This is a genomic window from Novosphingobium piscinae, from assembly GCF_014230355.1.
Lineage (GTDB): Bacteria > Pseudomonadota > Alphaproteobacteria > Sphingomonadales > Sphingomonadaceae > Novosphingobium > Novosphingobium piscinae.
In genome coordinates this window covers 1-57172 of record NZ_JACLAX010000006.1, presented here as the reverse complement: position 1 = coordinate 57172, position 57172 = coordinate 1, and the positions used below count along the sequence as shown (strand labels likewise).

Genomic DNA, 57172 nt, shown 5'->3' with positions numbered 1-57172 from the left:
CAAGGGGGAAGGATACCCTGCCGGTTGTGACCAGCGACCGGCTCAGTCGAGGGCGTCGGCCGGGGTCATCTCGTAGGCGAAGAAGCTGGCGCGCATCCGTTCATGGTCGGGATCACGCCCGGTAAAGATCGCGAAGGCGTCGATCGCCTGATGCACCGCCATGCCGCTGCCGTCGAGCGTGCGGCAGCCCTTGCGACGGGCCTCCGCCAGAAGCGCGGTTTCAAGCGGGAAATAGATGATGTCAGCCACCCAGTGGCGCGATTCGATCGCGGCTGCCGGGATCGGCATGCCGGGCAGCTTGGTCATGCCTACCGGGCTGGCGTTGAGCAGCCCGTCGGCGTCGCGCGCCGCGGCGACCGGATCGCGCGCCACCCCCAGCCGGTCCGCGCCGTAGCGCTCCGCCAGCTGGCTGCGCAGGCCCTCCAGCCGGGCGGGGTCCGGGTCGTACAGCACCAGCCGGTCGGCCCCGAGCAGCCCAAGCAGGGCGTGGGCCGTGGCCGACCCTGCCCCGCCGCAACCAAGCTGGAGCACCCGGCCGGGCCGCTCGCCACCGAAGCCCAGACGGAAGCCCGCGGCGAAGCCGGTCACGTCGGTGTTGTGGCCGATGCGCTTGCCATCGACGAAGACGATGGTGTTGACCGCGCGTATCCCAGCAGCCGCCTCGGACAGGCCGTCAAGCAGCGGAATCACCGCCTGCTTGAAGGGAAAGGTCACGTTGAGCCCGGCAAAGCCGAGCCGCTGGGCGGCGGCCACGACCTCCTCGAGGTCCTCGTCGCGCCAGCCGCGATCGGTAAAGTCGAACAGCGAATAGACCATGCGCAGGCCGTGAGCCTCGGCCTCCTGCTCCTGCAGCCAAGGCGTGCGGGACTCAAGGATGCCCCGGCCCAGCAACCCTGTGAGGATACGGCCCGCGCGGATCCCGGTAGAACGTAGGGCGGAGGTCAAAACTGCCGATCCATCCATGATCATGGCCTGCTCCGGTCCGGAGACCGGAGCAGGCACGGGTGTTGTCAGAACTTGGTCCGGAAGCCGACCGACACGATCCGCAGCAGCGGATTGCCCGCGAAGGTATCGAACCCCTGGACCGACGAGTAGAACGGCGGCTTGGTGTTGAACAGGTTCTGCACGTCGACATAGACCTGCGAGTCGAGCAGGGTCTTGGGCAGATCCCAGGCCAAGTGGAAGTCCACCGTGGTCAGCGCCTTGACCGGATCGCCGCCCACCCCGGTGGGCACGCCCCCAACGGAGACCAGCGGATTCACCGCGGTGGCCGACCAGTTGGTGTAACCGCCCGTGTGGTTGATGAACGCCGTGGCCGAAACCGGGCCATAGGTCACCCCGATATCCCCGCGGAGGTCGAGCCGGATCGACGGGAAGGTCCCGTTGAACCCGGTGGTGTTGAGCACCGAGAAGGTCGGGCCACCACCGAAATTCTGGTCGAAGCGGGTCTTGAGCGACATCGCCGCGCCGAGGGTGAAGCTGCCCCAGTCGGTGTTGCGGGTGTACCGCGCATCGGCGTCGAGGCCCTCGACGTTGAGGTTCAGCACGTTCCGCTGGCGGAAGTCGTAGACATAGTACGTCGTCGCCGGGATCGAGGTGGTCAGCGGCCGGGTGCCGACGATGTTGGCGATCTGCGCCTGGGTGGCGCCGGTCGGGTAGATCGTCAGCAGGTTCTGCAACCCGGCGATGTTGACGGCCGAACCGGCCAGCGGCGCGGTCACGCCGCCGGTGAACTGGTTGTGCCAGAACGTCGCGGAGAGCCGAAGCCCGGGCGCGAAGGTCGGGGTGAAGTCCACGCCGATCGACCAGCTGGTGCCCTTCTGCGGGACCAGCTCGTTGTTGCCGCCATTGATCTGCAGCCCCTGGATTGTAGGCGTGCCAATCGTGCAGGTGGTGGCGTTGCACGATACGCCCGGGATGCTGGTCACGCCCGGATAGGCGGCAATCGGCACGGCCAGGTTGGTCGGCCCGCCCGCGACACTGGTTTCGGCCGTGGTCCCACGACCGTCAGCGCCGAAGCTGGTCAGCGCCGGAGCCACGAACGAGCGCGACCAGTTGCCGCGGATCTTGACGCCCTCGACGACTTCCCAGTTGGCCGCGATCTTCGGGTTGGTGGTCGAACCGAAGTCCGAATAGTCGTCGACGCGGCCGGCGAAGTTCACGTCGAACGAGCGCACCAGCGGAACGCCCATCTCGGGCGAGACCAGCGGCAGCAGGACCTCGGCATAGGCCGCCTTGACGTTGCGGCTGTAGTCCAGGTTGATCGTCGATGAGCCGGTGCTGGCCGGCCCGATGCCGAGCGGCTGCGAGACGTTCTGGCGGATGGTGTAGGCGATGTATTCGCCGCCGACGGCCAGCTTGGCTTCACCGCCCGGCATGCTGAACAGGTCGCCACCCAGCTGGAGGCGATAGTTCTGCAGGCCCTGGCGGGTCAGGCGGTAGGTCGTGGTATCGGTCAACCGGGCGCGCACCGCGGCAGAGGTCCGGTTGGCCGAACCGGCGTTCCACACGTCAAGCGCATTGGCTGTGGTCAGCGGCAACTGGGTGACGATCAGACCGGTGGCCGGCACCGAAATGGTCGTCAGGCTGCCGCCCTGGTTCGTCGTGCCATTGAGGGCGAGCAGCGCGGCCGATACGTTCAGACGGCCACTGTCCCGCACGAAGCTGTTCGAGAAACCGACCGTGGCCCCTGCAGTCACGCTCCAGGCGTCGGACAGCTGGTACTCGGCCTTGGTGTTGACGAAGTAGTGCTCTTCGCCCGACTCGATCTTGGCGCCCGGCCCGAACAGGTCATCGCCCGAGAAGCGCACCTGCTGGGTGGTCGAGGTCTGGCCCGGCATGGCGGTGTAGAACGGGTTGATCTGCCCAGCACCCACCGTGGTGGTGCCCGGTCCGAACACCGTGGCAAGGATCGCGCCGCCGCCGGTGCCAGCCGTGCCGCGCGACACGCGCTGCAGGTTCTTGCGGTTCGAGTAGAGCACGTCAGCGTTGAGCACGAGCCGGTCGCCAACCTCCTGCTGCGCCTTGACCATCAGGTTGTGACGCGTCTCGCGCGGGATCTGATCCACGTTCTGGTTGATGTCGCAGAAGGCGTTCGCCTGGGCGTTCGACACCGGGTTGCCATAGGTCCGGCTGACCGGATCGTAGCGGAAGATGCTGGTGGTGCCGCCCGGCTGGATCGAGGCCGGATCGCAGTTGAACGAGGCCTGGTTGGCCCGGTTCTGCGCGGTCGCGCTCGACAGGTCGAGCCCGGCCGCGATGGCATCCGCGCGGTGGTCCGAGGCCAGGAAGCTGCGGTCGGCCACGCGCAGCGGATCGCGGTTCGAATAGTTGTAGCCCGCAGTCAGCCAGCCCGTATCCCAGCTGTGCCCGGCAACGATGCCGGCCTGGATCGTGCGGTAGTTGTCACCGAAGCCGGCCTGGCCGGTGAGCTGCACGCCGTCGAACTTGCGGCGGGTGATGAAGTTGATCACGCCCGCGACCGCGTCCGAACCATAGACCGACGAGGCGCCCTCGGGGAGGACCTCGACCCGTTCGATCATGTTGGCCGGGACCATGTTGGGATCGCCCAGCGCATGGTTCACGCCCGACAGCGGGATGCGGTGGCCGTCGATGATGTTGAGCGTCGAGTTCGAGGCCGAGGCGCCGAGACCGTGGATCGTCGGGGCATTGGTGCCCGACTGGCTGGCCGAACCGAACGAGCCCTGCCCGGCGCTGCCCAGGCCGACCACGGCGGGAACCGAACGCAGGATCTGCTGCACCGTCTGGGCGTTGGTCTTCTCGATCGAATCGCGGCTGACGCTGATCAGGTTCGAGCCGACCGGGGCCACGCCCTTGATGCTCGAACCGGTAACGATGATCTCTTCCGTGTCAGGCGCAACCTCGTCGGCGGCCGAACCCTGAGCCGGCGCGGACTGCGCGGTGGCCAAGCCGGACATGCTGAGCGACAGCGCCAGCACGGAGCTGCAGGCCGCAAGGCGGTACATATTCATCGTAACCCCTCCCATTTTTCCTCTGACGGGCTCGCCGCACGTGACCCGTGCGACTCCCTGTAGTGGTGACTGTTATGTGAACCAGTTAGTACATGTCAACGTGAAAGCGAACGGCTGGCCGCGCAGGTGCGGACGAATTCAGTCGATGGTGACGCGCTCCACCGGGCCGAGCAGGAACAGATAGGCCAGCGCGCCGACCAGCCCCAATGCTCCGATGTAAGCGAGCGCGCCGTAGAAGCTGCCGGTGGCGCCGACGACAAAACCCACCACCAGCGGGGTGACGATCCCCGCCAGATTGGTGAAGAAGTTGAACAGCCCGCCGGTCAGCCCCATCATCTCCTTAGGAGCAACGTCGGACAGCAGCGTCCAGCCGAGCCCGGCGAGTCCCTGGCCGAAGAAGGCCACCGACATGATGGCGATCACGGCCGCGTTGCTCTCGAGGAAATTGGCCGAGATCATCGCAGCGCACAGCAGCAGGCCGACAATGATCGGCGCCTTGCGGCCGATGCTGGGCGAGCCGGTGCGCTTGATCAGCCAATCGGATGCGATCCCGCCGATCATCACCCCAAGCGAGGCACCGAGATAGGGCAACGAGACCATGAAGCCCGACTTGATGAAGTTCATCCCGCGTTCCTCGGCCAGATAGCTGGGAAACCATGTCAGGAAGAAAACCAGGGTCGAATTGCTGCAGAACTGCCCAATCGAGGCCCCCGCGATCTGGCGCGTAGTGACCAGCCGGCGCACCCGCGACCACGAGAATGGCAGGCTGGGCGTTCCAGCCGAGAACCCGCCACCCGCCGCGATCAGGTCACGCTCAGCCTGGTTCGCCTTGGTGCTCTCGGCCGGGTCACGGTAGATCGCATGAAACACGAAAGCGAAGATCACTCCGATGCCGCCGACGATCCAGAACAGCGACCGCCAGCCGAAGGTACCCATGATCCAGGCCAGCACCGGGATCAGGAAGCCCAGGCCGATGTATTCGCCCACGGTGTAGACCCCGGTGGCCTTGGCCCGCTCCTGCTGGGGAAACCAGGTCGACAAGACGCGGCTGTTGGCGGGAAAGCAGGGTGCCTCGGCGATCCCCAGCGCCAGGCGGGCAGAGACCAGCCCGCCCACGCTTGTCATGAAGCCGTGAACCGCCGTGGCCAGCGACCACAACCCGAGCGACAGGGCATAGGTCAGCCGGGTGCCGAGCCGGTCGATGACAAAGCCACCGGGGATCTGCGCGAGGGCATAGGTCCAGGAGAAGGCCGAGAAGATCAGCCCCATGACCTCCGGAGTGATCTGCAGTTCGGCCACCAGTTCGGGCTTGGCCACGCCCATCACCGACCGGTCGAGGTAATTGATCAGCGTGGCCAGGCTGATCAGCATGAGGATGCCGAAGCGCGCGCGGGTCGGCTTCATGCGCCGCGTCCGATCCGCCAGATGAGATGCTGCACCGCCAGCGGATAGCCGTGGACGCCCAGTCCGGAGATGATCCCCGTCACGACCTGGGTCATGATCGAGCGCGAACGCCACTCGGCCTCGCGGCGGTGGATGTTCGAGATGTGCACTTCGATCACCGGACAGTCGACCAGTTTCAGGGCGTCGAGCACGGGATAGGCGGCATAGGTGAAGGCCGCGGGATTGATGACGATCCCGGCCAGTCCGGTGCGCCCCTGCTGCACCCAGTCGACCATCTCGTGCTCGGCGTTGGTCTGGCGGAAATCGAGCGTGAACCCGGCCGGTTCGGCAACGGCGCGGCACATCGCCTCGACATCGGCAAGCGTATCGTGGCCGTAGATCGCAGGCTCGCGCTCGCCAAGCAGGTTCAGGTTGGGTCCGTTCAGGACCAGGATGGTCTGGCGCATGGTTCTCCCGGCACAGGCTTGTTGGTTTGCCCCCTTCTAGCGAAACGGTCTTGCCAAGGGAACCGTTATGTACGAACTAGTCCATAAAATCATTGAGGAGAGACGTGATGCCGCCGAGCCGCCTGGTGCTGGGCCTCGCCTTGCTGTCGTCGGGCGCCGTTGCCGCGCCCACGGGCGAGTGGCCGACCTATGGCCATGACAAGGGTGGCCAACGCCATTCTCCATTGCGGCAGATCACGCCGCGCAATGTCGCCGCTCTCAAACCGGCCTGGGTCTACCACATGCGCCCGGCGGCAGCGGCCGCACCGGCAGCCGGCGATGCCAACGCCGATGCTCAGCGCGCGGCAGAAGGGGTCGGCGGTGCCCCCGCTCCGCGAGCCGGACGCAACCGGCTGGCCGGATCGCAGGTCACCCCGCTGGTGGTCGACAACCGCATGTTCGTCACCACCCCCTATGGGCGGGTCGTGGCGCTGGATCCCGCCACGGGGCGCGAGCTCTGGGCCACCGCGATCCCCGGACCGGGCCAACCAAGCCTGCGCGGGGTCGAATACTGGCCCGGCGACGGCCGGCTTGCCCCGCGCATCGTGTTCGGCACGCGCGACGGTCGCCTGATCGCGCTCGACGCCGCAACCGGCCGGTTTGCCGAGGGCTTCGGATCGGGCGGCGTGGTCGACCTCAAGACCGCCGAAGTGCTGCAGGGCGCCGAGGCTCGATTCTATGGCATGACCAGCCCGCCGATCGTGTTCGGCAACCTCGTCATCACCGGCTCGGCGGTGCAGGAGTTCCCGCCCCGCGGCGCAGCCGGCGACGTTCGCGCCTGGGACATGCGCACCGGCAAGCTGGTCTGGACCTTCCACTCGGTACCGCGTCGCGGCGAGCTTGGCTACGAGACCTGGGAGCCGGGTAGCGCCGAGCGCCGTTCGGGCGTCAATGCCTGGGGCTTCCTGACCGTCGATCAGGCCCGCGGCATCGTCTACATGCCGTTCGGCGCCCCCGCCTTCGACCGCTATGGCGGCGACCGCAAGGGCGACAACCTCTACGGCACATCGCTGGTCGCGGCTGACGCGCGGACCGGCAAGTACCTGTGGCACTTCCAGGTGGTGCACCACGACATCTGGGACAACGACCTGCAGGCACCGCCGCTCCTGTTCGACTGGACCGGAAAGACCGGCCGCAAGCGCCCGGCCGTGGCGGTGGTATCGAAGAACGGTCTGCTTTTCGTCCTCGACCGGGTGACCGGCAAGCCACTGCTGCCTGTCGCCGAGCGCCCGGTCCCGGCCAGTCAGGTGCCGGGCGAACAGGCCGCGCCGACCCAGCCGATCCCGCTCGCCACCCCGCCGCTGGCACGCACCGGTTTCTCGCTGAACGAGATCGCCGACCTTACCCCGGAGCTCAAGCAGGGCTGCACCGACTGGGTCACGAAGAATGCGATGAAGCCCGGCGCGCTTTATGTGCCGGTGGGCTTCAACGAGGTGACCATCTCGTTCCCCGGACTGCAAGGCGGCGCCAACTGGGGCGGCGCTGCCTATGATCCGACGCAGCGGCTGCTGCTGGTCAACACCAGCGATCTGGGTCAGGTCACCGCGCTGGTGCCATCGAACGGCCCCCTGCCCTACGAGCGCGGGCCAGTCAGCGGACGGTTCAAGCTGGAGGGCACCCGCCTGCTATGCCAGGCTCCGCCGTGGGGGCGGCTGAGCGCGGTCGATGTGGTCACCGGCGCGATCCGTTGGCAGGTGCCGCTGGGCGTGACCGACGACCTGCCCGAGGCGGTGCGCCTTACCGGGCGTCCCAACATCGGCGGCGCCATCACCACCGCCAGCGGCCTGACCTTCATCGGCGCCTCGGACGACGCGCGCTTCCGGGCTTATGAGACCGCGACCGGAAAGCTGCTGTGGGAGACCCGGCTCGAAGCCGCCGCCCATGCCACGCCCATGACCTATACCGATGCCAGCGGCCGCCAGCTCGTCGCCATCACCGCGACCGGGGGCTCCTTCCTCGACAGCCCGCTGACCTCCGACACCATCACCGCCTTTGCCTTGCCCGAAACCCTGCCGCCGGAGACCCGCCCATGATCCGCCGCACCCTCTGCACCCTCGCCCTGGCCACCGCCCTGATGGGCCAGGCGCCGCCACCGCCTGCCGCTACGCCGCAGCCCGAGCGCAAGCCGCCGCCGGGATACCAGGATCCCTACGCCGGCAAGAAGCGCCTGCTGATCATTGCTGACCTGTCCACCGGGAACCAGTCGGCGCATATGGCGGTGAGCCACGCGGTCGCGGTGATCGAGCAGCTCGGCCGGCAGTCGGGCGCCTATGTCGCCTTCATCCGCACCGATACCGACTGGATCACCAAGGGCGAGACCTGGGGCAAGGGCAACTATGCCAAGGGCGGGCGCAGCCAGGCCCGCGGCAAGAACCTCGACTACTTCGACGCCGTGCTGTTCTACACCAACGGCGAGACCAACATGACCGCCGAGCAGAAGCAGGACCTGCTCGACTACATCGCCAAGGACGGCAAGGGCTTTATCGGCGTCCACACCGCCACTGCCACGGCCTATGGCTGGCCCGAATACGGGGAGATGCTGGGCGGCGTGTTCGACAATCATCCCTGGATGATCGCCGAGGCCAAGGTGATCGTGGAACGCCCCGATTTTCCCGCGATGAAGGGCTGGAAGACCGGCATGGTGTTCCGCGACGAGCACTACCAGATGCGCCCCGCACCCTATTCGCGCGACAAGGTCGACGTGCTTGCCCGGCTCGATCCGGCCAGCGTCGATCTGAAGGCCCCGATGGTCCACCGCACCGATGCCGATTTTCCGGTGGCCTGGATCAAGTCCTACGGCGCGGGCCGGGTGTTCTACACCGGGCTGGGCCACACCGACGCCGCGTGGGACGATCCGCGGGTGCGGACCATGACGCTTGAGGCAATCAAGTGGGCGATCGGGGGCGGCCAGGCGCCGCGCCCGCATCCCTTGCCGAGGGGGAACTAGACCGCGAGGACAGGTTCCAGGCGGATAAATGGCAAGGCGGGGTGGGAAGCGGACGTTTCAACATTCTGCTAACCTGGCCCCGCTCGGCATCCTACGCGTCGTCCCGGGCTTGACCCTGGAGGGGGCTGTTCCTCGTCGCTCAGCGAGCCCTGCCCCGGATCAGGTCCGGGGCGACGACGGGGTTTGGGTTGGTGTGACGTCCGGGTCTGGTGGGGAGCGGACGCTAGATGTCCAATGCCATGCGGACGGACAAGTAGACGTACCACGCGATCAGCGCCGCATACATGCAGATGCAGAGCCAAAAATAGATGGGCTCTTCAACCTTCGAGTATGATCCGTTTCGCGCACGCACCACGCCCTTCCGCAGGCCTTCCAAGATCATCCACGCGAATAACGTCGGGATGGCAAACCAACCGACAATTCCCAGAATGGCCCACACGCTGTCGCTCACGTTGGGATTGTTGGCCTACCTAATGAACGTCCGCAAGTGGGCGCCAGCGGTCGTTCGACGTTGCCGATGCGGCCCATGGCAGCGCAACGGCCTGGCGCTCAGCCTTTCGCCGGGCCGTAGTTGCGCGTCAGGTAGTCGACGATCGTATCGTAGTCCTTGTCCTCGACCGGAGCGCCGCGGCTGATCATCTGGTCGACGAGCTGGGCCCAGGCCTCGCTGTCGAGCCTTTTGCCGGTGATCAGACTGGGAGCATGACACGCCCCGCAAGCGGTCGCGGTCACCTCTCGCCCCGGTCCCGGCGCGAAGGCGGCAAGGACCGCGGCCGGGTCCAGCGGCGGCGGGGCCGGCTGCGCGGGGATGGGATCCGCCCGCAGCAAGAGCCCACCGCCAAGCAGCCCGGTGGCGAGAACCAGCAGTAGCCGGCTCATCGCACACCCGGGGTAGTGGGCTTGTCCAGCTGGCGGTGCAGGAAATCGAAGCTGGCATTGACCGCACGCAGCGTGGCGGCGCGGGTCTCGACCGGGGTCTTGCCCATGAAACTGTGGTCCACCCCCGGGATGTAGATCGCGCTGACCGGTACGCCTGCAGCTTTCATCCGGTCTTCCAGCAGGCGCGACTGTTCCACCGGGACCGTCTTGTCCTCTGTGCCGTGGATCAGCAGGGTCGGCGGGTCGCTGCGGTCGAGAAAGGTGACCGGGCTGACCAGGGCGAGCTTGTCAGCCGGGCAGGCACCGGTACAGCCGAGCAGCGCCTCGATCCCGCCGTCGCGCCCGGTCGGGCGCTGGGCGGCGAGTGCGGTCGCGTCGTAGACCCCATACCAGCCGACGAACGCCTGAACGCACTCACTGCCGGCCGGGGCCTTTGTCCCATCGGGATCAAGCCGCGTGTCGCCGCAGGACAGGGCGAGCAGACCTGCCAGATGGGCTCCGGCCGAACCGCCGATCACCCCGGTGCGGCTGGGATCGATGCCGAACCGCTCGGCATTGGCCTTGAGGAAGCGCAGCGCTGCACGAACATCGTGCCCCTGCGCTGGGAACGCCGCCTCGCGCGCATGGCGATATTCGATCGCGGCGACCACGAAGCCCTCGCCTGCCAGCCTGGCCAGCAGCGCGGGCAGATCGGCGATCGCGCCGAAATGGCGGCTGTCGCTGTTCATCCAGCCACCGCCGTGGACATAGAGGATAAGGGGCTTGGGCCCGCCCTTGCGCGGCGGCTGGTAAAGATCGAGCGTGAGCCGCCGCCAACCCGATATTGCGGCATAACGCACGTCGGCCTGCGAGGTGACCCCGCCAGGCCAGGTCTTGGCCGCGCCAGGATTGAGATCGTCCGACAACGGATGGTCCGCCACGGGGAACACGCGATCAGCCGCGCCCCCTGCTCCGCTCGTCAGACCGGCCAGGGCGATCGCGCAGGCTGCGGCAGTACGCTGGAACGCTTTCGACATCACCACACCCACCTCACTATTATGCGTACCGGTTCGTACATAATGGACGCGGCGCCGACAAGCCTGTTCGGGCAGGCCCGGCGCGGCGGACGGGAGGGGGTCGCGGAGGGGAGCGGGGTGCTAGGCCCGGGTGACCCAGCTCAGCACACAGCCGATGATCAGCTCGCGCCGCTTCGCCCGGACAGCCGGATCGGCGAAGTCCACGCCGAAATTGTGCAGGAAGGTGTGGCGGTTCGACACGCTGTAGAAGCTCAGGGCGCTGATCATGGAATGGAGATCGACCGGGTCGATCCCGGCACGAAAGTCGCCCGCGATCACGCCCTTCTCCAGGATGGCGCCAAGTGCAGCAATCACCGTGCTGTTGCGCTGCTTCATGCTTGCGATCTGGGCGATGTGCTCGCCGTGGTGGACGTTCTCGTTCATCACCAGGCGGACGAAGTCGGGGTGCTCGAAGTGATAGTCGAAATTGTGCCCGATGATCGCCCGCAGCGCCTCGGCCGGGGGCAGGTTCTCGAAATGGGCGGCCTGTTCCTGCGCGCGAATCCGCTCATAGGCGCGCTCCAGCACGGCCCGGTAGAGCTCGTCCTTGCCGCCGAAGTAGTAGTAGATCATGCGCTTGGACGAGGCCGTCTTGTCCGCGATCTCATCGATCCGCGCCCCGGCCAAGCCCTTGTCGGCAAATTCACGCGTCGCGACCTCCAGGATGTTGTCCCGGGTCTCCGCCGCCTCGCGCGTCCGCTTGCCGCCTCGCTTGTGTCCCTCCGCCAATGCTGCACCTCATCAGATCACGGCTCCTCTATGGCCGATCCTGCGCCCCGCGCAACACCCCCGGGCCGTGCGGCAGCGGCACGGCCGGACATTCAGGGCAGCGGGTCGATCCGATAGCGCGACTGGGCAGCCAGCCGGACCGGCGCGTTCGGCGCGCCGTAGCCGTCGTAACCGCTGCGCTCGACGAACTCGAAGAAGAAGCTGCGGTGGAACGCGCGGCTGTAGAACTGGCGATAGCGATGCCCCGCAGGATCCTCGTCGATCAGGATATCCAGCTCGCGCAGCGCGGCGCTCTCCGCCGCATCGAGGCCGAACCGCGCCACCGCATCGTCATGGTAGTTCGCCGGGATCGGCAGGCACTCCAGGCCATTCGCCCGGACCGTTCGCGCCAGAGCCGGCAGGTCGCCGGCATGGAACGCGATATGCTGGAACCCGGCACCAAAGGTCTGGCTGAGGAACCGCGAGGTCAGCGCATCGCGGGCGTCGGTGGCATTCATGGTCAACCGGAACGTGCCGCTGCGGTTCTGGATCGCCTGACTGTAGACCAATCCGTTTGGATCGATCACGTCCTGGGCCTCCTGCACCTGCACGTCAAACAACGCGCGCCAATACAGCTGCCACGAGAGGAACTCGTCATTGTGGACCACCACGGCGAGATGGTCGAAGCCCTCGATCGGGCCGGTCACGGCCGCTGCCGCGGCCGCAGGATCCAGCACGAACTCTTCTGCCCAGATCCGATCGGCATCACCGGCGTCGAGGACATAGACCAGGCTCCCCCCCACCCCTCGGATCGCCGGCATCGAGGGAATGTCGCTGGCCTCGGTCTTGCCGCCCAACGCCTCGGCGCGGCGGATCGCCGCCGCGCTGTCGGTCACCGCCAGGCCGATCGCGCAGAGTGCGCTGCCGTGGGTGAGCCGATAGGCCCGTGCGAAACCTTGATCTTCGTGGTTGAGCACGAGACTGGCCATGCCGCTGCGCCACAGCTCGACCTGTTTGGCCCGGTGGCGGCCGATCCTTACAAAGCCCATCTGCGCCACCATGGCTTCCATCGCGATGCGGTCCTCGGCCGCCACGGCGAACTCGACGAATTCGAGGCCGACGATTTCGGCCTTGCGCGGCAGGCTGGTCGCCTGCCCAAGGTTGCGCGCCGCGGCATCGCGTAGCGCATCGAGCGAGCGCACCCCGTCCCGCGCGACCAGCGCGGCCGAAGTGGAGCGGAACCGATCGTTGAAGATCTCAAGGCTCAGCGGGCCGGCATAGCCGATCCGGAACAGCTCGGTGACGAAGCCCTCGACATCGAGACCGCCCTGCCCCGGCAGGTTGCGGAAATGCCGGCTCCAGTAGAGCCGGTTCATGTCGAGCACCGGCGCATCGGCCAGCTGGACGTAGACGATCTTGGCGGGATCGATCGCGCGGAGCGAGTCCACCGGGATCGCGCGCGACAGCGAATGGAAGCTGTCGAGCAGGATGCCCAGACCCGGATGATCGACCGCGCACACGATCTCCCAGGCCTCGCGGTGGTCCCAGACGTGGGTGGCCCAGGCCAGCGCCTCGTAGCCCAGAACCAGCCCGCGGCCGGCGGCCAGCTCGGCGGCCTCACGCAGATCGGCCACGATCCGCGCGCGGTCCCCCGAGGCAAGTGGCGAGCAATTGGTGCACAGCAGCAGGCGGTCGCAGCCGAGTTCGGCCATCACGTCGAACTTCTGCTGCAACCGGGCGAAGGCCCTGCTGCGCTGCGGTTCGGGCATCCCCTCCAGATCGCGGAACGGCTGGTAGAGCGAACAGGTCAAGCCGAGATCAGTGATCAGCGCCCGGGTCTCGCGGGCAGACAGCGGCGAGGCCACGAAATCGACATCGAAGATCTCGATCTCGTCGAACCCCGCCGCGGCAGCCGCGCGGATCTTCTCTTCCAGCGTCCCGCTGAGCGAGACCGAGGCGATGGCATTGGTCACTTTGCTCTCCTGAAGCGCGGCCCCGGCTGGCTGACCCACGTTTGCTCAGTCACGCGGGGTGGTCGGGCGCGGCGCGTTGACCGCGGCAGGTCGATGCGCCGCCAGCCAGGCCTGTGCGGCTGGGTTGAAGCGCTTGACCTCAACCGTATCGCCCAACCACAGCAGCGTGTCGTTCTTTGCACTCCACGGCTGCCACGGCAGGGCTGCAGTGTTGGGGCTACCGGTTTCGGCCATGGCGATCAGCGCACCCATCATCCGTGCCGAGAGCGTGCGGTCCCATTCGGTCCACTGGCGCGTCTGGCGGAACATGTTGTACTTGTCCTGGGTGCCGAACCAGTAGGGGATGTCCGCGGTGTGATAGGCCCCCACCGTGGCGGTGTCTTGGTCAGCCAGCTTCAGTCCCGGAACGTAGGGATGGCGCCGGGCATACTCGTTGATCCAGACCGGCACGCCATGGGCGGCCAGGTCGGTGGCGCAGGCCCGGGCATTCGCGGCGAGCCCCGAATCCTGCGCCGCGCGGCGCGCCACCGCGCGCACCTCGGCATCGGTCTTGGCCGGATAGAGTTTGAGGAAGGCTGGAGCCTCAGCGCCGAACAGCTGCTGCGCCGCGGCGGTGTATTCGGCCACGGTGCCGGCACTGGTCAGCGAGCCGAAGCCGAAGGCCAGATCGTCCTCGTTGAACCCGGCGATCATCGGCACCTTGGCGAAATTGCCCGCGGCCACGGCATCCGCCGCCTGCTGCGGCAGGACCCGCCCGTCCACGATCGGCCCGGAGATCCGCACCCCCGAGACCGACAGCCCCAGCTGGGTTTCCGACTGAACCGCGAGGATCCGGTCGGCCGGAAGGTTGCGCAGCGCCGCAAGGTTGCGGGCGCCAAGCCGCTCCTGCAACGCGAGGCCGACCTTCTCGGCGTCGACCAGCGTGGCCTTCTGGCCGCGCAGGTTGCATCCGCTGGACATCACCGCCGCGCGGAACAGCCCGCGCGCGGCCGGCGACTGGACCTGTGCCGCGACCGATCCGGCCCCGGCCGACTGGCCCATGATCAGCACCTTGTCGGGATCACCCCCGAAGGCGGCGATGTTGTCGCGCACCCATTTCAGCGCAAGGGTCTGATCCATCAGCCCATAGTTGCCCGAGGCCCCGCCCTGCTCGGCGGTCAGCTCGGGATGGGCGAGGAAGCCCATCGCGCCGACGCGGTAGTTGAAGTTGACGAAGACCGCGCCGGCCCTGGCCATGGCCTCGCCATCGTAATTGGCCATGCCCGACGAGCCGATGGTGAAGCCGCCGCCGTAGATGAACACGATCACCGGCCGCCTGGCCCCGGCGGCAGTCCCCGGCGGTGCCCAGATGTTGAGGGTGAGGCAGTCCTCGCCAGTCGCTTCCTCGCCGAAGTAATGGTTGATGTCGTGCGGGCGCAGCACCTGGATGCAGGCCGGCCCTTTGCGCTCGGCATGGACAACCCCGTCCCAGGCTGCGGGCTGCGGCGGCGCCCAGCGCAGATCGCCCACCGGCGGCTTGGCATAGGGCACCCCCAGCCAGGCCTGGACTCCCGAGGGCAGGACCTTTCCGGCAAGACGGCCGCTCGAGGTGGTGATCGGGCCGTCGGCCGCACCCGCCGGCGCCTGTGCCGTCACCGTCGCGCTGGCCAGACCCAACGCTGCCAGCCCCAACCATCCGGTAACCGATCGGTACATATCCTGCTCTCCCAAGCATGGGCCGGCGGTCTCGCACGGTCCCGACATCTGGCAAGATTGACCAAACGGCGGGCAAACACAAGACTATGAACTAAATGGTTCATACACTTTTGCGACGAGCGGCAGTGACGGCCGAACCGGGGCGACCAGCGCCGCCCGGGGATCACGCGGGGGATCAAGCAGGTTTAGCGTGGACGATCCCGGCCGGCTGCGAGCGCACCGCGCCGGTCGACTCACGAGCCCGTCAGGTCATCCGAGGTCAGGTCAGCAGGACCACCCGGCCCATTCGGCCGCGCTCCTCGGCGCGGGTGTGGGCGGCCACCACCTCGGCCAGCGGGTAGGTGCGGTCGATCGGCATGACCAGGCTGCCGTCTGCCAAACCCTGCAGGATCCCGTCGATCGCGGCGCGGTTCGCGGGCTCGGCGATGATCGGCCCGAGGAAGCACCCGGTCACGGTCAGCCGGCGCAGCAGCAGGGTGACCGGATTGATCCGCTGCACATCGCGGTCGAGCAGGCCGACCAGCACCAGCGCGCCACCATCCCTGAGCGCGGCCAGCCCCGCGCTGACGCTGTGACCGCCGACATTGTCGATCACGCTGTCGACCCCGGCGCTGCCGAGGGCCCGCAGCTGCGCGTCGAATGGACCGGCGCCAAGGTCGATCGCCGTGTCGAGGCCGAACGGGGTCAGCGCGGCGAGCGCCGCCGGGTTGCTGCCGGTGCCGATCGCGCGGCCGCCGCCGCGGGCGACGAGCTGGATCGTGGCGATGCCAACGCCGCCCGCCGCGCCGGTCACCAGCACCTCCTGTCCGGATGCGAAACCAGCGAGCCGCAAGGCCAGTGCCGCGGTGCCGAACGTGATGACGGCGGCTGCCGCCACCTCCATGCCCACTCCGTCGGGCACCCGCCAGCAATGGGTTGCCGGGACCACGCGCCGTTCGGCGTGCGAACCCTCGAAGGCGAAAGTCGTCACCGCATCGCCGATCGCCCAGCCGGTGACCCTCGCACCCAGTGCAGCGATCCGGCCGGCGGCGGCATAGCCCTTGACCCGGGGGGGATCGCCCGGGGCGGTATTGCGGCGGGCCAGGATGTCGCCGCCCTCGATGCTGATCGCGGCAACATCCACCAGCACCTCGCCCGGGCCGGGATCGGGGCTCGGCAGATCGACCAGCTCGAACACCTCGGGGCCGCCATTGCGGCGATAGACCGCCGCCCTCATCGCGCCACCGGCCGACCGCGGTGTTCCGCCATGGTCACGCCTGCGCCAGCTTGGCCGCGTGGGCTGCGTGGAACGGGGCGGGATCGAAGTAATAGGGCTTGATCTCGCAGCACTTGCCATCGCGGAAGCGGAACACCTCGCAAAGCTCGGCCGGGGCCAGCCCCGGGTCGGCGAAGCGGAACGAAAGGATCGTCACGGCATAGTCGCCCCCGGCGGTGGTCTGCACCCGGTCGAGCGCGGCCACATCGACCATGGCCATGACCTTGACGTAGAGATCGCGCAGCGCGTGCTTGCCGCGATAGATGCCGGCCATCGGCAGTCCCTCGGCCTCGGTGACGATGAAGTCGTCGGTCAGCATCTCGGCCGCCTTGTCGAAATCGCCCACCCCGGTGGCGGCATAGAGATCATCGACGAACTGGATCATGGCTTCTGGCGTCATCGTCATGGCGGCACCTTTCCCGTGTTTCCGGCATCCTTCCGCGATTCGCCCCGCGGCCGAACCTAGCGATATGGCTAGCGCGGCGGCACTGCCACAGCGGCTATGCTCCGACCTCAGGCAAACCGCGGGAGAGACCGGAGCGATGACACGGCTGGCAGGAAAGATCGCGCTGGTGACCGGCGGCGCCTCGGGCCTCGGCGAGGCGATCGTCCGGCGCTACGTGGCCGAGGGAGCCGCGGTGATCATCGCCGACATCGACGAGGCCGGGGGCATGGCGCTTGCCGGAGAACTCGGCACCGCGGCCCGTTTCATCCCGCTCGACGTGTCGGACGAGGCCAGCTGGCTGGCGGCCCTCGCCACCTGCGACCGGCTCGACGTGCTGGTCAACAATGCCGGGATCACCACGCTCGGCTCGATCGAGGAGGTCACGCTGGCGCAGCTGCGGCATGAATTCGACATCGACGTGGTCGGGGTCTTCCTTGGCTGCAAGCACGTCATTCCGCTGATGCGCGAGCACGGCGGCTCGATCATCAACATGTCGTCGATGACCGGGGTCCGCGCCCAGGGCAACCTGGTGGCCTACAACGCCGCCAAGGCGGCGGTGACCCACATCACCAAGTCCTGCGCGCTGCACTTTGCCGGACAGGGCTATCCGATCCGCTGCAACTCGGTCCATCCGGGCGCGATCCATACCCCGATCATCGACAAGGTGCTCGCCCAGTCCGACGATCCCGAAGCGCTCTACCGCTCGTTCGTCGCCAGCCATCCGATCGGTCGGCTCGGCAAGCCCGAAGAGATCGCAGCGATCTGCGTCTACCTGGCCAGCGACGAGTCCGCCTTTGCCACCGGCGCCGAATTCCGCATCGACGGCGGATCGACCCTGTGATGCGCGGCCGCCGCGGGACCGGAAGAGGCCTCGCACCTGTCACAGGTTCGCCGCGACCGCGGTCAGGCTAGGCTGCCGCCAAAGCACGAACGGGAGAGACTGCATGCCCTTCACCGGCCCCGCCGAAGACCGCCTCGCCATCCGCGAACTGCTCGAGACCTACGCCGATGCGGTCACCCGCTGCGATGCCGAGGCCTGGGGAAGCACCTGGGCCGAGGACGGAGTCTGGTCGATGCCCGACTATCCCGAGTTTCCCACCCAGCATGGCCGCGCGGCGATCGTCGCGCTGTGGGTCGAGGCGATGAAGCACTACCCCGGGATCATGTTCGAGGCCTGGCCCGGCTCGATCGAGATCGACGGGGACCGGGCGCAGGTGCGCAGCTACACCTCCGAGGTCTACGACCAGGGCGAGACCACCAAGCGCGACCGCGGGGTTTACGAGGACGTCTGCGTGAAGCGTGACGGCCGCTGGCTGTTCCAGTCACGCACCTTCCGCAACATCCATCGCCAGCAGGCCCCCAAGGGCTGCTGAAGGGTGACACGCAACCGCCTGTGGCGGCTCGATCGTCACCCCGAGGGCCAGGACTTCGCCGCGGCGCTCAGTCTGCACGAGGCCGAGCTGGCGCCGCTTGCCCCCGGCGAGGTGCGGGTCCGCGCGCGCTGGCTGTCGATGGATGCCGGCACGCGGATGTGGATGGGGCCGCGCACCGACGGCTACCAGCCGCCGCTCCCGTTGGGTCAGCCGATGGCCGGGCTGGTGCTGGGCACCGTGGAGGAAAGCCGCGATCCGCGCTTTCCGGCCGGCGCGCTGGTGCGCGGGTTCGGGCAATGGGCCGAATGGTCGACCGTCCAGCCCGATCTGGCCGCGCTGGAACCCGTCGACGGGGACCTCGCCGATCTGCGCCAGCACTTCGGCGCGCTGGGGCTCAACGCCTGGACCGCGCTGGCCGGGTTGCAGGAGGTGGCGCGGATCCAGCCTGGCGAATGGCTGGTCGTCTCGGCCGCGGCCGGCGCTACCGGGAGCCTGGCTTGCCAGATCGGCCGCAACCTCGGGGCCCGCGTGATCGGCATCGCCGGGGGACCCGACAAGTGCCGCTATCTGCTGGACGAGCTGGGGATCGAGCAGGCGATCGACTACCGCGGCGAGGACGTTGCCGCCCGGCTCGCGGCCATTCCCGGCGGGGTCCATGCCTATTTCGACAATGTCGGCGGGCCGCTGCTCGATGCCGTCCTGCCCAACATGGCCCATTACGGCCGGGTGGCGGTGTGCGGCATGGTCGCGGCCTATGATCGCGACGAACCGCTGCCCGGCCCGGCGCGGTTCGACCAGGTGCTGATGCGCCGGCTGCGCATCGAGGGCTTCTTCGTGCCCGATTTCCTGCATCGCGGGGACGAGTTCCTGCCACGTCTGCAGGGCTGGCTCGGAGCGGGCCGGCTGGCGCTGCGCTTCGATGAATGGAGCGGGATCGAGCGCGTGCTCGACGCCTATGCGCACATGCTGCGCGGCGGCAACATCGGCAAGGTGATCGTGCGGGTGACCGACTGATGCCGATCATCCGCCACCGCGCCCCGGTGCAGTGCCTCGTCGCCGTGCGCGGCCACCCCTTCGACCGGACGGCCTTCGACGCGATGTTCCAGGCGATGGAGGGGATCGCCGCGACCATGGTCGATCAGCCGGCCGCCGCGCTGCTGATGAACCCCGAGGCGATGCGCGGGTTCGACGCGCTGGTGCTCTACGACATGCCCGGCCTCGATTTCGAGGCCCCGCAGCACGCGCCGCAGTACCGCGACCCCTCACCCGCACTGCAGGCTGGCTTCCGCGCCCTGCTGGAAGCGGGCAAGGGCGTGGTCGCACTGCACCATGCCCTGGCCGGCTGGCCGACCTGGGCCGAGTACCATGATTGGCTGGGCGGACAGTTCTTCTATCGCCCGGGCCGCTTCGCCGGCACCGACTGGCCGGACAGCGGCTATCGTCACGAGGTGACGCATGACATCGCGGTCGCCCCGGGCCACCCGGTCACCGCTGGCCTGCCCGCCAGCTTTACCCTGACCGACGAGCTCTACCTCTGCCCCATGCTGCCCGAAGGCGCGGTGCCGCTGCTGCACTCGTCGGCGCGCTTTGCTGATGACGCCTTCTGGTCGGCCGAGCTTGCGGTCAAGGGCGAGATGTTCAGCAACACCGGCTGGCACCACCCGCCCGGCGCCGGCGTGATCGGCTGGGCCAAGCAGGCGCTGGCGAGCCGGCTGGTCTACCTCCAACCCGGTGACGGGCCTTCGGCCTACGACAGCCCGGACTACCGCCGGCTGGTCGAGAACGCGATCCGCTGGGTGGCGGAGGCCCGGCCCGACACCTGACGCGCGCTAGCGGCTGGATTTGGTGGGAAGCGGGCGTTAGCGGGAAGGGCCGACAGACGCGTCAGCACCGCAAGCGGCCATCCCCCAACCCCGCTCAGGCTGAGCCTGTCGAAGCCCACGCACGGCGGACGAGCTAGGGATTGGCAGCGCTTCCGCCGGAAGGCGCGGTCGCAGGAACATGGGGCCGATGCCGGCGTTTGGCCCCTTCGGCGAAGCTCAGGGCAGGCTTCGACAGGCTCAGGCTGAGCGAGGTTGGGTGCGGAAGGCGCCTGGGATTCAGGGCAGTAATCGGGCGGTTTCTGCCATTTCTCCCCATCGTCGTCCCGGGCTTGACCCGGGACAGGGCTGTTCTTCCCCAGCCGTTGCCAAGCAAGCCCTGCCCCGGCTCAAGGCCGGGGCGACGATGGAGGAGGGGTAATGCTCGGGTCGGGTGGGTAGCGGACATTCTTCGATGCTCCCCGTTTTCGCCCGGAGGGCGCAAAGGGGGAGGTGTCGGCCGCCGCAGGCGGCTGACGGAGGGGCCAGGTTGCTGTCCCCCTCCACCCCGCTGCCTGCGGCAGCGCGGTCCCCCTCCCCGGTTGTGCTGCGCAAAATCGGGAAGGCCCTGGATGTCCGCTGCAGGCGCCAACGGTCGTTCGAAAGCGGCCGCCAGCTTGGGTCACCGCCCTCAGTGCGCCATCATCCCGCCATCGACCACGAACTCGGCGCCGGTGACATAGCGCGCCTCGTCCGAGGCGAGGAACAGGTTCATGTTGGCGATGTCGCTGGGATCGCCCATGTAGCCCATCGGGATCAGCGCTACGGTGGCGTCGTAGTTGGCTGCATTGTCCTCGGCGGCGACGCCCTGCATGTTGGTCAGGATCATCCCGGGATGGACCGAGTTGCAGCGGATCTGATCCTTGGCGCATTCCATCGCAACCACCTTGGAGAACAGCCGCACCCCCCCCTTGGCCGCGGCATAGGCGCCGCACCCCGGCACCCCGGCCAGCCCGGCAACCGACGAGATGTTGATGATCGAACCGGTGCTCTGCCGCCCGGCCGCGATGGCCCGGCGCATGGCGATGACGGCGCGGCGGCTGCCGTAGAAGACACTGTCGAGATTGACCCGGTTCTGCAGCTGCCAGTCCTCGGCGGTGAGGTCCTCGATCATCCGCAGCACGGCGATGCCGGCATTGTTGACCAGCACGTCGAGCTTGCCGTGGGCAGTCTCGATCGCCGCCATCACGCGGTCCCAGTCGGCCTCGCTGGTCACGTCATGGGCATGGGCGGTGGCCTGGCCCCCGGCCGCGCGGATCCCGGCGGCGACCCGTTCGGCCCCCGCCCCGTCGCGGTCGGTGACGATCACCGTCGCCCCCTCCTCGGCGAAGCGGACCGCGGTGGCGCTGCCCAGTCCGGGTACCGAGGCTCCGCCGGTCACCAGTGCGATCTTTCCCTGCAAACGCGCCATGCTGTCTCCTCCGCCTGTGTCCTCAAAGAAAAAGGGGGGCGCGTCCGGGTTTCCGGCCGCGCCCCCGGCAAGGGTGGTGTCTATCGACGGGCGATCAGAACTTCACGCCCAGCGTGCCGCCGAAGGTGCGCGGCTCGAGCGCCATGGCGAACGACCACAGCCCGGCCACGGTGAAGGCGTGGGTGGTGGTGCGCACGTCGGCAAGATTGCGCCCGAACACGCGGACGTAGGCATCGGCGGTCGAGAGCTTGAAGTTGAAGGTCATGCTCGCGTCGACCAGGTTCTGGGTGACCGTGCGGACCCGCGTGTCGTTGCCGTTGACCCGCACCTGGGTGACCGCGCCGCTGCTGTTGCGGATGTCGGTGGTCGACTGGACCGACAGCTGCTGGTCATAGGGGCTGATGTGGCGCCAGCCGACGTTGGTCACAACCTTGCCGAAGCTGGTCGGCAGGGTGTGCTCGATGTTGAGCGAGCTGGTGAAGCTGGGCGCGTAGATCAGCCGGTTGCCGCTGAAGTCGGTCGGCACCAGTCCGGCACCGCAGCTGTTGGCGGCCAGGGTGCCGGTACCGCCATAGACGCCGCAGGTCACGAAGTTGCGGAAGTTCGAGTCCATGATCGAGGCCGAACCGGTGATCCGCAGCCCTTCCGCGGCACGCAGCGAGAAGTCGCCCTCGAGGCCCTTGATCAGGGCGCCGCCGGCGACATTGCCGGTGATCGTCTGGTTGCCGGTGGGACCGCCGGGCACGGTCAGGTTCTGCTGCATGTCTTTGTAGTCGGACACGAAGCCGGCCAGGTTGAGCTCGAGCCGGCGATCGAACGCCGCCAGCTTGGCGCCGACCTCGAAGGCATCGACGGTCTCGGGCTGGAACGGGGTGCTGGCCGTGGCCGCCGTCGCCGCGCGCGGGCTGAAACCGCCTGAACGATAGCCGCGCGACCAGCTCGCGTAGAGCATCACGTCGCTGTTCGGCCGATAGTCGACCCCGATCTTCGGCGTGAAGCGGTTGAAGTTGGCATTGCCCGAACCCACCGCGGCGAACTGGCTGCGGGTGTTGTTGCCGGGAGCGACCAACACGTTGGGCGCAAAGCCGTTCCACAGCTGCTTGTTGTCGTGGCTCCAGCGGCCGCCGAACGAGACGCGCCACTTGTCGGCCACGGCCCAGTTGAAGTCGCCGAACACCGCGTAGCTCTCGGTCTTGCCTTCCACGCGCTGGGCGTTGCGGTCAAACAGGGTGGGCGGGGTGTTGGGCGAGAAGCCGAACACGCGCGACCACTGCGTCAGGTCGTAGTTGGACTTGAAGAAGAACCCGCCAACCACGTAGTCGAGCCCGGTGAACAGCTGGCCCGCGGCGCGGAGCTCCTGGCTCCACTGTTCATAGTTCTGGCGGCGGTCGACGTAGTAGAGATCGGCGGACGAACCGTCAAAGTCCTGGGTCTGCGCCTCCTTGCTCTTGCGCCAGCCAGTGATCGAGGTCAGCTTCACCTCGCCGGCCTGATAGTTCATCGTCAGGGTGGCTTCAGGTGCCCGGTAGGTGCTCTCGGCGTCGGCGTTGAACACGGTGTAGACGTCGGTCGTGTTGTTGCGATTGCATTCATTGGTCGGGATAAAGCCGCAGAACACTTCGCCCGTCCGGGTGATGTTGGCCACCACCGGCTCGAAGCTCTGGACCACGTTGGCGACGGTCAGCTGGAGGTCGAAGTCCGAACCGGCCGGCATGAACAGCAGCGAGGCGCCGTAGTTGTCGGCCTTGCTCCAGCCGGCGGCACGGTTGCGGATCACGTTGTTGTAGAAGCCGTCGGTCTGGTTGTGGAAGTACCAGGCCTTGACGCCCCAGGTGCTGCCATCCCCATAGTTGAGGATGCCCTTGGCCGACCACGTGTTCCAGCGGCCATAGCTCACCTCGCCCTTGAAGCCGGGCTCCATCGTCGGCTTCGAGCGCTGGATGTTGATCACGCCGCCGATCGTGTTGGCACCGAACAGGGTGCCCTGCGGGCCGCGCAGCACTTCCAGCTGGGCCACGTCGAAGGCATCCTGCAGCTGGCCGGTGTTGGTGCCGATCACCACGCCGTCGACCAGCACGCCCACGGTCGGGGTCTGCGACTTCTCGATGTCGGCATAGGTCAGGCCGCGGATCGAGATGTTGGCGGCCTGCGCGCCCGAATTCTGTTGGGTGATGAGCAGGCCCGGGGCGGCGCCCTGCAGGTCGCCGATGTTCACCGCGGCCTTGGCCTCGAGCATCGCCGTGTTGACCGCGGTGATCGCGACCGGAGTGGTCGAGAGCGTCTCGTCGCGGCGGCGAGCCGTGACGATGATCTCGCCGGCTTCGGTTGCGTCGGCCGAAGCCTGCGCCTCCTGGGCCAGGGCCGGGGCGGTGATCCCGGCGAATGCGGACGTAGCAAGCGCGGCAACAACCACGCTCCGGATAAACGAGCTGCTCATGGTAAACCCTCTCCCTGGACGGCCTTGTCCCGTCGGCGACTTGCGTCGATCATGGCTATGCAATGAATTGCCCGGGCAGCTTAACTGCCAATTGTCACAGGTGCGCGATGCGCGCCGGTTGGCGAGTGTCGCGGACCGGACTTGGAGAGAGGACCCGCAACCGATGAACCGCCGCTTCCTGCTGGCGCGCCGCCCCCATGGCGTGCCCGTGCCCGCGGACTTCGCCCTGGTCGAGGCACCGGTCCCCACCCCGCCGCCGGGCGGACTGGTCGTGCGCAACCACTATTGCTCGCTTGATCCAGCCCAGCGCGGCTGGATGGACGATGCCCCCAGCTATATGCCGCCGATCGCGCTGGGCGATCCCGTGCGGGCCACCACCGTCGGCGTGGTCCACGCCTCGGACAATCCCGAGTTCCGGCCCGGAGACTGGGTGATGGGGCTCAATGGCATCGAGGACTACTCGGTGTGCGCGCCGGGCGGCTTCACGATGAAGGTCGACGTCACGCAGGTCGCCTCGCCCTCGCTGTTCCTTTCGGCCATGGGCGCGGTCGGGCTGACCGGCTACTTCGGGCTGCTTGAGGTCGCCAAGCCCCAGCCCGGCGAGGTGCTGCTCGTTTCGGGCGCGGCCGGCGCGGTCGGCTCGGCTGTCGGCCAGATCGGCAAGATCGTCGGCTGCCGCACGATCGGCATCGCCGGCGGCCCGGACAAGTGCCGACGGCTGCTGACCGACTACGGCTTCGATGTGGCGATCGACTACAAGGGCAAGTCGGTGACCGAGCTGGCCGCCGAAATCCGCGCTGCCGCCCCCGGCGGCGTGAACATCGTGTTCGAGAATGTCGGCGGCACCGTGATGGATGCCGAGATGCTCAATCTCGCCAAGCATGCCCGGATCGTGCTGTGCGGCCTGATCAGCGAGTACAACCTCGCCGAGAAGTATGGCCTGCGCAACCTGTGGCCGATTCTCACCCAGCAGGCCACGCTCTACGGCTATCTGATCATGGATTATGCCCCGCGCTTCGCCGAGGCCGGGGCGGTCATGGCGCAATGGATGGCAGAGGGGCGTCTGCGCATCGACGAGGACGTGCAGGAAGGGCTGGAGAACGCCTACGAGGCGTTCATGCGCCTGTTCACCGGGGCCAATACCGGCAAGCTCGTGCTCAAGATCGCGTGATGGACGCGGCGCGCGCAGGGCGGCTGCAGGGGCGCTCGGCGCTGGTCACCGGGGCGGGATCGGGGATCGGCCGCGCCACCGCCGCGCGCCTCGCCGCCGAGGGCGCGCGGGTCTACACGGTTGACCTGCAGGGCCCGGTCGACCGCCAGGCCGACGTGACTGCGCCAGGCATCAATGCCGCACTGGTGTCCGAGGTGGTGGCACGCCACGGCGGGCTCGACATCCTCGTGCCCTGCGCCGGGATCTCGGCCTTCCATCCGCTCGAGGACCACGACGACGGCTATTTCGAGCAGGTCATGGCGGTCAACGTCACCGCCGTGTTCCGGTTGATCCGTGATGCGGTGCCGGCGCTGCGCCAGTCAGCCCATGGCCGGATCGTGACCATCGGCTCGACCATGGCGCGGTTCGGCGATGCCGGGCTGGTCGCCTATGCCGCCTCGAAGCACGCCGTGCTGGGGCTGACCCGCGCGGCGGCTTGCGAGCTGGGTCCGCACGGCATCACCGTCAACTGCCTGCAGCCCGGCGCGATCGAGACCCCGATGACCGCCCCCGCCTTCACCGCCATGCCCGAGTTCAAGGCCTATTTCGAGAGGAAGGCCGCGCTGGGCCGGCTTGGTCAGCCCGAGGACGTGGCCGACGTGATCGCTTTCCTCTGTTCGGACGACGCCCGTTTCATGACCGGTCAGGGCTTTTTCGTCGATGGCGGAGCGATGACCCGGCAATGACCCACCCGAGGAGAAACACGCCATGACAGTCAACCGCCGGGTCGTTCTCGCCAGCCGCCCCCGGGGCGTGCCCGTGCCCGAGAACTTTCGCCTCGAGAGCGGACCTATGCCGGAGATCGCCGAGGGCGAGATCCTCGTGCGCATGCGGGCCATCTCGATGGAGCCGGCGATCCGGGGCTGGCTTGACGACAACGACAAGAATTACTTCGACCCCATCCCGCTGGGCGGCACCATGCGGGCCCTTTCGGTGGGTGAGGTCGTGGCGAGCCGCCTATCCGGCTTTGCCCCGGGCGACATGGTGCGCGGCCTGTTCGGCTGGGAGGACTACACCGTCGCCACCGCCGAAACCGTGCTGCTGCAGACGATCGAGGTCGCCCCCGACATGCCGATCACCTACTATGTCGGCGTGCTGGGCGGATCGGGCCAGACCGCCATCGTCGGGCTCGACCGCATCGGCCGGGCCAGGCCCGGCGAGACCGTGGCGATCAGCGCGGCGGTCGGCGCAGTCGGGCACGTCGCGGTGCAGTATGCGCGCCGTCTCGGCTGCCGGGTGGTGGGGATCGTCGGCGGCCCGGAGAAGGCCCGGGTGGCGGCCTCGTTCGGCTGCGACGCGGTGGTCGACTACAAGTCATCGCCCGACCTCGAGGCCGCGATCCGCGCCGCCGCGCCCGAGGGCGTCGATGTCTATTTCGATGGTGTCGGCGGGGCCATGCTCGATGCCATGCTCAACAGCATGAAGACCTTCGGGCGGATCATCTGCTGCGGGATGATCGCCGGCTATAACGACGCCGAAAACCCGCCGCCGCTGACCAATGCCTGGCAGATCGTCGCACGCGAACTCGAGCTCAAGGGCTTCCTGCTCTACAGCTATGCCGAGCACGTTCCGGCCGCGCTGGACACCCTGCGGGCAGGGCTGCGCGATGGCTGGCTGCGCACGATCGAGCACAAGCGGGTCGGCCTGGCCGAGGCGGGGCCGCTGTTCTGCGAGCTGATGGGCGGCAAGACCCTGGGCAAGGCCGTGCTCGAGCTGGAGGGCCCCGCTGCAGCCTGACGCCAGCGGGCGTCCCGGCGCCCGGGCCCGCCGCATCAGAGCGGCGGAATCTCGTCGTTGGGGTGGATTTCCATGATCTCGAAGACGTTGCCGAAGAAGTCGCGGCAATAGGTCGCGGCATAGCCGGTCTTGGTCCCGTCGGGGTGGGTCACGATGCCCTCGAGCAGCGGCGGGGCATGGACCCTGAGCCCGGCCGCCAGAATCCGCTCGTAGCAGTCCGCGACATCATCGACCTGTACGGCGAAATGGGTGTAGCCGTAGTGATGGACCGGGCGGTCGGGATCCTGCGGCGGGGCGGCCGGGGCCTGATAGGCGAAGATCTCGAAATGCACGTTGCCCAGCCGCACCAGCAGCATGTCGGCGGCGCTGCCCGACAGGCCGAGGATCCGGTCGATCGCGCGGTTGTCACGCCAGGCCATCGGCGGCGCCACCTCGACCGCGCCGAGGATGTCGACGTAGAACCGGCGGGCGATGGCCAGATCGGGCACCGAGATGGCGATGTGGTGCACACCGCGGATCCCGAGCGGCCCGACCATGGTCAGAACTGCACGCGCTTGGTGAAGCCGCCGTCGACCACGATGTTGGCCCCTGTCAGGGTCCGGCACGCAGGCGAGGCGACGAAGGCGATCGTCCGGGCCAGGTCCTCGCCCGGGGTCATGATCCCCATCGGCAGCTGGGCAACGATCGAATCGTAGAAGGCGGTCATGTGTTCCTTGATCTTCGGCCAGGGCCCGTCCTCGGTCCACACCGGCCCGGGGGTGATGCAGTTGCAGCGGATGCCCAGCGGGGCCAGCGTCTGCGCCTGGGCCGCCGAATAGGCGATCACCGCGGCCTTCAGCGCATTGTAGGGCTGGACCCCCATGAATTCCTCGACGGCCCCGGTCGAGCTCATGCAGATGATCGAACCGGCCCTGGACTCCTTGAGGAACGGCATGGCGGCGGCGATCCCGCGGCGCATCGGCAGGATGTCCGTGTCAAGCACCTGCTGCCAGGCCTCGTCGGTATCCTGACCGGGGTTGACCGAGGTGAAGCTGATGAAAATGTCGCAGCCGCCCAGCGCCGCGGCGGCGCGTTCGACGAAGGCGGGAACGGCGGCCGGATCGGTCACATCGGCCACCTCGGCGAGGCTGGTGACCGGGCGGGCCGCCAGCTCGGCGGCGATCGAATCGACCTTGCCCTGGCTGCGCCCGCAGACCGCGACGTGGCAGCCCTCGTCGGCCAGAACGTGCGCCACCGCGCGGCCGATGCCGCCGTTCGCACCGACCAGAATGGCCTTCAGACCGCCAAGACCCAGATCCATCGCACTCGCTCCTCGCCCTATGGTTTGTCGCGGGGGTTCTCGCCCCTCGCCAGCAGCGCGGCCACTCGCCTTTTGGTCAGGACCGCAGCCGGAGGCCAAGCTGCTAGCCATGCCCCCAGAACCACACGCGGGAGAGCATGACATGGGCCGGTTGCAAGGCAAGACCGCATTGATCCTCGGCGCCTCAAGTGCGGGCAACATGGGCCAGCACATCGCTCGCCGGCTCCTGGCCGAAGGGGCGCAGGTGATGGTGTCGGGGCGCAAGGCCGACGTGCTGGAGGCCTTTGCCGCCGAGGCCGGCTGCCTGTGGGAGCCCTGCGATCTCACCGACGAGGCCAGCGTCGAGGCGCTGGTCGGCACGGCACACGACCGGCTCGGCGGGATCGACCTGGCCGTCAACGCCACGGGCTGGGGCTTGCTCAAGCCGTTCCTCGAGACGACCCATGACGAACTTGTGGCGATGACCGCGTTGCAGTTCATCGGGCCGATCCATTTCTGCCAGGCGCTGGTCCGCCGGATGGCGCGCAGCCGTGGCGGGCGCGGCGGGTCGATCATCCAGATCAGCTCGGCCACCGCGACGATCATGTTCCACGACCACGCCGCCTACATGGGCACGAAGGCTGGCACCGATCATGTGATCCGCTGCGTGGCGAACGAGTTCGGCGCCGAGGGCATCCGCGCCAACTCGATCTCGCCGGGGGTCACCGAAACCCCGATGACCGCCGAGGCCCAGACCGTGCCGGGGCTGATGGAGGCCTTCCTGCCCGGCTATCCGCTGGGCCGCTACGGCACCAGCGACGATGTCGCCGCCGCCGTGGTCTTCCTCGCCTCGGACGAATGCTTCATGACCGGCGAGAACCTGCAGGTGAACGGCGGCCTGACCCTGCGCCGCAACCCGCGGCCCGACGAGATTGCGGCCTCGGTGGCCCGGGCGACGGGGGGCTGACATGGGCGGCCGTCGGCGGGGGCCGGGGGCGGGATGAGGCGGAAGGGGGCCTCCCCCGGCGAACCCAAGGCCGCTCAGCCCGAGCGGGGTTTGGGAGAATGACCTGAAGCGAGAGAAAAACGGACTGTGCGATCACGCCTGGTTGCTGCCCTGAATCGCACGCTCCTTCCGCACCCAACCCCGCTCAGCCTGAGCCCGTCGAAGGCCACACGCCGGCATCGGCCCCATGTTCCTGCGACCGCGCCTTCCGGCGGAAGCGCTGCCAATACCTAGCTCGTCCGCCGCGCGTGGGCTTCGACAGGCTCAGCCTGAGCGGGGTTGGGGGATAGCCGATTGCTGTGCTGACGCATCTGTCGGCCCATCCCACCAACGTCCGCTCCCCACCGCCAACCTGCGCCCTAGCCCGTCACCTTCGCCCTGATCTCGGCACGCAGCAGGTCCTTGCGGACCTTGCCCGAGGCGGTGCGGGGAAAATCGTCGACCAGCTCGAAGCGTTCGGGGATCTTCTGCCGGGCGAGCCCGCTTGCGGCGACGTGGGCGGTGAGGTCGGCAGCGCTGGGGGCCGGATCACGCGGGATGACGAAGGCGCAGACTCCCTCGCCCAGCCGCTCGTGCGGCATGGCCACGACCGCCGCCTCCTGCACCGCGGGATGACCGTGGAGCACGTCCTCGATCTCCTTGGCCGAGATGTTCTCGCCGCCGCGGATGATCAGGTCCTTCTTGCGGCCGGTGATCGTCAGCGCGCCCTCGGGGCTGCGCACGCCAAGGTCGCCGGTGCGGAAGAAGCCGTCAGGGGTGATCGCTTCGCGGGTCTGCGCCGCATCGGCATAGCCCAGCATCATGCCCGGCCCCCGGGCCAGGATCTCGCCCTCCTGGCCATCGGGCAGGTCGCGATCCGCGGCGTCGACGATGCGCACCGTGTAATCGACGACCGCGCCATCGGTGGTGGCGGCCAGCGCCTCGTCCCGCGGCCAGCCGTAGGTCACCAGCGGGACCTCCGACGCTCCGAAAACGCGGAAGGCGCGGCAGTCGGCGAAGGCGGCATTGGCCGCAGGGATCAGGTCGGCCGGCACCGCCGCACCGCCACAGGCGAAGAAGCGGAAGCCGGGCAGACGCTCGCCCGCCGCGCGTGCGGCCTGGGCCAGCTCGACCAGGAAGGGGGTGGCGGCCACGGTCCCGACCAGCCGGTGGCGCGCGATCAGGGCGAGCGCCGCGGCCGCGTCCCAGCTTTCCATCAGCACGGTACGGGTACCGCAGACCAGCGGCGCCTCCAGTCCATTGGCATAGCCGGAGACGTGGGTGACCGGCGAGGGCATCAGCGTCGCCTCACCCGGCGCCAGCCCCCAGTGCGCCGCACTGGTCCGCAGGATCCGGGCCAGCGTGACGTGGCTGTGCAGCACGCCCTTCGGCCGCCCGGTGGTGCCCGAGGTGTAGAGCACCAACTTGACCCCGCGCGGATCGACCCGCGGCCGGGCGAAGCCCAGCCCGGCGCCCTCGGCGACCAGGGCGGCATAGTCGTCGTCCCCGCTGCCGCGGACCGTGAAGACGTGGGCCAGGCCGGGCAGGCGGTCGCGCAGCCGCCGCGCCATGGCGAGATAGTCGAAGCTGCGGAAGCTGGCCGGGACGAACAGCGCGCGGGCGCCGCAATCGGCCAGCATCTGGGCCACCTCGTGATCGCGGTAGATCGGCACGATCGGGTTGATCACCAGCCCGGACAGCGCCGCCGCCAGGTTGATCACCGCGGCCTCGCGCCAGTTGGGCACCTGGAAGGCGATCACCTCGCCCGGACGCAGCCCGCGGCGGTGCAGCGCCGCGGCCAGCGCGGTCGCCTCGGCCAGCAGGCCGGCGCGGGTCAGCGTGCCCGTGCCGTCGACCACGGCGACGAAATCGGGCTCGGCCGCGGCCAGGCTCTCGGCCATGTCGCCGATCGTGCGCTCGTCCCACAGGTTGCGGCCGACATAGGCCCGATGATGCGGCGGCGGGATCGGCAGCCAGGCCCAGGGGGATGTCGCATCGTGATCCATGCCGCCTGACTGCCCTCCCCTCCCCGCGCGGCCAACTGGCCAAAAGACAAGGCGCCGCGCCTCCCCGACCTGTCACCTCTCGCAGGTTGCCCCGCCGGGCTTAGCTTGCTCTAGATGGCGGACAAGACCTTGTTGGGAGAGCACCGTGGACCACGTCCGCCGCGTCGGCGATGTTGCCGAGATCATGCTCGGCTATGTCGAGAACAAGACCACCTTCCTGACCGACAAGACCATGACGGTCCCGGCCCGCAGCTATACCGATGCGGACCAGTGGCGCGCCGAGATGGAGCTGGTGTTCAAGCGCGTGCCGCTGATGCTGGCCTTCACCGCCGAACTGCCCAACCCCGGCGACTACAAGGCGATGGAGGCGGTCGGCCTGCCCGTGCTGATCAACCGCGACAAGGCCGGCAAGGTGCGCGCCTTCCTCAACGTCTGCTCGCACCGCGGTGCCCCCGTGGCGAACGAAGGGCACGGCAACTGTCCGCGCTTCACCTGCAAGTATCACGGCTGGACCTATGGCCAGGACGGCAAGCTGGTCGGCGTGGCCGAGGCCTCGACCTTCGGCACGATCAACAAGGCCGAGCGCGGCCTGCGCGAGCTGCCCTGCGAGGAGCGCGCGGGGATGATCTTCGTCTGCCTGACCCCCAACGCCCCGATCGAACTCGATGGCTACTTCCGAGGCTTCCTGACCGATTTCGAGGCGCTCGACTTCGACCAGTGGGCCTATCTCGGCTCGCGCACGATCGAGGGCGCCAACTGGAAGATCGCCTTCGACGGCTATCTCGAAGGCTACCACTTCGCCTCGCTCCACCCCGAAACCATCGCCCCGCGGACCCCGTCGAACTGCACGCATTACGAAGGCTTTGGCCCGAACATGCGGATCGGCTTCCCGCAGCGGCGCATCGCCGAGGCGCTCCGCCCGCTCCCCCGCGAGACCTGGGGCACCCAGGAGAACAACGGCTTCGACTTCGTGCGGATCTTCTTTCCCAACGTCTCGGTGTTCATCGCGCCCGAGATCACCCAGGTCGCCCAGCTTTTCCCCGGACCGACGCCCGACAAGAACCGCACCGTGCTCAACTACCTGCGCCGCGAGCCGATCCGCGACGAGGAGGACCGCGCGGCGGTGGAAGGGATGATCAACTTTTTCCGCGACGTGACCTATACCGAGGACTACCTGATCGGGCTGGAGATCCAGCGCGGGCTCGAATCCGGCGCCCATGACGATCTGGTGTTCGGCCGCAACGAACGCGGCAACCAGTTCTTCCACGAATGGCTCAACTGGTATCTCGAGGACGATCCGGCCCGGCCCGAACCGACGATGTGAGCGGTTCGATGGGGACGAACCCGATCGCCCTCGCCTCGGGCGTGCTGCCCGAGTTCGGACCGCTCGACCTCGTTCGCGCCGCCAGCGGCGCCGGGTTCGACGCGGTCGGCCTGTGGGTCGAGCCGGCGCAGTGGACCGCCACGACCACCCGCGAGGTGCGGGCCGCGCTGGTCGATGCGCACCTGCCGGTCATCGATGTCGAAGTGGCCTGGCTCCAGCCCGGCAGCGATCCCGACCTGCACCGGCGGATCATCGATATCGGTGCCGAGGTCGGCGCCGCGAACCTGCTGTGCGTCTCATCCGTGGCGGACCCCGGCGCCACCGCGGCCTGGCTAGCCGACCTGTGCCGTCATGCCGAGGGCAGCGGCCTGCGGATCGCGCTGGAGTTCGGGGTGTTCACCCAGGTCAGGGACCTGACCGCCGCGCTGCAGGTGCTGGCCGCGGTCGATCATCCGCTGCGGGCCCTGCTGCTCGATCCGATCCACGTCGACCGCTCGGGCAGCTCGCTCGACGCGATCGCCGCGCTCGATCCGGCCCTGGTGCCTTACGCCCAGTTCTGCGATGCCCCGGCGGCCCGGCCGGACCCGGATGATTTCGACGCGGTGATCTGCGATGCGATCGACCTGCGCGAACAGTGTGGCGCCGGCGCGCTCCCGCTCGAGCGGTTCTACCGCGCGCTGCCACCGGGTCTGCCGCTGTCCCTCGAGCTGCGCTCGAAGGCCCTGCGCGACGGCTACCCCGATCCGGTCGAGCGGGCCCGGGCGGTGGCCGATGCGACGCGGGCGTGGCTGGCGCGCCACGCCTGAGGCGCCTGCCGGCCCGGGCCGCCCGCCCTTACCAGGGGTGGGGCTCGCCGTTCCATTTGTAGAAATCGCCCGACCGCTCCAGCGGCCAGCCGGCGGCGAGGGCCAGCACGCCGCGCGCGCTCTCTTCCGGGGTGATCTCTGCGCCGGGGCCGCCCATGTCGGTCTGGACATAGCCGGGATGGACGATCCCGATGATGATCCCGCGCTCGCGCAGATCGGCCGCGACCGAGCGCATCAGCCGGCCCAGCGCCGCCTTTGAGGCGGCATAGGCGTGGTAGCCGCCATAGGGCCAGGTCGAGGCCGCGACCTGGCTGGAGAAGTTGATGACCCTCGCTCCGGCGCCCAGCCGCGGAAGGAAGGCGTTGAGCACGCGCAGCGGACCCTTGACGTGGACCGCGAAGGTCTCGTCGAACACGGCCCAGTCGACCGTGTCGAACTCCGCCGGAACCGTGCCGAGCACCCCGGCAACATTGTAGATCAGGTCGATCGGCCCGCTGCCCGTCGCCGCCGCAGCGGCGCGGACCGAGGCCTCGTCGGTCACGTCCATGGCCTGGACGCTGACCCGGCCATCCGACTGCGCGGCCAGCTCGGCCAGGGCGCCAGCCGCGCCGGGATCGCGCGCCATGGCATGGACCCGATCGCCCTGCGCGGCGTGCTGGCGCACCAGCTCGAGCCCGATGCCGCGCCCTGCCCCCGTGACCACTACCTCTGCCATCGCTGTCTCTCCCCTAGCATGTCTGCGGCCGCCGGCGGCCCCTGCCGCTGCTTCGACCGGATCGTCCTGCCGGTAAACTAGCTGTCAGGCCAGTGACCGCTGCGCCCGGACGGGTCTCCTGGCTGTCCGCACTGGCCTTTGTGAGGGCTGACGCAGCCGCGCGGCTTTGGCAGCAAGGCGCAAAGCCAGAACACGTCCAGCGGGAGAGCCTGTGAGCTCAGCATATCCGGCCCATGTTCCGACCGACCGCGTGGTCGACGTCGACATCTACGCGCTGCCCGGCCAGAGCGACGATTTCCACCTCGCGTGGAAAGCGCTGCAGGACAGCGCCCCCGCCCTGGCCTGGACCCCGCGCAACGAGGGCCACTGGATCGCGCTGCGCGGCGATATCCTGGCCGAGGTCCAGTCTGACCACACGCGCTTTTCCAACCGGGTGATCGTGTTGCCCAAGTCGGTGGGCGAGCTGCATGCGCTGATCCCCACCACGATCGACCCGCCCGAGCACCGGCCCTATCGCAAACTGCTCAACGACGGCATGGCGCTTGCCCGGGTGCGGCGGATGCACGAGACCATCCGCGCCGAGGCGGCGGCGCTGATCGACGGCTTCGCCGCAGCCGGGCGCTGCGACTTCACCCGCGACTTTGCCGAGGTCCTGCCGATCCGTATCTTCCTCGCGCTGGTCGACCTGCCGTTGACCGATGCCCCGCTGATCCGCCGCTGGGCCGAAGCGATGACCCGGCCCAATCCGCCCATGCCGTTCGAGGAGGCCCGCGCGGCCTTCTTCAGCTACCTCGATCCGATCATCGCCGCGCGCCGCGCGCAGCCCGGCGACGACCTGCTCAGCCGCATGGTCACCGCCGACATGGACGGACGCACCCTGAGGCGGGACGAGGCGCTGTCGCTGTGCACCCAGGTGCTGATCGCCGGGGTGGATACCGTGGTGAACTTCCTGGGCTTCGTCATGCTGTTCCTGGCGCGCGAGCCGGGGACACGGGCGCAGCTGGCGGCGATGGCCTTCCCCGGGGTGCTCACCGCCACGCATGAGCTGTTCCGCCGCTTCGGGCTGGTGACGATCGCCCGGATCGTGCGCGAGGACATGGAGTTCCACGGCTGTCCGCTGAAGGCCGGTGACATGGTCTGCGTGCCGACCCAGATCCATGGCCTGGACGAGGCGATCAACCCCGACCCGCTGAGGGTCGACCTGACCCGGCGCGGCGGGCGCCATTCGGCCTTCGGCTCGGGCCCGCACCTGTGCCCCGGGCAGGAGCTGGCCCGCGCCGAGGTGGCGATCACGATCCACGAATGGCTGCAGCGGATTCCCGACTTCCGCCTTGCCGCCGAGGCCGATACCCACTGCTCGGGCGGGATCGTCGGCCAGGTCAATCGCGTGGTGTTGGAGTGGGACCGATGAACAAGCCGCCTTTCGACGCCGAAGCCGCGCTGCGCGACTATGTCGCCCGGCGGGACATCACCGATGCGGTGCAGCGCTACCTGCGCGGGCTCGACCGGCTTGACCCCGATCTCGTGCGCTCGGCCTTCACGGCCGATGCCTGGGTCGATTGCGGACTGATGGCGGGGCCAGCCGAGACCTTCGTGCCCTTCGCGATGGAGCTGCTGGGCGCGATGGAGGCCAACCAGCACCTGATGGGCCAGCTGCGGATCGAACTCCACGACGAGTTCAGGGCCAGCGGCGAGGTCTACTTCCAGGCCTGGCACGCCAGCCGCGACGAATCGGGTGCGCCGCGCGACCTGTTCATCGCCGGGCGCTATGTCGACGAGTACGCCTGCGACAATGGCGAGTGGAAGATCCACCGGCGCCACCTTATCACCGACTGGACAAGGGACGAACCGGCCGACCGCAGCGTCCTCGAAGCCCCGACCACCAATCGCGGCGGACGGAGCGGAGAGGATTTCAGCGAGCGGCGCAACTGGCCGGCATAACGCCCGAGAATTCTGGAGAGCAGTCCGATGAACGCACCGCAGCCCGTCTCGCGCTATTCGCAGGAATTCGACCTGCCGGTCCGGGGCGACACGATCACCGCCGATCGCTACATCACGCGCGAATGGATGGAGCTGGAGAACAAGCACCTCTGGCCCAAGGTCTGGCACCTCGGCGGCATGCTGGCCGACCTGGCCGAGCCGGGCGACGTGATCCGCCACAACCTGGGCAAGGAATCCGTGATCATGGTGCGGCAGGAGGACGGCGCGGTCCGCGCCTTCTACAACACCTGTCCGCACCGCGGGAACCGGCTGATCCTGGGCGAGGTCGCCTCGGTGCCGCGCATCACCTGCGGCTACCACGCCTGGCAGTTCGATCTGGATGGCACGCTGGTCAAGGTGCAGGATCCCGACGACTTCGCCGGGGGAGACCCCTGCGGCAAGGTCCGCCTCGCCGAGCTGCGCTGCGAAACCTGGGGGCCGTTCGTGTGGTGGTGCATGGACGATGACGTCAAGCCGCTGCTCGAATGGCTCGAGCCTTATCCCGAGCGGCTCAAGGGCTACCAGCTCGAGAACTGGGTGCGCGTGCTCAACGTCTCGGCTGACTGCGAGTTCAACTGGAAAATCATCCGCGACAATTTCAACGAGAGCTACCACCTCCCGACGATCCATCCCGAGCTGGCCACGTTCATCAACGACGGGCTGCCCACCACCCTGTTCGAGATGTACCCATCCGGACACAACGCGATGTGGATGGTCGGCCACCAGGCCACGACGCGAGTGGACTACGAGAGCGGCGACGTGCCGCCGGGGCTCTACGAGGCGGCCGAGGCCTGGGGAATCGACCCCAAGGCGTATCGCGGCCGCACCAGCGCGATCCGCGAGGCGGTGATCGAGGCCAAGCGCCGGCTTGGCCCGTCGCGCGGCTATCACAACTATGCGACGATGACCGACCAGCAGCTGGTGGACTATTTCCACTGCACGATGTTCCCCAACGTCACGCTGACGATGTCGCCCGAGCAGTGCCAGATCCTGCGCACCGAACCGCACCCGACGGATCCCGAGAAGTGCGTGTTCCAGCATTGGTGCCTCTATCCGCCGATCGAGGGGATGACCGAGGTGATGACACCGGTCGGCCCGGCGCCGTTCCGTCAGGATGCGATCCAGCGGCACAGCACCTATGGCGACGGCGTATCCCTGGGCTTCGTCGCCGATCAGGACCTGTCGATCGGCACCAGCCAGCAGCAGGGCCTCAACTCGCGCGGGTTCAAGGGGTGCATCCTGCCCAACCAGGAGAAGCGGGTGCAGCGCTTCCACGAGCTGCTCAACGACTACGTCCTGGGCAAGGACTGAGGCCATGACCGTCTGCCCGCTCGAGGATCGCCTGGCGCTGCACGACCTGACCGTGGCCTTCGCCCATGCCGTGGACAGGATGCAGGATGCCGGCGAGGTTGCGGCCTGCTTCACCGAGGATTGCACGATCGACCTGACCGGTATCGGCATGGCCGACGTGGTGACCGGGCACGCCGGGCTTCGCGGCTTCTACGCAGGCGCCTTCGCGGCCAATTCGCACCTGGCGCACATCGTCAGCAATCTGGCTGTGACCGCCTATGATGGCGAGACCGCCGCGGTGCGTGCCTATGTCACCGCGATGGCGCGCGGCAAGGACGGCGGCGGAATGACGGTCCACGGCCGCTACTACTTCGGCGCCCGGCGCACGGCCGATGGCTGGCGCTTCACCGGCTATACCATGGACTTCCTGCTCCCACCCGGGTGACCCGGAGGGTTTCCTCGAGGAAACTCCCCCCGGTCTGGGATTGCGCGGTGGTCGTGGCGGGGCTGGCCTTGCGGGCGGCGCCCTTGTCCCGTCACGCCGGGCCTGACCCGGGATGACGACCGCAGATGGGCGGATGATGCGGCTGGCACCCCCGCCCCCTGCCTCACACCTGGCTGAAGCCGCCGTCGATCGCGAACTCGCCGCAGGTGGCGAAGCTGGCAGCTTCGGAGGCGAGATAGACCACGATCCCACCCATCTCGTCGGGCCGGCCCATCCGTCCGATCGGGTGGCGCTGGTTGAGCCCGGCGCGCGATGCCTCGACCGAGGGCACCGCGCCCAGTTCGACATAGCGCTCCATGATGCTCTCGATCATCGGCGTCTCCACCCCGCCGGGATGGATCGAGTTGACGCGGATGTTGTAGCCCAGCGCCGCGAATTCGGCGCCCATGCACTTGGTCAGCATCTTCACCGCCGCCTTGCTGGTGCAGTAGGCCGCGTTGAACGCCGCGCCGCGCAGCCCGCCGACGCTCGAGAAGTTCACGATCGAAGCCCCGCCCGGGCGCGCCCGGCCGCCCGCCTTGAGCAGGTCGAGCAGCACCTGGCTGCCGATGACCACGGCATCGACATTGACCGCGTTGACCCGGTGCCATTCGGCCAGCGGGGTCGCCTCGAGCTTGCCGACGATCGAGATGCCGGCATTGTTGACCAGCACGTCGAGCCGGCCGTGCCGTTCGCGCACCGCCGCCTCGACCCGGCGCCAGTCGGCCTCGCTGGTCACATCATGCTGGAGGTAGAGCGCGGCGCCGGCAATCTCGGCGGCGGGGGCCATATCGGTGGCGATCACCGTGGCGCCGGCCGCAGCCAGGGCCTGGACGACCGCGCGGCCGATCCCGCCGCTGGCTCCGGTGACGACCGCGACGGTGTCGGGCAGGGCGATGGTCATGCGGGCAACTCCTATTGCGCGGTCCAGCCGCCATCGATCACCAGCTCGGCGCCGGTCATGTAGGCGCTGTCCGCGCTGGCGAGGAAGAACACGCCGCTGGCGAGTTCGGCGGGATCGGCCAGGCGACCGAGCGGGGTCTGCGCGCACATTGCGTCGACCAGCACCTGCGGATCGTCGGCCACGCCCTTGTCGACCCAGCGTTGGAAGCCTTCCTTCAGCAGCGGCGTCAGGACGAAGCCGGGGTGCAGCGAATTGGCGCGGATCGGCATTTTCTTCTGCGCATACTCGATCGCGATGCCCTTGGTGAACAGCCGCACCGCGCCCTTGGTGGCATTGTAAGCCGAGACCTCCGAGAAGCCGACCAGCCCCATGATCGAGCTGACGTTGATGATCGAGGAGCCACCCTGCACGGCCGCGCCGCTGGCCGCGAGCAGCGGGGTGAAGGTCTTCACCCCGAGGAACACGCCGTCGACGTTGATGTCCATGATCCGGCGCCAGCTCTCCATGGTCAGGGTCTCGACCGGGCCGGTCAGGTCGACCCCGGCGTTGTTGACCAGGATGTGGAGCCGGCCGTGCCGCTCGGTCACGAGATCGCGTGCGCGCTGCCAGTCGTCCTCGCGGGTGACATTGGCCTGGACGTAGCTGGCGGCCTGGCCCAGCCGGGCCAGGGTGCTGCCGGCCAGCGCGCTGTCGGGCGCGTCGAGATCGGACAGGACCACCTCCGCCCCCTCGGCCAGAAACCGCTCGACACAGGCGAGCCCGATCCCGCGCAACCCCCCCGAAACGAAGGCGACCCGGCCCTGCAAGCGCTGTGCACCCAGTTCCATCGCCTCAGACCCCCATCATACCGGCGGTCGTCGCGCCGTCGATCGCGTATTCCGCGCCGGAGATGAACGCGGCCTCGTCGCTGGCGAGATAGGCAACCAGCCCGGCCACCTCGTGGAGCTGCGCCATGCGCTTCATCGGCGCCATGCCTTCATAGATCGCGCGGGCGGCGGCGGGGTCGGGCTGGGCGTTCATGATCTGCTGGATCAGCGGGGTCTCGACCACCCCGGGGAGGATCGCGTTGACCCGGATGGCATAGCCCTGCTGGCCGCAATGCACCGCCGCCGACTTGGCGAGGGCGCAGACCGCGGCCTTGGTCACCGAATAGGTCACGTAGTTGCCCAGCGGGCGGGTGGCGTTCATCGACGAGTTGACGATGATCGCGCCGCGCGGACCGTCGGGGTTGCGCTTCATTCCCCTGATGGCGTGCTGCACGGTCAGCATGACCCCGGTCTGGTTGACCGCGACGACATGGTCCCAGCCCTCGATCCCGACCTCCTCGATGCTGGCGTCGCCGCTTTCGGTGCCGGCATTGGCAAAGGCGATGTCGAGCCGGCCCTCGGCGCCCAGGATCTCGTCGATCAGGCCCGGCCAGGAGGATGCGTCCTGCACCCGCAGCTTGCGGAACACGGCGCCGGTGGCCGCGCAGAGCGCCGCGGCCTCGGCCTCCTTCGAGCCGGTGAACCAGACCCTGGCGCCCTCCTCGCTCAGCCGCGCCACGGTTGCCGCGCCGATCCCGGTCGTCCCGCCCGTGACAAGCGCGACCTTGCCTTCAAGTCTCCTGGTCACATGATCTCTCCCGCGCATTCTGCACCGTCTTGTGGCAGATGTGGTGACGCCCCGCGACGGTCGGCGCAACCTATGCTTTCAGCAAGGTGACGCACGCACGCGCGCGGGGCAGAACCGGAAGAAATCGCCAGAATCGGCGTGCGGGAGCAAGGACATGGCCGAAAGTGATCCGAACGTGGGCGCGGGGAATCCGGCAGGTGCCGGGGGCCGCTGCGAGGCGATCAGCTGGCAGGAGCTGCTGGCGCAGGATTCGCGCCCGGCCCCGGCGATGCTGACCGAGGAGAGCTACGAGTACCGCGGCTCCGAGCCGCTGGCCGCCGAACGCTATACCTCCGAGGCCTTTGCAAAGCTCGAGCGCGAGCGGATGTGGCCCTATGTGTGGCAGTTCGCCGCGCGCGAGGAGGACATCCCCGAGCCGGGCGACTTCACCGTGTTCGAGAATGCCGGCCGCTCGTGGCTGATCAGCCGGCAGGATGATGGCTCGGTCAAGGCGATGCACAATGTCTGCCTGCACCGCGGCCGCAAGCTGCGCACCGAGGACGGCGCGGCCGACCGCTTCGTCTGCCCGTTCCACGGCTTCGCCTGGAACAAGGACGGCAGCTTCGCCGGGATGCCCTGTTCGTGGGACTTCAAGCACCTGTCGGCCGACAAGATGAACCTGCCCGAGGCCGAGGTGGGCCGCTGGGGCGGCTACATCTTCCTGCGCGAGGAGCGCGGCGGGCCGAGCCTCGAGGACTACCTTGCCCCCCTGCCCGAATTCTTCAAGCGCTGGCGGCACGAGGAATGCGCCACGGTGATCTGGGTGGCCAAGGAGGTTCCGGCCAACTGGAAAGTCACCGCCGAGGCGTTCATGGAAGCCTGGCACACGGTGGTCACCCACCCGCAGCTGCTGCCCTTCACCGGCGATGCCAATTCGGCCTACTGGATCTATGGCGACAACGTGAACGTCAATCACGTGCCCTTCGGGATCATGAGCCCGCACGTCGACCCCGCGGGCAAGACCCAGCAGTGGATCGTGGACGAGTTCTGCAAGTACAACGGCCGCTCGGCCGACAATTACGACCCGTCGGGCGATCCCTTCGCGGTGACCGTGCCCGACGGGATGACCGCGCGCGCCGCGCTGGGCGCGGCGATGCGCGCCGGCTACACCGCGCAGACCGGCTACGACCACGATCACGCCACCGACGCCGAGCTGCTCGACGGGCTCGTCTACAACGTGTTCCCCAACTTCGCGCCGTGGGGCGGGTTCATGCCGAACATCGTCTACCGCTGGCGCCCGGGCCAGACCCCCGACACCTGCCTCATGGAGGTGCGCATCCTCGCCCGCGTCAAGCAGGGTGAGCCGATGCCGCACGGCGTGCCGATGAAGCTGCTGACGCCCGAGCAGAAGTGGACCGATGCGCCCGAGCTGGGCGTGCTGGGCCACGTGTTCGAGCAGGACATGGACAACCTGCCCTACGTGCAGGAGGGCCTCCACGCCTCCAAGACCGGCCAGGTCAACCTGGGCGACTACCAGGAAATCCGCATCCGCCAGTTCCACCAGACGCTCGACAAGTACCTCAACGGCACGCTGGGGAAGACCGCGTGAGCGAGGCGGCCGAGGCCGGGGCCCATCCGCCCCGGATCAACTGCGTGCTGGTCTGCGGCGGGGTCTGGCACGACATGGACTTCGCCCGGCTCGAGCTGCTCAAGCTGCTGGCCGAGGATCCGGCGGTGCGCACCCGCGTGTTCGAGGACTACGAGAACCTCGAGGCGCTGGCCGCCGCGGACATCCTCATCACCTACACCTGCGACGTCACGCCCTCGCTCAAGGCGCAGGAAGCGCTGCGCGACTGGGTGGCGAAAGGCGGGCGGTGGTATGCCCTGCACGGGACCAACTCGGTGCTGCGGCTGCTCGACAGCGGCCTGTGGGACGCGCCGCGCTGGGCGCCCCTGCTGATGGACCTGCTCGGCTCGCAGTTCATCTCGCACCCGCCGATCGCGCCCTATACCGTGACCGTGGCCGATCCCGACCACCCGCTGGTCGCCGGGGTGCAGCCATTCGAGACCACCGACGAGCTCTATCACCTCGAGACCCACGGCGACCTGCACGTGCTGCTCGAGACCGAGTGCACCGAGGAAGGCACCGGCTTCGTCGAGGCCGCCGGGGCGCCGGGCAGGCACCCGGTCATGTACATCAAGACCCACGGCAAGGGCGCGGTGCTGTACAACACGCTGGGTCATTGCCGCGGCCACTATGATCTTCAGCCGCTGCTCGACTGGTGGCCCACCGTTGACCGCTGCGCCTGGGACCTGCCGGTGTTCTACGACCTGCTGCGCCGGGGCATCGGCTGGATCAAGCAGCGCGAGCGGGGGTAGCGGACGTTGCGCTCAAACGCGCAGAGGCCGCCCAGAACGTATTCGCACACCCGCAGAACGGCACATCGTCAAAACCATCGTCGTCCCGGGCTTGCCTGCCCTGACGGAGGTCAGGGACCCGGAACCGGGAGGTTCTTCCCCAACCGTAGCCACGCCAGCCCTGCCCCGGCTGACGGCCGGGGCGACGATCAGGGGGTGTTCGTGTGTTCCGTGCCGAGCGGATCTGGCTGTCCACTCCTGGGCGCAAGCCGCCAAGCCGAGGTCGGCCCTCCCCTCCATCCCGTCATGCCAGCGCAGGCTGGCATCTTCCCCGGCGGGGCGGGAGATCCCAGCCTTCGCTGGGATGACGGATACCGGGCGCAACCCGCCGAGCCCATGTCAGTCCTCCCCTCCACCCCGTCATGCCAGCGCAGGCTGGCATCTTCTGCGGCGAGGCGGGAGATCCCGGCCTTCGCCGGGATGACGGGTATCGGGCGCAAGCTGCCGAGCCCATGTCGGCCTGACCCTCCACCCCGTCATGCCAGCGCAGGCTGGCATCTTCGGCGGCGAGGCGGGAGATCCCAGCCTGCGCCGGGATGACGGGCCCTATGCAAATCCGCCGACGTTCGTCCGGCGCCCCGCTTCCCCTCTCACGCCACCCCGGCGAAGCGGTCGAGCGCGGCGTCGGGTTCATCGGGCCAGCGCGACAGAACCAGCAGGCGCTTGTGGGCATGGCCGATCGACAGCTCGTCGCTAACCCCCATCCCGCCGTGGAACTGGGTCATTTCGTGGCCAAGCGCGATCGAGGCCGAGCCGATGAACGCCCGCACCCCGGCAACCGCCTGGGCGAACTCGGGTTTGCCCCAGGACACCAGCGCCAGATTGAGCAGCGCCCGCGCCTGCTCGATCGCGGCATACTGCGCCACCATGCGGTGCTGGATCGCCTGGAAACTGCCCAGCCGCAGGCCGAACTGTTCGCGCGTGGTCAGGTATTCGCGGGTTTCGCCGAAGATGCGTTCCATGATCCCCAGCGCCTCGGCGCTGCGGGCCAGCGAGGCGAGCACGTCGGCGGACTCGATCGCGGCCACGCCGCCTGCCAGCAGTAGGGCCGGGGTGTCACTGAAGGTGAGCGACACGGCCACGCCGCCATCGGCCAGCCGCCATTCCTCACGCACCAGTCCGGGGGCGTCGGCCGTGACCAGATAGAGCGCCACACCCTCGGGCTCGGCGGCCGGGCCGGCGTGGCGGGCCGAAACGATGTAGCCGTCGGTACCGGCGCCGGCAGGCACGTAGGCCTTGTGGCCGGTGATCCGCGGACCGTCATCAGCCTCCCCGGCGCGGCACTCGATCCACAGCCGGCCCGGCCGTCCGCGCTGTTCGGCATGGGCCAGCGCAACCCGGCGCGAGCCCTCGACCAGGCCGGGCAGCCAGTCCGCACGGACATCGGCAGATGCGGTCGCGGCCAGCAGCCGGCCGGCCAGCAGCACGTTCTCGATCAGGGGTTCGACCACCAGGCCGCGGCCCATCGCCTCGAACACCGTGGCGATCCCGGTGGCATCCAGCCCCAGCCCGCCGGCATCCTCGTCGAACAGGGCGCCGATCAGCCCAAGCTCGCCCAGCAGCGCCCAGTTGGCCGGCGAAAAGCCGGCGGGCTCGGCCAGGTAGCGCCGGCGGCGGTCCATGTCGTAGTGGTCGGTGATGAAGCGCTCGGCCAGGGCCTTGAGCATTTCCTCATCTTCGCTCAGGTCGAAGTTCAACGGCAGTCCCCTCTTGGGGTGCGACACTAGCAGGATCGTCGCGGCCACCACGCTGGGCAAAGTGTCAGGTCTTCCGCGATTGTATCCTCACTAAATGCACTATAGACAAAGACAAACAACGCCAGGGAGTAGGCCGCTGCTGTCTCAGGATCGCATTGACGCAGTCCGGGTCGATGCCCCGCAAGACATCCGTCGCGCGGCGCAGGCGCTGCATGAGATCGCGCTCTCGTGCGGGTTTCGCGCGGCCCCGGCCCATGACATCGCCGACAAGCGCACCCCGGTCGATGCCGAAGGCAACGTACTCGCCCGCGACGTGTTCGGCTGGTCCGAGGATGACCGGGTGTGGTGGCGCAACTCGCGCATCGCGCTCGATTCCCCGCTGACCACCGCCTGCCGGTTCGAGAGCCAGCCGTTCTGGGTCAATGCCAAGGGCTTCCACCTGCGTCAGCCCAACGCCTATCTCGAGGCGATCAACCTGGCCAATTTCGAGAGCCGGGCCATGACCCGCGCGGCGATCGTGGTGCCGGTGCATCTGCCTTTCGGTCAGATCGGGGCGGTCAGCTTCAATCCGCTCGACCCCGACCACACCGACCTGAGCGAGGAGTTCCTTGCCTATGGCGATGCCTTCGGGGTCTATGCGCGAACCTTCATCGCCACCTATCTGCACGTCATGGGCTCGATCCAGTCGCTGCCGCCGGAATCGCGGCTGTCCAAGCGCGAGGTCGAGTGTCTGCGCTGGGCGGCGATCGGCAAGACCGATCTCGAGATCAGCATGATCATGTCGCGCAGCCGGGCGACGGTGCGGTTCCACATCCACAACGCCTCGGTCAAGCTCAACGCGGTCAACCGTAGCCAGACCGTGTTCAAGGCGGCGCAGCTGGGCTATATCTCGCTGGGCCACTAAGCCCGGACGCCGCCCCGCCGCGGCCGCCCTGCCCGAAGTAGCAGCCTAGCGTTTTGATGAGTCAAACTGCGCGGCAAACCGGGCTTTAAGACGATCAATCAGAATCGTGTCGAGAGGCGGAACACCTGGCCATGCGCCCCATTGCCCCCGGGCTGTTTACCGAGGAAAGCCAGCCGCGGCTGGTGGGCGGGCGTCATCGCGAGACGGGCCGGATCGTGTTCCCCTGCCCTCCGGGCGACGACTATGTGCCCTTTCCGCTCGCGCGGCAGGGCACCTTGTGGTCCTACACGATCCAGCGCTACCGCCCCAAGTCGCCGCCCTACGCCGGCCCCGAAGCCTTCGCGCCCTGGCCGGTCGGCTATGTCGAGCTGCCCGGCGAGACGATCGTCGAGGCGCGGCTGTGCGAGGTCGACTTTGCCGCGATCCGCATCGGCATGCCGCTTGAGCTGACCTTCGTCCCGCTTGATCCGGAGGCGCCCGAACCCGTGCTGGTCCATGCCTTCCGCCCGGCGCGAGGTGCAGCATGAGCGACGTCTGCATCGTCGGCATCGGCATCCACCGCTTCGGCCGGACCGATGGCCTGTCGGGCCTGCAGCAGGGGGTCCATGCGGTCCGCGCTGCGCTGGGCGATGCCGGGGTGGACTGGCCGCAGATCCAGTTTGCCTATGGCGGCTCGGATGCGGCCGGCAATCCCGACACGATGGTCGAGCAGCTCGGCCTGACCGGGGTGCAGTTCATCAACGTCAAGAACGGCTGCGCGACCGGCGGATCGGCGCTGTTCTCGGCGCAGATGGCGATCAAGTCGGGTGAGTTCGAGCTGGGCCTCGCGGTCGGCTTCGACAAGCACCCGCGCGGCGCGTTCAACGCCCTGCCGGCCGAGTACAACCTGCCGGACTGGTACGGCGAGGCCGGCTACATGATCACGACGCAGTTCTTCGCGGCGAAGATCATGCGCTACATGCACGAATTCGGCATCTCGCCGACCAGCCTTGGCCGGGTGGCCGAAAAGGCCTTCCGCAACGCGGTCCACGCCCCCCATGCCTGGCGCCGCGAACCGGTCGATCTGGACACGATCATGGGCGCGCCGCTCGTCTCCGATCCCTATACCAAGTACATGTTCTGCTCGCCCGCCGAGGGCGGCGTGGCGCTGGTGCTGGCCAGCGAGAGGAAGGCGCGCGAACTGGGCAAGCCGCTGATCCGGCTGAAGGCAGCCACCATGCGGACCCGCCCGCCCGGCTCGTTCGAGGTGTTTGCCCCGTCGATCGATATCGCCCGCGGCGGCTCGGCCACCCGCATCGCCGCGGCCGACGCGTTCCGCCAGGCGGGGATCGGCCCGGACGAGATCGCCGTGGCGCAGCTGCAGGACACCGAGGCCGGGGCCGAGATCATGCACATGGCCGAGAACGGCTTCTGCGCCGATGGCGAGCAGGAGGCCTGGCTGGCCGAGGGCCGCACCGAACTGGCGGGACGCCTGCCGGTCAACACCGACGGCGGCTGCCTGGCCTGCGGCGAGCCGATCGGCGCCTCGGGGCTCCGGCAGGTCTATGAGAACGTCGTGCAGCTGCGCGGCGATGGGGGCGGCCGGCAGGTGCCGGGCAGCCCGCGCACGGCCTACAGCCACGTCTACGGGGCCCCCGGCGTGTCGGCCGTAACGATCCTGGAGCGCTGATGGACATCGACTACTCCCCCAGCGACGCCGCCTTCCGTGACGAGGTGCGCGCCTTTCTTGCCGCCGAGCTGCCCGAGGCGGTGCGCGCCGGGGCCGCGGCCTCCCCCACGGTGTTCGTCGAACCGAACATCGGGCAGGTGTGGAATGCCGTGCTCCACCGCAAGGGCTGGCTGGGCTATCAGTGGCCGGCCGAGCATGGCGGCACCGGCTGGCCGCCGCTGTGGCGCTATATCTTCGAGAAGGAATGCGCCCTGGCCGGCGCCCCCAACCTCACCGTGCTGGGCCTGAAGCTGGTGGCCCCGGTGATCTGGACCTTCGGCAATGCGGCGCAGCAGAAGCATTATCTGCCGCGCATCCTGTCCGGCGAGGACTACTGGTGCCAGGGTTTCTCCGAGCCGGGTTCGGGCTCGGATCTCGCCTCGCTGCAATGCAAGGCGGTCTTGACCCATGACCCCGTGCGGGGCGATCACTATGTCCTCAACGGGTCGAAGATCTGGACCACCCACGCGCACCATGCCAACCGCATGTTCTGCCTGGTCCGCACCGATCCCGAGGCGCGCAAGCAGGCCGGGATCTCGTTCCTGCTGGTCGATCTCGACCAGCCCGGAGTATCGATCCGCCCGATCCTCAGCACGGCCGGCGACCACGAGGTCAACCAGGTGTTCCTCGAGGATGTGATCGTCCCCGTGGCCGACCGCGTAGGCGAGGAAGGCCAGGGCTGGGCCATCGCCAAGTTCCTGCTCGAGAACGAGCGCGGCGGATCGTGCCATGCCCCCAAGCTGTGCTATGATCTGGACCGGCTTGAGGAGGCCGCCCGGACCGAAAGCGACGGTCGCGGCGGGGTCATGGCCGATGATCCGCACTGGCGCCGCCGCGTCGCCCGCGCGCGGCTGTCCGCCCAGGCGCTGGAGATGATCGAGCTGAAGATCATCTCCGAGATCGCGAAGGGCCGCCAGCCCGGTCCGCAGACCTCGGTGACCAAGCTGCTCGCCTCCAACCTGCGCCAGGAGATCGACCTCCTGGCGGTGGATCTCTACGGTGCGGCCGGGCTGCAGCTGGAACAGAGCCGGCCGCTCTATGGCGACAATGCGCCGCACCCGGTACATTCGCGCGAGGCCCAACTGGCGGCCCCGCGCTATCTCAACAGCCGGGCCTGGACGATCTTTGGTGGTACCAACGAGGTCCAGGCCAATATCATCGCGAAGTCCGTGCTGGGCCTGTAAAACAGAGACGGGGTAGAGGAATGCAACTGAGCCGGGACGCGCTGCTACGCGCCTATCGCAGGATGAAGGTGATCCGCGAGTTCGAGGAGCGCCTGCACGTCGAGATCATGACCGGCGAGATCGCCGGGTTCACCCACCTCTACTGCGGCCAGGAAGCCGTCGCGGTAGGCGTGTGCGAGCATCTCGACGCCGCCGACAAGATCATCTCGACGCACCGCGGCCATGGCCACTGCCTGGCCAAGGGCTGCGACGTGACCGCGATGATGAAGGAGATCTGGGGCAGCCGCGAGGGACTCGGCAAGGGCAAGGGCGGCTCGATGCACATCGCCGACATCGAGGTCGGCATGCTCGGCGCCAACGGCATCGTCGGCGCCGGCGCGCCGATCGCGGTGGGTGCGGCGCTCTCGGCCAAGATCGACGGTCCCGGCCCGGACGGGCTGCGCGTGTCGATCGCCTTCTCGGGCGACGGCGCCTGCAACCAGGGCACCACCTTCGAGGCGATGAACTTTGCCGTGGTCACCCAGGCTCCGTGCATCTTCGTCTTCGAGAACAACCACTATTCCGAGCACACCGGAGTGGACTACGCGGTCGGCACCGCGGGCGACATCGCCAGCCGCGCCGAGGCCTTCGGCATGAAGGCCTGGCGCGCCGACGGGACCGACTTCTTCGCGGTCCACGACACGATGCGCGAAGTGCTGGCCCACGTCCGGGCCGGCAACGGCCCCGCCGCGGTCGAGTTCGACACGGAACGCTTCTTCGGCCATTTCGAGGGTGACCCGCAGCGCTACCGCGGCCCGGGCGAGCTCGACCGGATCCGCGCCGAGCGGGACTGCCTGAAGAAGTTCCGCGCCAGCGTGACCGCCGCCGGCCTGCTCGGCGACGCCGATCTCGACGCGGTGGACAGCGAATCGCTCGACGCGATCGAGGCCGCGGTCACCGCCGCGCGCGCCGCCGCCCGCCCGACCGCCGAGGACGTCCTGACCGACGTCTACATCTCGTACTGAAGGGGGCCGCGCAAATGGCACAGATGATGTACCGCGATGCCGTCCTGTCGACGATCGCAGAGGAAATGGCCCGCGACCCCAGCGTGGTGGTGCTGGGCGAGGACGTGGTCGGCGGCATGGGCACCGCCGGCGGGCCCGAGGCGATCGGCGGGATCTGGTCGACCTCGACCGGCCTGTTCGGCCAGTTCGGCGCCAATCGCGTGATCGACACCCCGATTTCCGAAAGCGCGATCATCGGCGCGGCCTCGGGCCTGGCGCTGTCGGGCAAGCGCCCGGTGGCCGAGCTGATGTTCGCCGACTTCATCGGCGTCTGCCTGGACCAGATCTGGAACCAGATGGGCAAGTTCCGCTACATGTTCGGCGGCAAGTCGAAGTGCCCGGCGGTGATCCGCATGGCCTATGGCGCCGGTTACAACGCGGCCGCGCAGCACAGCCAGTCGGTCCACCAGATCCTGACCGGCATGCCCGGGCTGAAGGTGGTGATGCCCAGCACCCCGGCCGACGTGAAGGGCCTGTTGCGCACCGCGATCCGCGACGACGATCCGGTGATCTTCCTCGAGCACAAGGCGCTCTACGGCATGTCGGGCGAGGTTCCCGACGATCCGGATTTCATGATCCCCTTCGGCCATGCCCGCCTGACCCGCGCCGGCCAGGACGTGACCATCGTCTCGTCCGGGCTGCTGCTGGGCTTCTGCGAAGCGGTGGCCGACAAGCTCGCTGCCGAAGGGATCGGCTGCGACGTGATCGACCTGCGCACGACCAGCCCGCTCGACGAGGAGGCGATCCTCGATTCGGTCGAGGTGACCGGGCGGCTGGTGGTGGTCGACGAGGCGCCGCCGCGCTGCGGGCTGGCCGCCGACCTCTGCGCGCTGGTGTCGAACAAGGCCTTCGCCAGCCTCAAGGCCCCGCCCGAAGCGGTGACCCCGCCCCACACCCCGATCCCGTTCGCGCGCGAGCTGGAATCGGCGTACCTCCCCTCGGTCGACAAGATCGAGGCGGGTGTGCGCAAGGTGCTCGGCTGGCGCTGAAGGAGGCGATGATGGCCGATATCCGCCCCTTCTGCATGCCCAAGTGGGGCATCGAGATGACCGAGGGAACCCTCGCCGAATGGATGGTGCAGGAGGGTGACGCCTTCACGCGCGGGCAGACGCTGTGCCTGATCGAAACCGCCAAGATCACCAACGAGGTCGAGGCCGAGTACGACGCGGTGGTGCGCCGCGTGCTGGTCGGCGCGGGCGGCGAGGCGCAGCCGGTCGGCGCGCTGCTGGCGGTCTTCGCCGATGCGGCCGCGACCGAGGCCGAGATCGAGGCTTTCATCGCGGCCTTCCGCCCGGCGGAAACGGCGGTGGCCGCGAAGGCAGCCGCGCCTGCCCCTGCCCCCGCCCCCGCTCCTGCTCCTGCTCCGGCGGCGGCCCCAGCGCCGACGCCGATCGTGACCAACCGACCGATCAGCCCGGAGGCGCTCAAGCTGGCCGAAACCCACGGGGTCGACCTGGCCGGCATCGCCGGTTCGGGCCGCAATGGGCGGATCACCTATCAGGACGTCCATCAGGCCCTGCGCCCGGCCACCGCGCCGGCGCTGAAGGGACCGGCCCAGCTGGTCGAGGACAATGCCCGGGCCTTCGCCTCGCCGCTCGCGCGGCGGCTCGCGGCGCTCCACGGGATCGACCTGGCCGGCCTGACCGGGACCGGCCCGCGCGGCCGCATCTCGAAGGCCGACGTGCTGGCCAAGGTGCCGGTGCCGGGGCCCGGCCCCGCCGCACCGGCCTTCGCGCCGGTGGCCAACCTGCCCGAGATCGTGCCCTTCGATCGCATCCGCAAGGTGGTGGCGCAGCGGCTCACCGCGGCCAAGCAGGAGATCCCGCACTTCTACCTGCGGATTTCGGCGCGCGCCGACGACCTGGTCGCCCTGCGCAAGACCGCCAACCTCGTGCTCGGCTGCAAGGCCTCGCTCAACGACTACATGGTCAAGGCCGTGGCGCTCGCGCTGGCCCGCCATCCGGACATCAACGTCCAGGTCCACGGCGAGGCGCTGCACCGCTTCCCCCATGCCGATGTCGCGATCGCCGTCGCCAGCCCCAAGGGCTTGGTGACCCCGGTGGTGCGCCAGGCCGACCGGCTGCGGATCGACCAGCTGGCCGCCGAGAGCCGCCGCCTGATCGACAAGGCCATGGCCGGCAAGCTGAGCTACGAGGACATGGAGGGCGGAACCTTCTCGGTTTCCAACCTCGGGATGATGGGAATCGAGGCGTTCGACGCGATCATCAACCCGCCGCAGGCCGCGATCCTCGCGGTGGGCGCGGTCACCCGTCAGCCGGTCGAGACCGAGCAGGGCGATATCGCCTTCGAGAGCCGCATCGCGCTGGGCCTGTCGGTTGATCATCGCGCCATCGACGGGGCGGCCGGCGCGGCCTTCCTCGCCACGCTGAAGCACTTGATCGAACATCCGGAGGGTCTGTTCCAGTGACCGATGCCAAAGCCCTGACCGCGCCCTCCCTCACCAGCCTGGGTCCGGTCGGCCAGCTGGCCTACCTGCCGAGCGATTTCGACGCGGCCGTGCGCTACTGGACCGAGACCATGGGGGTCGGCCCGTTCTTCCTGCTCGAGAACGTCGCGCTGGGCGACATGACCTACAAGGGCCAGCCGACCGGGGCGGTGTTCTCGATCGCGATCGCCTACTGGGGCGACGTGCAGATCGAGCTGATCCGCGCCGAGAACGACGAACCGGGGATCTACACCGGCGACTATGCGGTGAAGGACCGGCTGCACCACATCTGCATCTTCGTCGATTCGATCGAGCAGGCCCGCGCCTCGGTCGCCGCGGCGGGCGCCGAGGTGCTGGTCGAGGGCAAGGTCGGCGCGGACGGGGCAGTGCTCTATGTCGATCCCGGCGCCGGGCCCGGACACGTGATCGAGCTCCTGCAGAACATGACCGGCGCCGATGCCATCTTCCAGATGATCAAGGATGCCGGCAAGAACTGGGACGGCAGTGACCCGCTGCGCACCCTTGGCTGAGGCGGATAGCGCGCGCATGACCATTTCCCCCGATGTCCTCGCCCTGGCCGACCGCGTCGAAGCCTTTGTCCGCGAGGTCGTGTTCCCCTGCGAGCAGGATCCGCGGCGCGATCACCATGGCGCCCCGCTTGACGCGCTGGTCTACGAACTGCGCGACAAGGCCCGCGCTGCCGGGGTGCTGACCCCGCACATCCGCCCCGACGGATCGCACCGCAGCCAGCGCGAGACCGCGGTGCTGCTGATCCGCTCGGGCCTGACCCCGCTGGGCGCGCTGGCCTGCAACACCAATGCCCCGGACGAGGGCAACATGTACCTGATGGGCCACGTCGGCTCTCCCGAGCAGAAGGCACGGTTCCTGCGACCGCTGGTCGAGGGCCGCGCGCGCTCGGCCTTCCTGATGACCGAGCCGTGGGAGGACGGCGGCGCCGGGGCCGACCCCTCGATGATGAAGACCACCTGCCGGCGCGACGGCAACCACTGGGTGGTCAACGGGCGCAAGCGCTTCATCACCGGGTTCGAGGGGGCGACGATCGGCATCGTCATGGCCCGGGCCGAGGAAGGCGCCTGCATGTTCCTGGTCGACCTGCCCGACCCGGCGATCCGGATCGAGGAGATCCCCAACACGATCGACAGCTCGATGCCCGGCGGCCACGCCACCCTGAGCATCGAGAACCTGCGCATTCCCGCCGACCAGATGCTGGGCGAGGCCGGCGAAGGCTTCAAATATGCCCAGGTGCGGCTCTCCCCGGCACGCCTGTCGCACTGCATGCGCTGGCTGGGGGCCTGCATCCGCGCGCAGGAGATCGCCACCGACTATGCCTGCCGCCGCGAGGCCTTCGGCAAGGCGCTGATCGATCACGAGGGCGTCGGCTTCAAGTTGGCCGAGAACCGGATCCTGCTGCAGCAATGCGAGCTGATGATCGACTGGTGCGCCGGAGTGCTCGACACCGGCAGCCTCGGCACGGTCGAAAGCAGCATGGCCAAGGTCGCCGTATCCGAAGCCCTGATGACCGTGGCCGACAATTGCGTGCAGGTGATGGGCGGCACCGGGGTGACCGGCACCACCATCGTCGAGACCGTGTTCCGCGAGATCCGCGCCTTCCGCATCTACGACGGCCCGACCGAGGTCCACAAGTGGAGCCTGGCCAAGAAGATCAAGCGCGACTGGAAAGCGGCGCAGGGCTGAGCGTGACCAGTCCCGCGTCCCCCGGCAGCGCCGATCTTGCCGCCGCCAATTCCGGCACCACCGCGGTCCGCGCGGGCTATGCCTTCGACGAGGCGGCCCTGGCCGAATGGCTGGCGGCGGCGGTGCCGGACTATGCCGGGCCGCTCCGGGTCGAACAGTTCCGCGGCGGGCAGTCCAACCCGACCTACAAGCTGATCACCCCGGGGCGGGCCTATGTGCTGCGCCGGAAGCCGCCGGGCGAGTTGTTGCCGGGAGCCCACGCGATGGACCGCGAGGCCCGCGTCCTCACCGCCCTGGGTGGTGCCGGCTTCCCGGTGGCGCGGGTGCACGGCTATTGTGAGGACCCGGCGGTGATCGGGACCAGCTTCTACGTGATGGACATGGTCGAAGGCCGGGTCTTCTGGGATGCGACCTTCCCCGGTGTCGCGCGGGCCGATCGGGCGGCCTACTTCACCGCGATGAACACGACCATGGCCGCGCTGCACGGGCTCGATCCGGCGGCGATCGGGCTGGGGGACTATGGCAAGCCGGGCAACTATTTCGCGCGGCAGATCGGGCGGTGGTCGAAGCAGTACCTGGGCGACGACCTGGCCGGGCGCAACGCCGATATGGACGCGCTGGTCGAATGGCTACCCGAGGCCATTCCCCCCGGCGACGAGACCCGCGTGGTCCACGGCGACTTCCGCTGCGACAACATGATCTTCCATCCGACCGAGCCGCGCGTGCTGGCCGTGCTCGACTGGGAGCTGTCGACGCTGGGCCATCCGCTGGCCGATTTCGCCTATCACGCGATGATGTACCGCATGCCGCCCGATATCGTCCCGGGCCTGGGCGGCGCCGATCTGGCCGCGCTGGGGATCCCGGACGAGAGCGCCTACGTCGCCGCCTACTGCGCCAGTACCGGGCGCGATGGCATGCCCGACTATCCGTACTATCTCGCCTTCAACCTGTTCCGGCTGGCGGCGATCTTCCACGGGATCAAGGGTCGGGTGCTGCGCGGGACGGCGGCCAATGCCCAGGCCCGCGAGCGCGCCGAAGCCTTCCCGCGCCTCGCCCGGCTGGCCCGCGAGGCCATGGCGGAGTGCCGGGGCGCGGGCTGATCAGGCAGCGCGCGGGGAAGCCGCCCGACCGCTGCGGCGGCGGAACGAATCGACCATGCTGCGCACCTGATGCGCATGGACGGGATGGCTGATCAGGTAGCCCTGCACGCTGTCGCAGTTTTCCTGCTCGAGAATGCGGAACTGCTCGGGAGTCTCGACCCCTTCCGCGGTGGATTTGATCGCCAGGCTGCCGCACAGCCCGGAGACCGCGCGGATGATCGCCAGGCTGTCCTTGTTGCTCTCGATCTCGCGCACGAAGCTCTGGTCGATCTTGATCCTGTCGAATGGAAACTGCCGGATGTACGACAGCGACGAGTAACCCGTGCCAAAATCATCCAGCGAGATGTGGCAGCCCAGCGCCTTCAGCTCGAGCAACTGGGCGCGCACCGCGGCCACGTCCTCGAGCATCAGGCTTTCGGTCACCTCCAGCTCGAGCCGGGCCGGGTCGAGGCCGGACCGGGCCAGAGCGGCCTGGACGACCGAGACCAACCGGCCCGAGCGGAACTGCACTGCCGAAAGGTTGACCGCCACCTTGACCTCCGCCGGCCAGGCACTGGCCTCGCGCGTGGCGGAATCGAGCACGAAGCGGCCGATCTCGTCGATCAGGCCAAGTTCCTCGCAGACGCCGATGAACTGGAGCGGTGACACCTCGCCGCGCTCGGGATGCTCCCAGCGCAGCAGCGCCTCGACCGCCGAGACCTGGTTGGTGGCGATGTCAAGCTGGGGTTGATAGCGCAGGGTGAATTCATGGCGTGACAGCGCCTCGCGCAGATCGGTCTCGAGCCGGTGCCGCGCCGTGGCAACCTCGTGCATCTGCGTCGTATAGATCCGCGCATTGCAGCGGCCCTCGGCCTTGGCGGCATAGAGCGCGAGATCGGCCCGGCGCAGCGCCTCGAGCGGCTCGATCGTGCTGGCATCCTCGATCGAGATACCAATGCTGACGCCGATGCGGATGCGGTGGTGGCCGATCGCGAACGGCCGGGTCAGGGCCTTGATGATCCGTTCAGCCAGGCGCAGGCAATCGCGGTCGGCGACCACGTGCAACTGCACGATGGCGAACTCGTCGCCGCCGAGCCGGGCAACCACGTCGTTGGGCCGCAGCACCCCCGTGATACGCTTGGCCACGGCGACCAGCAGGGCATCGCCGGTCATGTGGCCGAGGGTGTCGTTGACCGCCTTGAACCGGTCAAGGTCCAGGCAGAATACCCCGCAGCGCCGCCCCTTCTCGCCATAGCGCCGGATCTCGCTGAGCCGCTCGCGCAGCTGCAGTCGGTTGGGCAGGTCGGTCAGGGAATCGTGCCGGGCCAGATGGGCGATCTTCGCCGACGCCTCGCGGCTTTCGGTGACGTCGGCCACGGTCAGCAGATAGCCGCCATCGGCCGTGCGCAGCAGGGTGATCGAGCGTCCGTCGGGCCACCGCTGTTCGAGTGGCCGGGAATCGACCAGGTCGAGCTGCTCGTTGGCCAGCAGCCGGCGATCGAGTTCGGTGGCGCCGTTGAGCGCGGAGCCGAGGGCCAGCAGCCGGGCCAGCTCGCTGCCGGGGGGGAAATCCGCCTCGGCCACCCCGTAGATCTCGAGCATGCGCCGGTTGATCATGACCGAGCGGCCGGCCCCGTCGAACAGGCACAGCCCCTGCTCCATGGTATCCAGCGCCACCTTGAAGCGCATGTTCTGCAGTTCGAGCTGGCCCAGCGTCCGGTCGAGTTCGTCGGCCATGACCCGGTTGGCGTGATCCGCCCGCCGCCGCTCCTGATCGCGCTCGCCATAGGCTTCGGCGACCATCGCCAACAGGCTGGCGATATCACCGTCGGCCCGGGTCATCTGGCGCCGCAGCAGCGGATGGGGGCAGTCGTCAGCCGTCATGCCGCCTCGGCGAGCAGGGTGAGCGTCACGGTCTGGTTGTGCAGCCCGGCCACCGGCGAGCCGGCGCGCGGCGCGATCTCGCCGTAGGAATAGTATCCCGCCATCGGCACACCGGTACCGAGCACGGCATGGACCTGTTCGATCTCCGCCTCGGTGTGCTGGCCCATCAGCAGCCTGCGGCCGACGCAGCTGACCAGCAGGCAGGCGGCCGGATGGACCCTCTGGGCGGCCATCTCCTCACGGGCATCCCGCGCCGCGCTGGCCGCGCCGTCGATCAGCCGATCGATCGATCCGCGCATCAGCTGCGCGTGCCAGCCCTCCGGCACGTCGCCCGCCAGCAACAGGCTTCTGGTCGCGCGGTCGACGCCCAGCAGGGTGCGCACGAACAGGGCATCTGGCTTGGCCGGATCCCAGATGCACAGCGGATAGAGCAGCCCCGAGCCGGGCAGCGCGGCGGCCTCGTCGCCGAGGTAGGTTTCATAGAGGTCCAGCGCCGGCCGGTCGTCGAGCGCGTGCAGCACCAACCCGGCCGAGGCGGTGATCCGGCGCCGCGGGCCGAACCCGTCCCAGCCCCCGACACAGCCATGGCCGAACCGGATGGCATCGCCATAGAAGCCGATCGCGGCGATGGTCCCCGCCTGCACTGCGCCGTTGAGCGCCACCAGGGTCTCGGCAAACCGCGCGCCGTCGCCCGCCATGCCCCCGCTGATCTCGGCCTCGACCCCGACGACGTCCGTATCCATCCGGTGAGGGCCGCGGCGTGATCCCGACCGGATCGTAGGCCGGGTTTATGCGGCGAGCTTTGCAGCGCGCGGTCCCCAGTTCCAAGGCAGGAGCTGATCGAGCTTGGTGGCGGGATGAT

The 57172-nt window shown here is 68.7% G+C and carries 52 protein-coding genes; 28 read left to right on the top strand and 24 right to left on the bottom strand.

Going from position 1 to position 57172, the window contains the following annotated elements; translation table 11 throughout:
- Positions 1-42: 42 nt before the first annotated feature.
- The 4 genes from H7F53_RS07675 to H7F53_RS07660 all read right to left on the bottom strand — a co-directional run bounded on the left by H7F53_RS07675 (position 43) and on the right by H7F53_RS07660 (position 5842).
- Complete coding sequence (locus H7F53_RS07675) at positions 43-945, bottom strand: shikimate dehydrogenase (protein ID WP_246438732.1); 903 nt, start codon at positions 943-945, stop codon at positions 43-45.
- Between the two features lie 65 nt (positions 946-1010).
- Positions 1011-3992, bottom strand: a complete 2982-nt coding sequence (locus tag H7F53_RS07670; protein ID WP_185678912.1) for a TonB-dependent receptor plug domain-containing protein — start codon at positions 3990-3992, stop codon at positions 1011-1013.
- Positions 3993-4130: 138 nt separating this feature from the next.
- Positions 4131-5396, bottom strand: coding sequence for an MFS transporter (locus H7F53_RS07665; protein WP_185678911.1), 1266 nt, complete (start codon positions 5394-5396; stop codon positions 4131-4133).
- A complete protein-coding gene (locus tag H7F53_RS07660; protein ID WP_185678910.1) occupies positions 5393-5842 on the bottom strand; it encodes a type II 3-dehydroquinate dehydratase in 450 nt (149 codons plus the stop codon). Before H7F53_RS07660 ends, H7F53_RS07665 begins: the two co-directional genes overlap by 4 nt.
- A gap of 107 nt (positions 5843-5949) precedes the next feature.
- Between H7F53_RS07660 and H7F53_RS07655 the strand changes: the two genes are divergently transcribed.
- Both H7F53_RS07655 and H7F53_RS07650 read left to right on the top strand, forming a co-directional pair.
- Positions 5950-7914, top strand: coding sequence for a pyrroloquinoline quinone-dependent dehydrogenase (locus tag H7F53_RS07655; RefSeq protein ID WP_185678909.1), 1965 nt, complete (start codon positions 5950-5952; stop codon positions 7912-7914).
- The gene (locus H7F53_RS07650; protein ID WP_185678908.1) at positions 7911-8828 is read left to right on the top strand and encodes a ThuA domain-containing protein; all 918 of its coding nucleotides are present in this window, start codon (positions 7911-7913) and stop codon (positions 8826-8828) included. Before H7F53_RS07655 ends, H7F53_RS07650 begins: the two co-directional genes overlap by 4 nt.
- A 223-nt stretch (positions 8829-9051) precedes the next feature.
- Here H7F53_RS07650 and H7F53_RS07645 read toward each other — a convergent pair whose 3' ends face one another.
- The 8 genes from H7F53_RS07645 to H7F53_RS07610 form a co-directional block, all read right to left on the bottom strand.
- Positions 9052-9279 (bottom strand): hypothetical protein, encoded by a 228-nt coding sequence (locus H7F53_RS07645; RefSeq protein WP_185678907.1) that lies wholly within the window; start codon positions 9277-9279, stop codon positions 9052-9054.
- 98 nt (positions 9280-9377) lie between these two features.
- Positions 9378-9707, bottom strand: a complete 330-nt coding sequence (locus tag H7F53_RS07640) for a hypothetical protein (RefSeq protein ID WP_185678906.1) — start codon at positions 9705-9707, stop codon at positions 9378-9380.
- Positions 9704-10723, bottom strand: a complete 1020-nt coding sequence (locus H7F53_RS07635) for an alpha/beta hydrolase (RefSeq protein ID WP_185678905.1) — start codon at positions 10721-10723, stop codon at positions 9704-9706. Before H7F53_RS07635 ends, H7F53_RS07640 begins: the two co-directional genes overlap by 4 nt.
- Positions 10724-10843: 120 nt before the next feature.
- Positions 10844-11491, bottom strand: a complete 648-nt coding sequence (locus tag H7F53_RS07630; RefSeq protein WP_185678904.1) for a TetR/AcrR family transcriptional regulator — start codon at positions 11489-11491, stop codon at positions 10844-10846.
- Positions 11492-11583: 92 nt separating this feature from the next.
- The gene (locus H7F53_RS07625) at positions 11584-13443 is read right to left on the bottom strand and encodes a TIM barrel protein (protein WP_185678903.1); all 1860 of its coding nucleotides are present in this window, start codon (positions 13441-13443) and stop codon (positions 11584-11586) included.
- Positions 13444-13488: 45 nt separating this feature from the next.
- Positions 13489-15138, bottom strand: a complete 1650-nt coding sequence (locus H7F53_RS07620) for a carboxylesterase/lipase family protein (protein WP_185678902.1) — start codon at positions 15136-15138, stop codon at positions 13489-13491.
- Positions 15139-15397: 259 nt separating this feature from the next.
- On the bottom strand, positions 15398-16354 hold the full coding sequence (locus tag H7F53_RS07615; protein WP_185678901.1) for a quinone oxidoreductase family protein: 957 nt from the start codon (positions 16352-16354) through the stop codon (positions 15398-15400).
- Between the two features lie 34 nt (positions 16355-16388).
- Positions 16389-16799: a nuclear transport factor 2 family protein gene (locus tag H7F53_RS07610; protein WP_343061977.1), complete on the bottom strand. Its 411-nt coding sequence runs from the start codon at positions 16797-16799 to the stop codon at positions 16389-16391.
- A gap of 136 nt (positions 16800-16935) precedes the next feature.
- Here H7F53_RS07610 and H7F53_RS07605 point away from each other — a divergent pair, with 136 nt between their 5' ends.
- From H7F53_RS07605 to H7F53_RS07590, 4 genes are all read left to right on the top strand, one after another.
- The gene (locus H7F53_RS07605) at positions 16936-17679 is read left to right on the top strand and encodes a glucose 1-dehydrogenase (protein ID WP_185678900.1); all 744 of its coding nucleotides are present in this window, start codon (positions 16936-16938) and stop codon (positions 17677-17679) included.
- 103 nt (positions 17680-17782) lie between these two features.
- A complete protein-coding gene (locus tag H7F53_RS07600; RefSeq protein ID WP_185678899.1) occupies positions 17783-18211 on the top strand; it encodes a nuclear transport factor 2 family protein in 429 nt (142 codons plus the stop codon).
- A gap of 3 nt (positions 18212-18214) precedes the next feature.
- Positions 18215-19225: a zinc-binding dehydrogenase gene (locus tag H7F53_RS07595; RefSeq protein WP_185678898.1), complete on the top strand. Its 1011-nt coding sequence runs from the start codon at positions 18215-18217 to the stop codon at positions 19223-19225.
- The gene (locus H7F53_RS07590; protein WP_185678897.1) at positions 19225-20034 is read left to right on the top strand and encodes a ThuA domain-containing protein; all 810 of its coding nucleotides are present in this window, start codon (positions 19225-19227) and stop codon (positions 20032-20034) included. The genes H7F53_RS07595 and H7F53_RS07590 overlap by 1 nt, the downstream gene beginning before the upstream one ends.
- Before the next feature lie 667 nt (positions 20035-20701).
- Here the strand turns inward: H7F53_RS07590 and H7F53_RS07585 are convergent.
- Both H7F53_RS07585 and H7F53_RS07580 read right to left on the bottom strand, forming a co-directional pair.
- Positions 20702-21481: an SDR family NAD(P)-dependent oxidoreductase gene (locus tag H7F53_RS07585; RefSeq protein WP_185678896.1), complete on the bottom strand. Its 780-nt coding sequence runs from the start codon at positions 21479-21481 to the stop codon at positions 20702-20704.
- A gap of 94 nt (positions 21482-21575) precedes the next feature.
- A complete protein-coding gene (locus H7F53_RS07580) occupies positions 21576-23918 on the bottom strand; it encodes a TonB-dependent receptor (RefSeq protein ID WP_185678895.1) in 2343 nt (780 codons plus the stop codon).
- A gap of 163 nt (positions 23919-24081) precedes the next feature.
- Between H7F53_RS07580 and H7F53_RS07575 the strand changes: the two genes are divergently transcribed.
- Genes H7F53_RS07575 through H7F53_RS07565 form a run of 3 tightly spaced genes read left to right on the top strand, consistent with a single transcriptional unit; the run spans position 24082 to position 26865 of the window.
- Positions 24082-25089, top strand: coding sequence for an NADP-dependent oxidoreductase (locus H7F53_RS07575; protein ID WP_185678894.1), 1008 nt, complete (start codon positions 24082-24084; stop codon positions 25087-25089).
- Positions 25089-25814, top strand: a complete 726-nt coding sequence (locus H7F53_RS07570; RefSeq protein WP_185678893.1) for an SDR family NAD(P)-dependent oxidoreductase — start codon at positions 25089-25091, stop codon at positions 25812-25814. The genes H7F53_RS07575 and H7F53_RS07570 overlap by 1 nt, the downstream gene beginning before the upstream one ends.
- Before the next feature lie 22 nt (positions 25815-25836).
- Positions 25837-26865: an NADP-dependent oxidoreductase gene (locus H7F53_RS07565; RefSeq protein WP_185678892.1), complete on the top strand. Its 1029-nt coding sequence runs from the start codon at positions 25837-25839 to the stop codon at positions 26863-26865.
- Positions 26866-26900: 35 nt separating this feature from the next.
- Here the strand turns inward: H7F53_RS07565 and H7F53_RS07560 are convergent, their stop codons facing one another.
- Both H7F53_RS07560 and H7F53_RS07555 read right to left on the bottom strand, forming a co-directional pair.
- A complete protein-coding gene (locus H7F53_RS07560; protein ID WP_185678891.1) occupies positions 26901-27401 on the bottom strand; it encodes a VOC family protein in 501 nt (166 codons plus the stop codon).
- Positions 27402-27403: 2 nt separating this feature from the next.
- On the bottom strand, positions 27404-28165 hold the full coding sequence (locus tag H7F53_RS07555; RefSeq protein WP_185678890.1) for an SDR family NAD(P)-dependent oxidoreductase: 762 nt from the start codon (positions 28163-28165) through the stop codon (positions 27404-27406).
- A gap of 142 nt (positions 28166-28307) precedes the next feature.
- On the opposite strand from H7F53_RS07555, the gene H7F53_RS07550 reads away from it, so the two are divergent.
- Positions 28308-29111, top strand: a complete 804-nt coding sequence (locus H7F53_RS07550; RefSeq protein ID WP_185678889.1) for an SDR family NAD(P)-dependent oxidoreductase — start codon at positions 28308-28310, stop codon at positions 29109-29111.
- Positions 29112-29509: 398 nt separating this feature from the next.
- On the opposite strand, the gene H7F53_RS07545 is transcribed toward H7F53_RS07550, so the two are convergent.
- Entirely contained in the window at positions 29510-31135 is a 1626-nt protein-coding gene (locus H7F53_RS07545) for an AMP-binding protein (RefSeq protein WP_185678888.1), read from the bottom strand.
- Positions 31136-31280: 145 nt separating this feature from the next.
- On the opposite strand from H7F53_RS07545, the gene H7F53_RS07540 reads away from it, so the two are divergent.
- Together H7F53_RS07540 and H7F53_RS07535 are read left to right on the top strand one after the other, a co-directional pair.
- Positions 31281-32459: an aromatic ring-hydroxylating oxygenase subunit alpha gene (locus tag H7F53_RS07540; protein ID WP_343061976.1), complete on the top strand. Its 1179-nt coding sequence runs from the start codon at positions 31281-31283 to the stop codon at positions 32457-32459.
- Positions 32460-32467: 8 nt separating this feature from the next.
- Positions 32468-33265, top strand: a complete 798-nt coding sequence (locus tag H7F53_RS07535) for a sugar phosphate isomerase/epimerase family protein (RefSeq protein WP_185678886.1) — start codon at positions 32468-32470, stop codon at positions 33263-33265.
- A gap of 28 nt (positions 33266-33293) precedes the next feature.
- Here the strand turns inward: H7F53_RS07535 and H7F53_RS07530 are convergent, their stop codons facing one another.
- The gene (locus H7F53_RS07530; protein WP_185678885.1) at positions 33294-33980 is read right to left on the bottom strand and encodes an SDR family oxidoreductase; all 687 of its coding nucleotides are present in this window, start codon (positions 33978-33980) and stop codon (positions 33294-33296) included.
- A gap of 211 nt (positions 33981-34191) precedes the next feature.
- On the opposite strand from H7F53_RS07530, the gene H7F53_RS07525 reads away from it, so the two are divergent.
- From H7F53_RS07525 to H7F53_RS07510, 4 genes are read left to right on the top strand one after another with little or no spacing between them, the layout of a single operon-like run.
- Positions 34192-35391: a cytochrome P450 gene (locus tag H7F53_RS07525; RefSeq protein WP_185678884.1), complete on the top strand. Its 1200-nt coding sequence runs from the start codon at positions 34192-34194 to the stop codon at positions 35389-35391.
- On the top strand, positions 35388-35921 hold the full coding sequence (locus H7F53_RS07520; RefSeq protein ID WP_185678883.1) for a nuclear transport factor 2 family protein: 534 nt from the start codon (positions 35388-35390) through the stop codon (positions 35919-35921). Before H7F53_RS07525 ends, H7F53_RS07520 begins: the two co-directional genes overlap by 4 nt.
- Positions 35922-35948: 27 nt before the next feature.
- On the top strand, positions 35949-37271 hold the full coding sequence (locus H7F53_RS07515; RefSeq protein ID WP_185678882.1) for an aromatic ring-hydroxylating oxygenase subunit alpha: 1323 nt from the start codon (positions 35949-35951) through the stop codon (positions 37269-37271).
- A gap of 4 nt (positions 37272-37275) precedes the next feature.
- A complete protein-coding gene (locus H7F53_RS07510; protein ID WP_185678881.1) occupies positions 37276-37695 on the top strand; it encodes a nuclear transport factor 2 family protein in 420 nt (139 codons plus the stop codon).
- A gap of 163 nt (positions 37696-37858) precedes the next feature.
- Here the strand turns inward: H7F53_RS07510 and H7F53_RS07505 are convergent, their stop codons facing one another.
- The 3 genes from H7F53_RS07505 to H7F53_RS07495 are packed head-to-tail and all read right to left on the bottom strand — an operon-like array spanning position 37859 to position 40252.
- Positions 37859-38638, bottom strand: coding sequence for an SDR family NAD(P)-dependent oxidoreductase (locus tag H7F53_RS07505; protein ID WP_185678880.1), 780 nt, complete (start codon positions 38636-38638; stop codon positions 37859-37861).
- An 11-nt stretch (positions 38639-38649) separates the two neighbouring features.
- Positions 38650-39465, bottom strand: coding sequence for an SDR family oxidoreductase (locus H7F53_RS07500; protein WP_185678879.1), 816 nt, complete (start codon positions 39463-39465; stop codon positions 38650-38652).
- Between the two features lie 4 nt (positions 39466-39469).
- Positions 39470-40252, bottom strand: a complete 783-nt coding sequence (locus tag H7F53_RS07495) for an SDR family NAD(P)-dependent oxidoreductase (protein ID WP_343061974.1) — start codon at positions 40250-40252, stop codon at positions 39470-39472.
- A gap of 154 nt (positions 40253-40406) precedes the next feature.
- Between H7F53_RS07495 and H7F53_RS07490 the strand changes: the two genes are divergently transcribed.
- Together H7F53_RS07490 and H7F53_RS07485 are read left to right on the top strand one after the other, a co-directional pair.
- On the top strand, positions 40407-41840 hold the full coding sequence (locus H7F53_RS07490) for an aromatic ring-hydroxylating oxygenase subunit alpha (protein WP_185678877.1): 1434 nt from the start codon (positions 40407-40409) through the stop codon (positions 41838-41840).
- Positions 41837-42610 (top strand): ThuA domain-containing protein, encoded by a 774-nt coding sequence (locus H7F53_RS07485; RefSeq protein WP_185678876.1) that lies wholly within the window; start codon positions 41837-41839, stop codon positions 42608-42610. The genes H7F53_RS07490 and H7F53_RS07485 overlap by 4 nt, the downstream gene beginning before the upstream one ends.
- A 629-nt stretch (positions 42611-43239) precedes the next feature.
- On the opposite strand, the gene H7F53_RS07480 is transcribed toward H7F53_RS07485, so the two are convergent.
- A complete protein-coding gene (locus H7F53_RS07480; RefSeq protein ID WP_185678875.1) occupies positions 43240-44346 on the bottom strand; it encodes an acyl-CoA dehydrogenase family protein in 1107 nt (368 codons plus the stop codon).
- Positions 44347-44440: 94 nt separating this feature from the next.
- Here H7F53_RS07480 and H7F53_RS07475 point away from each other — a divergent pair, with 94 nt between their 5' ends.
- The 10 genes from H7F53_RS07475 (at position 44441) to H7F53_RS07430 (ending at position 54447) form a co-directional block, all read left to right on the top strand.
- Positions 44441-45250 carry a helix-turn-helix transcriptional regulator gene (locus H7F53_RS07475; RefSeq protein ID WP_185678874.1) on the top strand — a complete coding sequence of 270 codons (810 nt, stop codon included), beginning with the start codon at positions 44441-44443 and terminating at the stop codon, positions 45248-45250.
- 131 nt (positions 45251-45381) lie between these two features.
- Positions 45382-45777: a Zn-ribbon domain-containing OB-fold protein gene (locus H7F53_RS07470; protein ID WP_185678873.1), complete on the top strand. Its 396-nt coding sequence runs from the start codon at positions 45382-45384 to the stop codon at positions 45775-45777.
- The gene (locus H7F53_RS07465) at positions 45774-46919 is read left to right on the top strand and encodes a thiolase family protein (RefSeq protein ID WP_185678872.1); all 1146 of its coding nucleotides are present in this window, start codon (positions 45774-45776) and stop codon (positions 46917-46919) included. Before H7F53_RS07470 ends, H7F53_RS07465 begins: the two co-directional genes overlap by 4 nt.
- On the top strand, positions 46919-48142 hold the full coding sequence (locus tag H7F53_RS07460; protein WP_185678871.1) for an acyl-CoA dehydrogenase family protein: 1224 nt from the start codon (positions 46919-46921) through the stop codon (positions 48140-48142). The genes H7F53_RS07465 and H7F53_RS07460 overlap by 1 nt, the downstream gene beginning before the upstream one ends.
- 20 nt (positions 48143-48162) lie before the next feature.
- Positions 48163-49146: a thiamine pyrophosphate-dependent dehydrogenase E1 component subunit alpha gene (locus tag H7F53_RS07455; RefSeq protein ID WP_185678870.1), complete on the top strand. Its 984-nt coding sequence runs from the start codon at positions 48163-48165 to the stop codon at positions 49144-49146.
- A 14-nt stretch (positions 49147-49160) separates the two neighbouring features.
- Positions 49161-50174, top strand: coding sequence for an alpha-ketoacid dehydrogenase subunit beta (locus H7F53_RS07450; RefSeq protein WP_185678869.1), 1014 nt, complete (start codon positions 49161-49163; stop codon positions 50172-50174).
- Positions 50175-50185: 11 nt separating this feature from the next.
- Positions 50186-51613 (top strand): dihydrolipoamide acetyltransferase family protein, encoded by a 1428-nt coding sequence (locus tag H7F53_RS07445; protein ID WP_185678868.1) that lies wholly within the window; start codon positions 50186-50188, stop codon positions 51611-51613.
- Positions 51610-52161, top strand: coding sequence for a VOC family protein (locus H7F53_RS07440; RefSeq protein ID WP_343061973.1), 552 nt, complete (start codon positions 51610-51612; stop codon positions 52159-52161). The genes H7F53_RS07445 and H7F53_RS07440 overlap by 4 nt, the downstream gene beginning before the upstream one ends.
- A gap of 16 nt (positions 52162-52177) precedes the next feature.
- Positions 52178-53347 (top strand): acyl-CoA dehydrogenase family protein, encoded by a 1170-nt coding sequence (locus H7F53_RS07435; RefSeq protein ID WP_185678867.1) that lies wholly within the window; start codon positions 52178-52180, stop codon positions 53345-53347.
- A 2-nt stretch (positions 53348-53349) separates the two neighbouring features.
- Positions 53350-54447 (top strand): phosphotransferase family protein, encoded by a 1098-nt coding sequence (locus H7F53_RS07430; protein ID WP_343061972.1) that lies wholly within the window; start codon positions 53350-53352, stop codon positions 54445-54447.
- Here H7F53_RS07430 and H7F53_RS07425 read toward each other — a convergent pair whose 3' ends face one another.
- Both H7F53_RS07425 and H7F53_RS07420 read right to left on the bottom strand, forming a co-directional pair.
- Entirely contained in the window at positions 54448-56310 is a 1863-nt protein-coding gene (locus H7F53_RS07425; protein WP_185678865.1) for a putative bifunctional diguanylate cyclase/phosphodiesterase, read from the bottom strand.
- Positions 56307-57053 (bottom strand): FIST signal transduction protein, encoded by a 747-nt coding sequence (locus H7F53_RS07420; protein WP_185678864.1) that lies wholly within the window; start codon positions 57051-57053, stop codon positions 56307-56309. Before H7F53_RS07420 ends, H7F53_RS07425 begins: the two co-directional genes overlap by 4 nt.
- Between the last annotated feature and the right edge of the window lie 119 nt (positions 57054-57172).

Coding starts and splice junctions, on each gene's coding strand:
- H7F53_RS07670 (WP_185678912.1), bottom strand. CDS start 3,992: ATGAATATGTACCGCCTTGCGGCCTGCAGCTCCGTGCTGGCGCTGTCG.
- H7F53_RS07665 (WP_185678911.1), bottom strand. CDS start 5,396: ATGAAGCCGACCCGCGCGCGCTTCGGCATCCTCATGCTGATCAGCCTG.
- H7F53_RS07660 (WP_185678910.1), bottom strand. CDS start 5,842: ATGCGCCAGACCATCCTGGTCCTGAACGGACCCAACCTGAACCTGCTT.
- H7F53_RS07655 (WP_185678909.1), top strand. CDS start 5,950: ATGCCGCCGAGCCGCCTGGTGCTGGGCCTCGCCTTGCTGTCGTCGGGC.
- H7F53_RS07650 (WP_185678908.1), top strand. CDS start 7,911: ATGATCCGCCGCACCCTCTGCACCCTCGCCCTGGCCACCGCCCTGATG.
- H7F53_RS07640 (WP_185678906.1), bottom strand. CDS start 9,707: ATGAGCCGGCTACTGCTGGTTCTCGCCACCGGGCTGCTTGGCGGTGGG.
- H7F53_RS07635 (WP_185678905.1), bottom strand. CDS start 10,723: ATGTCGAAAGCGTTCCAGCGTACTGCCGCAGCCTGCGCGATCGCCCTG.
- H7F53_RS07620 (WP_185678902.1), bottom strand. CDS start 15,138: ATGTACCGATCGGTTACCGGATGGTTGGGGCTGGCAGCGTTGGGTCTG.
- H7F53_RS07615 (WP_185678901.1), bottom strand. CDS start 16,354: ATGAGGGCGGCGGTCTATCGCCGCAATGGCGGCCCCGAGGTGTTCGAG.
- H7F53_RS07610 (WP_343061977.1), bottom strand. CDS start 16,799: ATGACGATGACGCCAGAAGCCATGATCCAGTTCGTCGATGATCTCTAT.
- H7F53_RS07605 (WP_185678900.1), top strand. CDS start 16,936: ATGACACGGCTGGCAGGAAAGATCGCGCTGGTGACCGGCGGCGCCTCG.
- H7F53_RS07600 (WP_185678899.1), top strand. CDS start 17,783: ATGCCCTTCACCGGCCCCGCCGAAGACCGCCTCGCCATCCGCGAACTG.
- H7F53_RS07590 (WP_185678897.1), top strand. CDS start 19,225: ATGCCGATCATCCGCCACCGCGCCCCGGTGCAGTGCCTCGTCGCCGTG.
- H7F53_RS07585 (WP_185678896.1), bottom strand. CDS start 21,481: ATGGCGCGTTTGCAGGGAAAGATCGCACTGGTGACCGGCGGAGCCTCG.
- H7F53_RS07580 (WP_185678895.1), bottom strand. CDS start 23,918: ATGAGCAGCTCGTTTATCCGGAGCGTGGTTGTTGCCGCGCTTGCTACG.
- H7F53_RS07575 (WP_185678894.1), top strand. CDS start 24,082: ATGAACCGCCGCTTCCTGCTGGCGCGCCGCCCCCATGGCGTGCCCGTG.
- H7F53_RS07570 (WP_185678893.1), top strand. CDS start 25,089: ATGGACGCGGCGCGCGCAGGGCGGCTGCAGGGGCGCTCGGCGCTGGTC.
- H7F53_RS07565 (WP_185678892.1), top strand. CDS start 25,837: ATGACAGTCAACCGCCGGGTCGTTCTCGCCAGCCGCCCCCGGGGCGTG.
- H7F53_RS07560 (WP_185678891.1), bottom strand. CDS start 27,401: ATGGTCGGGCCGCTCGGGATCCGCGGTGTGCACCACATCGCCATCTCG.
- H7F53_RS07555 (WP_185678890.1), bottom strand. CDS start 28,165: ATGGATCTGGGTCTTGGCGGTCTGAAGGCCATTCTGGTCGGTGCGAAC.
- H7F53_RS07550 (WP_185678889.1), top strand. CDS start 28,308: ATGGGCCGGTTGCAAGGCAAGACCGCATTGATCCTCGGCGCCTCAAGT.
- H7F53_RS07545 (WP_185678888.1), bottom strand. CDS start 31,135: ATGGATCACGATGCGACATCCCCCTGGGCCTGGCTGCCGATCCCGCCG.
- H7F53_RS07535 (WP_185678886.1), top strand. CDS start 32,468: ATGGGGACGAACCCGATCGCCCTCGCCTCGGGCGTGCTGCCCGAGTTC.
- H7F53_RS07530 (WP_185678885.1), bottom strand. CDS start 33,980: ATGGCAGAGGTAGTGGTCACGGGGGCAGGGCGCGGCATCGGGCTCGAG.
- H7F53_RS07520 (WP_185678883.1), top strand. CDS start 35,388: ATGAACAAGCCGCCTTTCGACGCCGAAGCCGCGCTGCGCGACTATGTC.
- H7F53_RS07515 (WP_185678882.1), top strand. CDS start 35,949: ATGAACGCACCGCAGCCCGTCTCGCGCTATTCGCAGGAATTCGACCTG.
- H7F53_RS07510 (WP_185678881.1), top strand. CDS start 37,276: ATGACCGTCTGCCCGCTCGAGGATCGCCTGGCGCTGCACGACCTGACC.
- H7F53_RS07505 (WP_185678880.1), bottom strand. CDS start 38,638: ATGACCATCGCCCTGCCCGACACCGTCGCGGTCGTCACCGGAGCCAGC.
- H7F53_RS07500 (WP_185678879.1), bottom strand. CDS start 39,465: ATGGAACTGGGTGCACAGCGCTTGCAGGGCCGGGTCGCCTTCGTTTCG.
- H7F53_RS07490 (WP_185678877.1), top strand. CDS start 40,407: ATGGCCGAAAGTGATCCGAACGTGGGCGCGGGGAATCCGGCAGGTGCC.
- H7F53_RS07475 (WP_185678874.1), top strand. CDS start 44,441: ATGCACTATAGACAAAGACAAACAACGCCAGGGAGTAGGCCGCTGCTG.
- H7F53_RS07470 (WP_185678873.1), top strand. CDS start 45,382: ATGCGCCCCATTGCCCCCGGGCTGTTTACCGAGGAAAGCCAGCCGCGG.
- H7F53_RS07465 (WP_185678872.1), top strand. CDS start 45,774: ATGAGCGACGTCTGCATCGTCGGCATCGGCATCCACCGCTTCGGCCGG.
- H7F53_RS07460 (WP_185678871.1), top strand. CDS start 46,919: ATGGACATCGACTACTCCCCCAGCGACGCCGCCTTCCGTGACGAGGTG.
- H7F53_RS07455 (WP_185678870.1), top strand. CDS start 48,163: ATGCAACTGAGCCGGGACGCGCTGCTACGCGCCTATCGCAGGATGAAG.
- H7F53_RS07450 (WP_185678869.1), top strand. CDS start 49,161: ATGGCACAGATGATGTACCGCGATGCCGTCCTGTCGACGATCGCAGAG.
- H7F53_RS07445 (WP_185678868.1), top strand. CDS start 50,186: ATGGCCGATATCCGCCCCTTCTGCATGCCCAAGTGGGGCATCGAGATG.
- H7F53_RS07435 (WP_185678867.1), top strand. CDS start 52,178: ATGACCATTTCCCCCGATGTCCTCGCCCTGGCCGACCGCGTCGAAGCC.
- H7F53_RS07425 (WP_185678865.1), bottom strand. CDS start 56,310: ATGACGGCTGACGACTGCCCCCATCCGCTGCTGCGGCGCCAGATGACC.
- H7F53_RS07420 (WP_185678864.1), bottom strand. CDS start 57,053: ATGGATACGGACGTCGTCGGGGTCGAGGCCGAGATCAGCGGGGGCATG.